Annotated in this window: 45 protein-coding genes and 1 other annotated feature (1 of these 46 running past the window's edge); of the genes, 10 read left to right on the top strand and 35 right to left on the bottom strand. The window is 44.3% G+C overall.

Going from position 1 to position 47056, the window contains the following annotated elements; all coding sequences use genetic code 11:
• Positions 1-102: 102 nt before the first annotated feature.
• The gene (locus tag LCL96_RS00605; protein ID WP_224939559.1) at positions 103-1179 is read right to left on the bottom strand and encodes a bifunctional 3-deoxy-7-phosphoheptulonate synthase/chorismate mutase; all 1077 of its coding nucleotides are present in this window, start codon (positions 1177-1179) and stop codon (positions 103-105) included.
• Between the two features lie 204 nt (positions 1180-1383).
• On the opposite strand from LCL96_RS00605, the gene LCL96_RS00600 reads away from it, so the two are divergent.
• Positions 1384-3540: a cell division FtsA domain-containing protein gene (locus tag LCL96_RS00600; RefSeq protein WP_224939558.1), complete on the top strand. Its 2157-nt coding sequence runs from the start codon at positions 1384-1386 to the stop codon at positions 3538-3540.
• A gap of 39 nt (positions 3541-3579) precedes the next feature.
• Here the strand turns inward: LCL96_RS00600 and LCL96_RS00595 are convergent, their stop codons facing one another.
• From LCL96_RS00595 to LCL96_RS00580, 4 genes are all read right to left on the bottom strand, one after another.
• On the bottom strand, positions 3580-4125 hold the full coding sequence (locus LCL96_RS00595; RefSeq protein ID WP_224939557.1) for a YtxH domain-containing protein: 546 nt from the start codon (positions 4123-4125) through the stop codon (positions 3580-3582).
• Between the two features lie 219 nt (positions 4126-4344).
• Positions 4345-4659 (bottom strand): bacillithiol system redox-active protein YtxJ, encoded by a 315-nt coding sequence (gene ytxJ, locus LCL96_RS00590; RefSeq protein ID WP_224939556.1) that lies wholly within the window; start codon positions 4657-4659, stop codon positions 4345-4347.
• Positions 4660-4753: 94 nt separating this feature from the next.
• Positions 4754-5236, bottom strand: a complete 483-nt coding sequence (locus LCL96_RS00585; RefSeq protein WP_224939555.1) for a YtxH domain-containing protein — start codon at positions 5234-5236, stop codon at positions 4754-4756.
• Positions 5237-5252: 16 nt separating this feature from the next.
• Positions 5253-5774 (bottom strand): DUF948 domain-containing protein, encoded by a 522-nt coding sequence (locus LCL96_RS00580; protein WP_224939554.1) that lies wholly within the window; start codon positions 5772-5774, stop codon positions 5253-5255.
• 202 nt (positions 5775-5976) lie between these two features.
• On the opposite strand from LCL96_RS00580, the gene LCL96_RS00575 reads away from it, so the two are divergent.
• The gene (locus tag LCL96_RS00575) at positions 5977-7092 is read left to right on the top strand and encodes an aminopeptidase (protein WP_224939553.1); all 1116 of its coding nucleotides are present in this window, start codon (positions 5977-5979) and stop codon (positions 7090-7092) included.
• A gap of 198 nt (positions 7093-7290) precedes the next feature.
• On the opposite strand, the gene murC is transcribed toward LCL96_RS00575, so the two are convergent.
• The 9 genes from murC to LCL96_RS00530 all read right to left on the bottom strand — a co-directional run bounded on the left by murC (position 7291) and on the right by LCL96_RS00530 (position 17658).
• Complete coding sequence (murC, locus tag LCL96_RS00570) at positions 7291-8610, bottom strand: UDP-N-acetylmuramate--L-alanine ligase (RefSeq protein ID WP_224939552.1); 1320 nt, start codon at positions 8608-8610, stop codon at positions 7291-7293.
• A 160-nt stretch (positions 8611-8770) separates the two neighbouring features.
• Entirely contained in the window at positions 8771-9421 is a 651-nt protein-coding gene (locus LCL96_RS00565) for a hypothetical protein (RefSeq protein ID WP_224939551.1), read from the bottom strand.
• Between the two features lie 8 nt (positions 9422-9429).
• Positions 9430-10533, bottom strand: a complete 1104-nt coding sequence (locus LCL96_RS00560) for a nicotinate phosphoribosyltransferase (protein WP_224939550.1) — start codon at positions 10531-10533, stop codon at positions 9430-9432.
• A gap of 106 nt (positions 10534-10639) precedes the next feature.
• On the bottom strand, positions 10640-13438 hold the full coding sequence (locus LCL96_RS00555) for a DNA translocase FtsK (RefSeq protein ID WP_224939549.1): 2799 nt from the start codon (positions 13436-13438) through the stop codon (positions 10640-10642).
• A 258-nt stretch (positions 13439-13696) separates the two neighbouring features.
• Positions 13697-14302 (bottom strand): YtpR family tRNA-binding protein, encoded by a 606-nt coding sequence (gene ytpR / locus LCL96_RS00550; RefSeq protein ID WP_224939548.1) that lies wholly within the window; start codon positions 14300-14302, stop codon positions 13697-13699.
• Complete coding sequence (locus tag LCL96_RS00545; protein ID WP_224939547.1) at positions 14303-15112, bottom strand: DUF1444 domain-containing protein; 810 nt, start codon at positions 15110-15112, stop codon at positions 14303-14305.
• A gap of 225 nt (positions 15113-15337) precedes the next feature.
• Positions 15338-15655, bottom strand: coding sequence for a thioredoxin family protein (locus tag LCL96_RS00540; RefSeq protein WP_224939546.1), 318 nt, complete (start codon positions 15653-15655; stop codon positions 15338-15340).
• Position 15656: 1 nt separating this feature from the next.
• Positions 15657-16688 carry a PTS transporter subunit IIC gene (locus LCL96_RS00535; RefSeq protein ID WP_224939545.1) on the bottom strand — a complete coding sequence of 344 codons (1032 nt, stop codon included), beginning with the start codon at positions 16686-16688 and terminating at the stop codon, positions 15657-15659.
• 466 nt (positions 16689-17154) lie between these two features.
• Positions 17155-17658, bottom strand: coding sequence for a hypothetical protein (locus LCL96_RS00530; RefSeq protein WP_224939544.1), 504 nt, complete (start codon positions 17656-17658; stop codon positions 17155-17157).
• Between the two features lie 170 nt (positions 17659-17828).
• Between LCL96_RS00530 and LCL96_RS00525 the strand changes: the two genes are divergently transcribed.
• Positions 17829-18275 carry a YtoQ family protein gene (locus LCL96_RS00525; RefSeq protein WP_224939543.1) on the top strand — a complete coding sequence of 149 codons (447 nt, stop codon included), beginning with the start codon at positions 17829-17831 and terminating at the stop codon, positions 18273-18275.
• A gap of 215 nt (positions 18276-18490) precedes the next feature.
• Positions 18491-19984 carry a peptide MFS transporter gene (locus LCL96_RS00520; protein WP_224939542.1) on the top strand — a complete coding sequence of 498 codons (1494 nt, stop codon included), beginning with the start codon at positions 18491-18493 and terminating at the stop codon, positions 19982-19984.
• A gap of 426 nt (positions 19985-20410) precedes the next feature.
• On the opposite strand, the gene LCL96_RS00515 is transcribed toward LCL96_RS00520, so the two are convergent.
• From LCL96_RS00515 to LCL96_RS00505, 3 genes are all read right to left on the bottom strand, one after another.
• The gene (locus tag LCL96_RS00515) at positions 20411-20707 is read right to left on the bottom strand and encodes a hypothetical protein (protein ID WP_224939541.1); all 297 of its coding nucleotides are present in this window, start codon (positions 20705-20707) and stop codon (positions 20411-20413) included.
• Positions 20708-20805: 98 nt separating this feature from the next.
• The gene (locus tag LCL96_RS00510; RefSeq protein WP_318246392.1) at positions 20806-21348 is read right to left on the bottom strand and encodes a DUF84 family protein; all 543 of its coding nucleotides are present in this window, start codon (positions 21346-21348) and stop codon (positions 20806-20808) included.
• A 94-nt stretch (positions 21349-21442) separates the two neighbouring features.
• Entirely contained in the window at positions 21443-22516 is a 1074-nt protein-coding gene (locus tag LCL96_RS00505; RefSeq protein ID WP_224939540.1) for a M42 family metallopeptidase, read from the bottom strand.
• A gap of 229 nt (positions 22517-22745) precedes the next feature.
• Here LCL96_RS00505 and LCL96_RS00500 point away from each other — a divergent pair, with 229 nt between their 5' ends.
• Entirely contained in the window at positions 22746-23060 is a 315-nt protein-coding gene (locus LCL96_RS00500) for a PepSY domain-containing protein (protein WP_224939539.1), read from the top strand.
• 38 nt (positions 23061-23098) lie between these two features.
• On the opposite strand, the gene LCL96_RS00495 is transcribed toward LCL96_RS00500, so the two are convergent.
• Positions 23099-23941: a YtnP family quorum-quenching lactonase gene (locus LCL96_RS00495; RefSeq protein WP_224939538.1), complete on the bottom strand. Its 843-nt coding sequence runs from the start codon at positions 23939-23941 to the stop codon at positions 23099-23101.
• A gap of 421 nt (positions 23942-24362) precedes the next feature.
• Complete coding sequence (gene trmB, locus LCL96_RS00490) at positions 24363-25007, bottom strand: tRNA (guanosine(46)-N7)-methyltransferase TrmB (protein WP_224939537.1); 645 nt, start codon at positions 25005-25007, stop codon at positions 24363-24365.
• Positions 25008-25237: 230 nt separating this feature from the next.
• Here trmB and LCL96_RS00485 point away from each other — a divergent pair, with 230 nt between their 5' ends.
• A complete protein-coding gene (locus LCL96_RS00485; RefSeq protein WP_224939536.1) occupies positions 25238-25516 on the top strand; it encodes a YtzH-like family protein in 279 nt (92 codons plus the stop codon).
• A 1-nt stretch (position 25517) separates the two neighbouring features.
• Here the strand turns inward: LCL96_RS00485 and LCL96_RS00480 are convergent, their stop codons facing one another.
• The 4 genes from LCL96_RS00480 to thpR form a co-directional block, all read right to left on the bottom strand.
• Positions 25518-26291, bottom strand: a complete 774-nt coding sequence (locus LCL96_RS00480; RefSeq protein WP_224939535.1) for a phosphotransferase family protein — start codon at positions 26289-26291, stop codon at positions 25518-25520.
• Between the two features lie 175 nt (positions 26292-26466).
• On the bottom strand, positions 26467-28614 hold the full coding sequence (gene pulA, locus LCL96_RS00475; RefSeq protein ID WP_224939534.1) for a type I pullulanase: 2148 nt from the start codon (positions 28612-28614) through the stop codon (positions 26467-26469).
• Positions 28615-28865: 251 nt separating this feature from the next.
• The gene (locus LCL96_RS00470) at positions 28866-29819 is read right to left on the bottom strand and encodes a nuclease-related domain-containing protein (protein WP_224939533.1); all 954 of its coding nucleotides are present in this window, start codon (positions 29817-29819) and stop codon (positions 28866-28868) included.
• Positions 29820-29843: 24 nt separating this feature from the next.
• A complete protein-coding gene (gene thpR, locus LCL96_RS00465; RefSeq protein ID WP_224939532.1) occupies positions 29844-30395 on the bottom strand; it encodes an RNA 2',3'-cyclic phosphodiesterase in 552 nt (183 codons plus the stop codon).
• A gap of 326 nt (positions 30396-30721) precedes the next feature.
• On the opposite strand from thpR, the gene cysK reads away from it, so the two are divergent.
• On the top strand, positions 30722-31651 hold the full coding sequence (cysK, locus tag LCL96_RS00460; RefSeq protein ID WP_224939531.1) for a cysteine synthase A: 930 nt from the start codon (positions 30722-30724) through the stop codon (positions 31649-31651).
• A 45-nt stretch (positions 31652-31696) separates the two neighbouring features.
• Here the strand turns inward: cysK and LCL96_RS00455 are convergent, their stop codons facing one another.
• Genes LCL96_RS00455 through pepV form a run of 3 tightly spaced genes read right to left on the bottom strand, consistent with a single transcriptional unit; the run spans position 31697 to position 34270 of the window.
• Entirely contained in the window at positions 31697-31972 is a 276-nt protein-coding gene (locus tag LCL96_RS00455) for a hypothetical protein (RefSeq protein ID WP_224939530.1), read from the bottom strand.
• Positions 31973-31990: 18 nt separating this feature from the next.
• The gene (gene dat / locus LCL96_RS00450) at positions 31991-32839 is read right to left on the bottom strand and encodes a D-amino-acid transaminase (protein WP_224939529.1); all 849 of its coding nucleotides are present in this window, start codon (positions 32837-32839) and stop codon (positions 31991-31993) included.
• Positions 32840-32863: 24 nt separating this feature from the next.
• Complete coding sequence (gene pepV / locus LCL96_RS00445) at positions 32864-34270, bottom strand: dipeptidase PepV (protein WP_224939528.1); 1407 nt, start codon at positions 34268-34270, stop codon at positions 32864-32866.
• Between the two features lie 386 nt (positions 34271-34656).
• Between pepV and LCL96_RS00440 the strand changes: the two genes are divergently transcribed.
• A complete protein-coding gene (locus LCL96_RS00440; protein ID WP_206851743.1) occupies positions 34657-34878 on the top strand; it encodes a DeoR family transcriptional regulator in 222 nt (73 codons plus the stop codon).
• A 194-nt stretch (positions 34879-35072) separates the two neighbouring features.
• Here the strand turns inward: LCL96_RS00440 and LCL96_RS00435 are convergent, their stop codons facing one another.
• On the bottom strand, positions 35073-35792 hold the full coding sequence (locus LCL96_RS00435) for a pseudouridine synthase (RefSeq protein ID WP_224939527.1): 720 nt from the start codon (positions 35790-35792) through the stop codon (positions 35073-35075).
• A gap of 146 nt (positions 35793-35938) precedes the next feature.
• Entirely contained in the window at positions 35939-37558 is a 1620-nt protein-coding gene (locus LCL96_RS00430) for a polysaccharide biosynthesis protein (RefSeq protein WP_224939526.1), read from the bottom strand.
• Positions 37559-37754: 196 nt separating this feature from the next.
• Here LCL96_RS00430 and LCL96_RS00425 point away from each other — a divergent pair, with 196 nt between their 5' ends.
• Complete coding sequence (locus LCL96_RS00425) at positions 37755-39017, top strand: NAD(P)/FAD-dependent oxidoreductase (RefSeq protein ID WP_224939525.1); 1263 nt, start codon at positions 37755-37757, stop codon at positions 39015-39017.
• 46 nt (positions 39018-39063) lie between these two features.
• Here the strand turns inward: LCL96_RS00425 and LCL96_RS00420 are convergent, their stop codons facing one another.
• The 7 genes from LCL96_RS00420 to LCL96_RS00390 all read right to left on the bottom strand — a co-directional run bounded on the left by LCL96_RS00420 (position 39064) and on the right by LCL96_RS00390 (position 46801).
• A complete protein-coding gene (locus LCL96_RS00420) occupies positions 39064-39246 on the bottom strand; it encodes a sporulation protein Cse60 (protein ID WP_034765594.1) in 183 nt (60 codons plus the stop codon).
• Positions 39247-39571: 325 nt separating this feature from the next.
• Complete coding sequence (locus LCL96_RS00415) at positions 39572-39886, bottom strand: rhodanese-like domain-containing protein (RefSeq protein ID WP_224939567.1); 315 nt, start codon at positions 39884-39886, stop codon at positions 39572-39574.
• A gap of 186 nt (positions 39887-40072) precedes the next feature.
• A complete protein-coding gene (gene leuS / locus LCL96_RS00410) occupies positions 40073-42487 on the bottom strand; it encodes a leucine--tRNA ligase (RefSeq protein WP_224939524.1) in 2415 nt (804 codons plus the stop codon).
• Between the two features lie 62 nt (positions 42488-42549).
• Positions 42550-42772 (bottom strand) — a binding site (T-box leader).
• Positions 42773-42832: 60 nt separating this feature from the next.
• On the bottom strand, positions 42833-43000 hold the full coding sequence (locus LCL96_RS00405; protein WP_224939523.1) for a hypothetical protein: 168 nt from the start codon (positions 42998-43000) through the stop codon (positions 42833-42835).
• Positions 43001-43056: 56 nt separating this feature from the next.
• The gene (locus tag LCL96_RS00400; RefSeq protein WP_224939522.1) at positions 43057-43833 is read right to left on the bottom strand and encodes a 3-hydroxybutyrate dehydrogenase; all 777 of its coding nucleotides are present in this window, start codon (positions 43831-43833) and stop codon (positions 43057-43059) included.
• 13 nt (positions 43834-43846) lie between these two features.
• Positions 43847-45169: a GntP family permease gene (locus LCL96_RS00395; RefSeq protein WP_224939521.1), complete on the bottom strand. Its 1323-nt coding sequence runs from the start codon at positions 45167-45169 to the stop codon at positions 43847-43849.
• 270 nt (positions 45170-45439) lie between these two features.
• Positions 45440-46801 (bottom strand): sigma-54 interaction domain-containing protein, encoded by a 1362-nt coding sequence (locus LCL96_RS00390; RefSeq protein ID WP_224939520.1) that lies wholly within the window; start codon positions 46799-46801, stop codon positions 45440-45442.
• A 175-nt stretch (positions 46802-46976) separates the two neighbouring features.
• Here LCL96_RS00390 and LCL96_RS00385 point away from each other — a divergent pair, with 175 nt between their 5' ends.
• Positions 46977-47056, top strand: the beginning of a protein-coding gene (locus LCL96_RS00385) for a cupin domain-containing protein (RefSeq protein ID WP_224939519.1). Its footprint extends 424 nt past the window's final position; only the first 80 of its 504 coding nucleotides appear in the window; its start codon is at positions 46977-46979; its stop codon lies beyond the right edge, outside the window.

Genomic DNA, 47056 nt, shown 5'->3' with positions numbered 1-47056 from the left:
CGAAATTTTCGCCGATACCCGTACTAGTCCGCATAGGCTGCACTTCATTTTAACCATAAAAAAAGCTGAATCCCCTCTAAAAAGGATTCAGCCTTTCAACTATTATACTTCTATCGTTCTGCCCTTCAACAACTCCTGGTAGAAATGATCGAATTGATCCAGATCCATTTGTTGAGCAGAGTCGGATAACGCTACGGCAGGATCAGGATGAACTTCTGCCATGACTCCATCAGCTCCGACGGCAATTGCCGCTTTAGCCGTTGGAAGCAATAGATCCCTGCGTCCTGTAGAGTGCGTAACATCCACGAATACCGGTAGATGCGTTTCCTTCTTAAGGATTGGCACCGCTGAAATATCCAGTGTATTTCTTGTCGCTTTTTCATACGTACGAATTCCACGCTCACATAGGATGATGTCGCCGTTTCCTTGTGAGATGATATATTCGGCAGCATTGATGAATTCATCGATCGTCGCCGCTAAACCACGCTTAAGCAATACAGGTTTTTTCACGGAACCCGCTGCTTTAAGCAGTTCAAAGTTCTGCATGTTTCTTGCACCGATTTGAATGACGTCGATGTATTCTAATGCCGGTTCGATATCAGCAGGGTTTACGATTTCACTGACTACAGCCAAATCGTATTCGTCTGCCACTTTTTTAAGAATTTTTAAGCCTTCAATTCCAAGCCCCTGGAAGTCATATGGTGATGTTCTCGGTTTGAACGCTCCACCTCGAAGCAACTTTAATCCTTTTGCCTTAACGGCTTTCGCCACTTCCGCCACTTGTTCATAAGATTCAACGGCACATGGTCCGAAAATGAAGTGTGGCTTTCCATCTCCAATCGCATCTCCGTTAATATTGACGATTGTATCATCCGGTTTCTTTTTACGGGAAACGAGCAATGCTTTACGATGATCGTCTTTTTGCAGTTCAAGACCGGCTTTGAAGATCTCTTTGAAGATATGTTCAATGGTCGAATGTTCAAATGGACCATCGTTATTTTCCTTGATCAGATCAAGCATGCCTCTTTCACGAACAGGATCATAGCGGTATACTCCTTGAGTCTCCTTGACACGCCCGATTTCCTGAACGAGTTTAGCACGTTCATTGATGGTTTCTAATAATTTTAAGTTCATCTCGTCGACTTGTTTTCGTAATTGATCGAGCTCTTGATTACTCACAATACAGCACCCTTTCTTTTTTTATCCTGTTCATACGTAAAAACTGTTATAGTTTTAAGAAAGTATGATACATTTTTGATATTGAAACTTATTATAATAGAACAGATCTAAAATGTCACGACAAAATTCTTTATTAGTTAGACGCTTTTAAGCACTAAAGTATTTAGTATAGTATGAGAATAGGCTAAAGTGGGTGAACACGAATTGAAAAAAAAGCAAAAAATCTTTGCATTAGACATCGGAACCCGATCCGTTGTAGGTATTATTTTAGAAGAAATAGACGGAATATTTCAAGTTTCAGATATATTGATAGAAGAACATAAGAAGAGGGCCATGCTCGATGGACAAATTCATGATGTTCCCGCCGTTGCGGAGGTCATTTCCTCCATCAAGAAACAATTGGAAACAAAACATGGCCCTCTTCATAAAGTGTGCGTCGCAGCAGCTGGACGGGCCCTTAAAACGGAAACGGCTCTTGCCTCGTCCAATATCAAGGGTAAACCCCTACTTCAGAAAAATGATATCCTGCATCTGGAATTAAGTGCCGTTCAACAGGCACAGGCATTAGCTGCCGAACATGAACATGATGCGAAGGGCTACCATTATTACTGTGTTGGTTATTCCGTCCTCTTCTACCGGTTAGATGGAGAGGAGATCGGAAGTCTCATCGATCAGCAAGGGGATGAAGCGAGCGTCGAGATCATCGCTACCTTCCTTCCGCGTGTGGTTGTCGATTCCCTGATCGCTGCACTAAATCGTGCCGATTTGGAGATGGAAGCCTTGACACTGGAGCCCATTGCAGCCATTAATGTCCTTATTCCCGAGTCCATGCGACGCCTGAACGTTGCACTCGTGGATATTGGTGCGGGAACATCCGATATTGCCATCACCAATATGGGGACCGTTATCGCTTACGGGATGGTCCCGACTGCGGGAGACGAAATAACGGAAGCGATCAGCAATGAATTATTGCTGGACTTCCCACTGGCAGAACAGGCAAAGAGGGCCCTTCAGTCCTCTGAAGAGATTACAGTCACCGATATTCTCGGCTTTGAAACGAACCTCCCTTCACAAGAAGTGATAGCGAAAATCTCACCGGCTGTGGACCGGCTCTCCGGAGAGATTTCAAAGGAAATCCTTCGTTTGAACAACGGAAAACCCCCACAGGCCGTTATGCTCGTAGGAGGAGGAAGCTTGACGCCCGAACTGCCCGGCCGACTGGCTTCATTCCTTGAACTGCCTCACAATCGTGCAGCTGTCAGAGGCGTGGAGGCGATTCAAAATGTCACCTTATCGGATGACGTAAAAAAAGGTCCGGAGCTTGTCACACCGATCGGAATCGCCATTGCAGCGAAGCAGGCACCTGTTCAATATGTGACAGCGTATGTGAACGACCAGCCTGTAAGGTTATTCGAAGTAAAGGATCTGACCGTTGGCGACTGCATCCTGGCAGCTGGTCTAAAATTAACCAAATACCATGGAACACCGGGGAAGGCGTTCTTTGTAACCGTCAATGGTCAGGACATCACATTGCCCGGCGGTCACGGTCAGCCTCCACTCATTGAGAAAAACGGCATGCCGAGTGAACTAGATGAAACGATCCAGAACCATGACCGGATCACAGTCCATATAGGGGTGGACGGTTCTTCGCCGAAGGTTACGATTGGCGAGCTGGTTGATACCTCTTCATCCAAACAGATTGTCCTAGACGGGAAACCGCATCTGGTTACTCCCCTCGTGTTCAGAGACAATCAGACTGGATCAATGGACGAGATCATCCAGGATCGTGATGTGATTCGAATCGAATGGATCGATACCTTAATGGATCTGCTGACCCATGTCGGCTATCATGATTGGCTGGAGGGTATCAAACCTTTTCGCATTTCCATCAATGGTGTAGAGACGTTCTTCCCTGTTTATAGCGGGAAGGTGTTCATACACGGTATGGAGACTAAACTTTCGGCAAAGATCAAGGATGGTGACGTCATATCATTCAAATCAGCTCTCACCCCTACCGTAAAGGATCTTCTCGTCAAAAAGCAGCTCACCACGGAAACGGCAATCAGGATCACGTTTAACGGGGAAGAAGTATTCCTTACGAAAGAGAGCAGCCGAATCACACGGAACGGTACTAAGCTCGGAATGGACGATCGTTTATACTCCGGTGATTCAATTGAAATAGAAGAACAGCAAACGGGCTCATTTATTTTTCAGGATCTATTTAATGCAGTGGAAATCAACATGCCCTCTCACTCGAACGGAAACTTCATTCTTTTGAAAAATGGCGTGGAAACGACTTTTTATGAAGACATTCAACAGGGAGATCAACTGGAAATCCTCTGGCCTCAAGGATCACGATGATAGAAACCAAAAAAACTGGCGATTACGCCAGTTTTTTTATTATGATCCAACTTGTCCAGGTATGGAGCTCGTACGGTTCGTCGGATGAATGGTGTTGTCTTCTTCAGTGGAGGTAGAACTTGTCATGTTCTCTGATTCCCCCGTCACTTCTTCCCCAGCCTCTTTCACTTTGCCGCCAATGTCCTTCAATTCTTCTGCCGCTTCTTTCGTAGTGGCAATCATTTCTGATGAATCATCCTTTATTTGATTCACTTGATCTATCACATCATCATTCACCTTTTCATACACGCTCTGAGCGTCGCTAATTGCTTCCTTCAACACACCCGTCGCTGATTTCAGGCGGTCCTGCCAGTCATTCACGACTCCTGAAGGATTCTCTTTCACTTTTCCTATCATATCCATTGTGGAATCCTTCATGTCTGATGTTCTGGAAGTGACGTTCTTTCTCGTGGTTTTATCCAGCATGGCAATGGCTCCACCAACGACGGCTCCCACGACCATCCCCTTCACCAGCTTCCCATTTCGTTGACTTTTCACTTTCGTCGTATTTCTTGTCCCGGTTTCATAAGGTACAGGTTGTGTCATGAATCGATCCTCCATTTATCGTTTTTTATTCTTACAAGTTACTTTCCCTGTAGGAAGAGGAATAAACGTAGAGTACGAAATTACCAAAAATTATCAAATCCAGTTGTTTTACATGCCTTGATTTACAAATGTCCTCTCATAGAATCGACGCAGTCCTCCCCATCCTCTCAACTCTGTTTACAATAAAAAAAGACCCTGATGAAATCAGAGTCCATTTCCTTATAGCTTATCCAATTCACTTTCGGTAATCTTCCAATGGGAAGCGTTCCAGCCTGGTTTTCCATCGATAAACAGGAAGGCTTGGGGAGATTCGTGCCTGATGCCGTATTTTTCAGCAATATGATGGGACAATTCTCTCGACTCTTGAACGGCTAGATAATATCCTTCTTCCTCTTCATGCTTGTTCAGAAATGACTGGTATTCTTTAAAAGCACTGGAGCTTACCGGACAAGTCAAGCTGTGTTTCATGAAGAAGAATCGTGGATTGGTTTCGGATAGTTGTTCAAACTCCTGAACGGTTTCAATCTTTTTCATCTATATCTTCCTTTCCTTGAAACTGTAGTTGATTTTTACCCAACAAAAAAACGGTGAAGTAATCATATCACTTCACCGTCCCTGGAATCAATCATTACTGATTGTATGATTTTTCAGTTTCATCGAATGCCTTTTTCGTTTCCTCGAGCTTTTGATTCACGTCTTCTGTTTCTTCGACAGGTGAAGTTTCACCTACAGGAACAGCTTGCAGCTCATCTGTTGTTTCCTCCAGCTCTTTATTGTTGGAACGGTATGTTTTTAGCTTCCCAACCACATTGTTGGATTGCTCTTGTACTGATTTTGTAAGGGCAGAAGATTTTTCTTTCGCGACTGCGGCAAACTCATTGCTCTTCTCAACAGCCGTGTCCTTCCATTGACCTGTCTTTTCTTTCAGGACGCCAGCCTGCTCATTGATATCGTGGCGAAGGTCTTTACCGGATTTAGGAGCGAGTAATAGGGCCGTTGCAGCTCCTACGATTCCCCCGATCAATGTTCCGATCATGAAATCCTTTGAGTTGATGTTGTTGCTGTCGTTTGCCTGATTTTGGTTCTGGTTTTGATTGTACTGTTGAGTCATGTAAAAATTCCCCTCTCTAATTGTTATAAGATCTTGCTCTTTTAACTAATTTTTCTCGAGATCGAACTTCCTTGGATGCTTGGTTTGGAACAGCTACCTCAGCAACATCAGGTTGTGTTGGCTGTTTTTCCTGTTTTTGTTTCCATTTGTCCTTTAACTCAATAAATGCATTACCCCATTGAACCACTTGTGAAATCTTACCCTGGTTACGCTCCAGTTCGGTTGAAATGGATGTGCTTACCTTCTTCACTGAGTTATTAAGGTTCTGGATGGAATGCCCTACATCCCTTACCGCATAAACAACCGTGTTTAGATCCTCGGATTTCTTCTGGATATCCTCAGCCAATAAATTTGTTTTATGTAGTAGTTCTGTAGATTCCTTTGTTACTCCTTGAAGCTGGCTCTCAAGTCCGGTCAATGTCGTCGAAACACTGTCCAAGGTTGAGCCGAGTGACTTCAAAGTCTTCATGACACTCAAAACTAAAATAAAAAATGCAACGGCTATTACAGCAACGCTCAGATAAAGAATTATTTCCATATGCCACACCTCCATGTATAAAAATCCTTTACCCTTATGATGAACAATTAAACATTATACTAGTATTTCTCCCTCGTTAGGAATTTTCCTGCATGAAAAATAAAAAAATATTCACTTGGATGAGCATTTCTCATTTCAGCTCTCTCATCCCACAACATTTTAGGGTACAATAATACTGACCACAAACAAGGGGGAAGATCGAATGAAAGATCCACGCATTGAAAAACTGGCTAAAAATTTAATTCAATATTCTGTTCAATTACAGCCGGGCGAAAAAGTATTGATTGAAAACTTCGGTTTGCAGCGCGAACTAGTGACGGCACTTGTGAAAGAAGCTTATGCGGTCGGGGGATATCCATTCGTATCCATCAAAGATCACGCAGTAGACCGTGCATTATTAATGGGAGCACAGGAAGAGCAATACGATATGATCTCAAGCTTCGAAGCGAACGTCATGGAGCAGATGGATGCATACATCGGTTTGCGTGCAGGTGACAACATCAGCGAACAATCCGATGTCCCTGACGAAAAGATGAAGATCCACGGCAATACAATCGGGAAGAAAGTACATAGAGAAATTCGCGTTCCTAAGAAAAAATGGGTTGTACTCCGCTATCCGACTACATCGATGGCACAGCTTGCAAACATGAGCACAGAAGGATTCGAAGACTTCTACTTCGACGTGTGCAACCTGGACTACAGCAAAATGGACAAAGCCATGGATAACCTCGTTGAACTCATGAATAAAACAGACAAAGTCCGCCTTGTAGGAGAAGGGACGGACCTTTCATTCTCCATCAAGGACATCCCAGCCGTGAAATGTGCAGGACGTCTGAACATTCCTGATGGCGAAGTGTACAGCGCACCAGTGAAAGATTCCGTAAATGGCGTCATTTCCTACAATACACCATCTCCTTACAATGGATTCACTTTCGAAAATGTGAAGTTGACATTCAAAGAAGGTAAGATTGTGGAAGCTACGGCAAACGATACCGATCGAATCAACAAAATCTTTGATACAGATGAAGGGGCAAGATATGTAGGTGAATTCGCCATTGGCGTGAATCCGTTCATTCAGCACCCGATGCAGGACATCCTTTTTGACGAAAAGATCGACGGCAGCTTCCACTTCACACCTGGTGAATGCTACGAAGAAGCCTATAATGGAAATCACTCCAACATCCACTGGGACATGGTGATGATCCAGCGTCCTGAGTACGGTGGAGGCGAAATTTATTTCGACGATGTCCTGATCCGTAAAGACGGAAGATTTGTCGTGGAAGAACTTGAAGTGTTGAATCCGGAGAATTTGAAGTAAGAATGAGAGCCACCGTCATGATGAATGATGGTGGTTTTTTGTGGTTTTGTTTCTGTATCTCTTGGTTTTGACATCTGGTTTCAACTGTTGAATTCCGACGCATGTTCTCCTGCTGAACGTTCACCCAATTTCACCTGTAAAATCCCCACTATCAGACAAAAACAAAAAACCGGTTCCCATAAGAACCGGTTTCTCCATTTATTTTTCTTCCTTCACTTGTGCCCCAAGCGTCTCTTCATACGCCTGCTGGAATTTCTGAATGTCTCCTGCCCCCATGAAAATAAGGACGGCATTTTCATGCTTGAGCAAGGCAGTCGTGTCTTGTTCATCGATGATTTCGCATCCTTCGATCTTGCTCTCTAGATCATGGATGGAAAGTTTCCCATGGTTTTCACGGGCAGAACCAAAGATTTCACAAAGGTACACTTTGTCTGAAAGACTCAATGTTTCAGCAAACTCAGAAAGGAAGGTTTGCGTACGTGTAAATGTGTGCGGCTGGAAGACCGCGATGATTTCTTTTTCAGGATATTTCTGTCTTGCCGAGTCAACGGTTGCCTTGATTTCAGTCGGATGATGAGCGTAGTCATCAATCAGGATCTGCGTGCCCACTTCTTTTTCGGAGAAACGGCGTTTGACTCCTTTAAATGTGCTTAAACGTTCCTGTACGACAGCTGTATCGAGTTCCTCATAGTGACAGATCGCAATGACGGACAGGGCATTCATGATGTTATGGTCCCCGAATGTAGGGATTTTGAATGCAGCATAGAACTCATTACGGACAAACACATCGAATGAAGTACCTGAACTGTCCCTAGATACGTTTCTCGCCTGAAAGTCATTTTCCTCGGCGAAGCCGTAGAATACTACTGGGACCTGAGCCTGGATCTTTTGCAGCTGCTCGTCATCTCCGCATGCAATGATTCCTTTTTTCACTTGCATAGCCATCTCTTGGAACGCAGAGAAGACGTCATCCACGTTGGCAAAATAGTCGGGATGATCGAAATCGATGTTCGTCATGATGGCGTAATCCGGGAAGTAGGATAGGAAGTGACGGCGATATTCGCACGCTTCGAATACAAAGTATTGAGCATCGACTTCTCCTTTACCCGTTCCATCCCCGATCAGGAAGGAAGTGGGCTTTGCCCCACTGATGACATGTGCCAACAGTCCGGTCGTGGACGTTTTTCCATGTGCGCCCGTCACGGCTACGCTTGTGAATTTCTGCATGAAGTCACCAAGGAATTTATGATATCTGGTCACAGGCAGTCCTTGTTCCACAGCTTCTTGGATTTCTTCATGGGTATCAGGGAATGCATTCCCTGCGATCACGTGCATATCCCCTCCAATGTTTTCTTTTTGGAAAGGGAGAATTTTTATATTTGATTCATCCAGGGCTTTCTGTGTAAAGAAATACTTATCTACGTCAGATCCTTGGACCTCGTAGTCCATATCGTGGAGTATTTGGGCTAACGCACTCATGCCCGACCCCTTAATTCCTACGAAATGATATATCGTCATAATAGAACCTCCAACAATCGTCTATCTAAAAGCATTATATGAAATCAATATTTATTTTGCCATCGGTCTTTCGCTTTCGATATTCTGAGTATAGAAGAAAGCGAACTTTCTTCAACTTGAAACATTATATCATTTTTTAAAATGCCTGACCATGCACAAGCTATGAAAGACTGGGTAGAATAAAGTTTGGGGCTTCTTCTTTCAAAAATGTTCTCCATAATACCCCAGTTTCTTGATTCATTTGACCGTAGTGATCTTTAAGTTTTTCCCGTATGTCCTCGGAATGCACAGGAAAAACAGGACCTAAGATCCACTCATGTACGACGAGAGGGACTTTCCTCACGAAAAAGGACTGTCCTTCATGGATTTCCTTTTCCAGACAATCAGGGTTGATTTTAACAGAGACCTCATCTCCATGGATGAGATGCTGACAGCGGAGGATCAGTCCATTCTTTTCCTTCACTGTGACGGGTTCCCAGGCTGCCGTCAATACAACGGCACCGAGGAGCTTCGCTGATTCATGAAGCGGATATGACTGAAGAAATTGAAAGAATAGAGTTTGTCCCTTGATGGTCTTATAGTCGAACAAAAACCATTCTTGAAATAATTTCTCCACTCTTCCGGCTAAACGAGTCTGATCTTGGTGAAGGAAACGTTTGGAGAAGATCATCTTCGCCCGCACCTTTTCCCTTATATTTGTTTCCTTGAGCGCGTATTCAAACGCTTTCCGGTAGAGATCCTGTACCTGTTCTTCTGCGATCTTCTGTTTTTTTTGTCTGAATCGCTCAAGATCTAACGTGCTTTCCTGCATGTTCTCACCTATTCGAATTCTACTTTTTCCAGACGGGGGTTCGGACGAAGCTTTCTTCCTGCCTTCGCTTCAGGAGAACCATCAATGACGACATTGTCACCTGTAAACCCGACGTGGATCTTGAGAAGGCTGCTTCCCACTCCGTACATATCGACAGGAACTTGATTTTCCTCAAACTGACGGATGCGGTCTTCGTTAAAACCACCTGATACCACAATCTTAACGTGATGGTATCCTTCTTCGTCCAAAGCGTCTCTCAATGCATTGATCAACTGCATATTGACCCCGCGTGGATCAAAGGTTCCAAGCACGTGCTGATTCCTGAGGAAATATTTATCGATCATCATTCTTGATGTATCTACCCTTACCCCTTTTAATTCCGATCCAAACTCTCTCGCGACCTTTAATGAGTCAGTAATGACGTCATTATTGTAGTCGACAAGGGCGATAAGCTCGTCTTCAGGAAATGTTTCCTTGTACGCTTTCGTTGCCTCGACAATGTCACCGTTGAATAATTGGATGAGGGCATGTGGCATGGTCCCCATCCCTTTCTTTCCCCACCATTCGTTCATGGCGTGAGTCGCCTGGGCTGTGGATCCCCCGATGAAGGCTGCATAACCGTCTCCCGCCTGCTGCGTGAAGTGATCATCTCGGTCACCCATAAAGATGACGGGCTTTTGTTTCCCGGAAAGGGAAGCGGCTTTCATGACATTATAAACACTCGTCGCCACGGATGTTCTTCTGGCAAGTATGCCATCGATGATGCCTTCTAAATAACCAAAGTCCTGGTATCGCCCCTTGATGGTCAGTACCGTTTCAAACGGAGAGATCTGGTCTCCATCCTTTAAGGAATGGATTTCGAGATTCTCCGGGTTATCAGCGAATGTATGCAGAAGGGCGATGACTTCATCGGTTCCGCATATCACGGCGTGAGTCTTTTGAAAAAATTGCATAGTGACATATGCATCCGGCTTTTTCTTCTTGGCGATTTCCTTCGTTTTCAAAAAATAGACAGCTGAAAACCAACCATCCTTGATTCTTTCGTCAAACTTGAATGTATGATTGGTCAACCTGTTGAGTTTTCCTTGAAGTTTCAATTCTATTTCTTTCATTCTTAAAGCTCCTTATGGCTCTTCCTACAAAAATAGGTATTCTGCTTATTCGTCCTAACAAGGACAGATATAAACAGAATACCATGTATTAAATATTTGTACTAGTCTATGCCAATGTCTCCAATTCACTTTCAGAAATGAGGACATCCCTTGGTTTACTGCCTCTGGACTCAGAAATAATTCCATTACTCTCCATCATTTCCATCAATCTTGCCGCGCGGTTATATCCGATTCGGAATCGGCGCTGCAGACTGGAAGCTGAAGCACCACCCTGGTCGACGACAAACTCACACGCTTCTAAAAACAGTTCGTCCTCTTCCTCGGTCACCTGTGCCTGCTTAATCAATTCATCCTGTTGGAAGATATAATCCGGCTCTCTCTGCTCTCTTACATGACGGATGATCTCATCGATTTCATCATCGGAAACGAACGTTCCCTGCAGGCGGACCGGCTTGGATGATCCATTTTCAAGGAATAGCATGTCTCCCTTCCCAAGCAGCCTTTCCGCACCGCTGCCATCTATGATCGTTCTAGAATCCACGCTTGAAGAAACGGAAAATGCGACCCTTGTCGGCACATTCGCCTTGATCAAGCCTGTAATGACATCGACGGACGGGCGCTGGGTGGCAATGATCAAGTGGATCCCACAGGCACGTGCCTTCTGGGCGATCCGGCATATCGCTTCCTCCACGTCAGCTGGGGACATCATCATTAAGTCTGCCAGCTCATCGATGACAATCACCAGGTATGGAAGCATATCGCTATACTGTCTATTCCGCTTGGCCAGCTCATTGAAACGCTTAATATCCCTTACACCGGTGTGGGCGAATAGTTCGTACCGTCTTTCCATTTCCTCCACTGCCCATTTAAGGGCTGCAGTCGCAGCTTTCACATCTGTAATCACTGGGCTCACCAGGTGAGGGATCCGATTATACGGTGCAAGCTCCACCATCTTCGGATCGATGAGGAGTAGCTTCAGTTCATCCGGTGATGCTTTGTACAAGAGACTGACAAGGATCGAGTTGATACATACACTTTTTCCGGAACCGGTAGCACCTGCAATAAGACCATGAGGCATTTTACTCAAGTCCGTCACGATAGGCTGGCCGGAAATATCCAATCCAAGGGCGGCTGTCAATGGAGATGACGGCTCCTGGAACTGAGGACTTGCAATGACTTCACTGATGCAGACCGGGCGGCTCTCCCTGTTCGGCACCTCGATCCCGATCGTATGCTTACCCGGGATTGGAGCTTCCATGCGGATATCCTTGGCAGCGAGGCTCAACTTGATGTCATCTGTCAGATTCGTAATTTTATTGACCTTCACACCTGGTTCCGGTTGAACTTCGAATCTAGTGACAGACGGCCCCTGCGTCACATTGACCACTTTGGCCCTGACGTTGAAGTTATGCAGGGTCTCGTCCAGTAATAGTCTTTGAGAATCCAGCCACTCTTCACTCATTTCCTTCGAAACAGGGGGCATCAAATAATCCATTTCTGGAAAAACATAATCTCGGGCTCTTTTCGTAGATGAACTTAACTCACTATAGCTCTTGACTGCTTCTTCCCCTTGAACCTGACTTTGTTGAGTAGGCTGCTCTTCTTGTGGACGCGGAGCCTCTGATGGTTTTTCTGTATGTTCCTGAACAGAAGGTTTCTGTTCCGTTTTTATTGTCTTCCTTTTCTCCATTGAAGGAGATTCGGGTGTCTTACGAGTATCCATCTGACGCTTATCTTGCTTTAGCATTAATACGTTAAAAGGAAGATGTGACCTTTTACGCCTTTGTGGTTCTTCCTTGATCGGTTCTTTAGGAGCGGTTGCTCCCGCTTCTTCCTTAATTGGTTCTAGAGGTGTGGTCGCTTCCACCTCTTCCTTAATTGGTTCTGGAGGTACGACCTCTTCCACCTCTTCCTTAATCGGTTCTGGAGGTACGACCGCTTCCGTCTCTTCTTCTGTAGAATTTTCTTCTACAACGGATTCTTCAGCTGGGATCTCCTCCTCAAAAGAAGGACTTTCTTCGCTGACAGGTTCTTCCTTGACTGGATTTGTTGTTTCCAGAATAGCATCTGATCCAACTGGAGTTGACTGATCATGGACAATAGATATATTCGGCTCTTCATCCGGCGCTTCCGTTATGAGTGAAATGCGCTCTGATGTTATAGGAGAAGTTACTTCACTGTTCGTTATCTCCTCATCGTGATGGTCTGTTTCCTTTACAACGCTTTTTGGTATTTTCTCAAACTTAACCGGTGGAATGTCTGATGTACCTCCTCTTAATCCATTCGAAGTCGGCTCCTCTTTCTTTCCTACAGGTGAAGAGGTTTCCTCTCCCGACAAAAGGGAGTTTTCCACGATTCTTTGAGCTTTATGATCGATGGCTGCTTCTTTTCTTTCTTCTTCATTATGTAAAAATTTCTTCAGCTCGTATTCGACATTTTCTTCTTTTTTGATTGGTCTATTTTTAAAACCATAGATGGGTGACGGAATTTCTGTTGGTGTAAACGGACGGCTGTTTCCTTTTTCCACTTTCGGCGATTTCTTCGGTTTTACAGAAGTAGTAGGGCTTTCTTCTTTCCACTTTCGTTTAGCTACAGAATGGTTCTGACTCTTCGGCTTCGGCTCCTGCTCATTCTGTTTCTCTTCTTTTTCTTGATTTCTTCTTGCCCTTCGCGGACGTTCCCTGGTCTCTCCATCGGAAATGAGCGGGAACCGGAAATTCCCTTTAGGATATTGATAGGTCATTCTTGCTTCTACATCACGTGAATGGCTTGGTCCAGCTATATGTTTACGTTCAGGCTTCGTCGGTTCGATTCTCTGAACATCGTCGTCATTTTCATCATAATACTCTTCAAATTGTTCGTCATTATCTGATAATTTACCAAATATTTTTTTAATCCAACTCACAAACATCACTCTTTCTTTCATACTTACTTTTATTTTATCAGTTAAAGAGAAAAATTCGAGTCATTTCGATAGATTAAGAGAATTGTTAAGGGATTGTGTCGAAACAAACATAGGTGTAAAGAGACTGTAATACGAAAAGCGCAGGCCCCTTGGGAGAGGTGAGCTAAATAAGACCGGTATTTCCCTTGGCCAGGGTTATGTTCAATTCCTATACAAAACAAAAATACCCGGGCCCACTCCGGACCCAGGTATACATATTTAAGCAGTAAATGGTTGTCCTACTTGATACGTATCTTCAAGAACCAAGATGCCTTTTTCTTGAGGAGCATCGGGAAGAGCAAGTTCTTTGGCTGAGCAGATCATACCTGAAGATGCCACTCCACGAAGCTCTGCATCCTTGATGACCATCCCGCTCGGCATAACAGCGCCAACCTTTGCGACAACTACTTTTTGTCCTTTGTCAACATTAGGGGCACCACACACGATTTGCAGGGTTTCACCGCCAACATCGACAGTACAAATGTTCAATTTGTCTGCATTTGGATGCTTTTCTTTTTCAGACACATAGCCTACCACGAATTTCGGTGTGAAATCTGCCTCCAGCACCTCATCAAAACCGTTCTTCTTGATGGCTTCATTGATCAATTGAAGCTTCTCATCGTTCATGTCGACAGGACCCACTTCGCTTACACTCATATACTTTGATGCATGGAATAGGTTATAGCCTAGTGTTTTCCCCGATTTTTCATCGAATAAACGCACTGCGTCTTCTTTTCTTTCGTGTTGAACTTCTCCTTCAAACCCTGGATCCAGAGTTACGATCAGGGTATCACCAATGCCTTCTAAGTTATAAAATACGTTCATTTACTTGTTCTCCCTTTCCTTTTTACGATTTTTTGCCAGTATGAAGATCGGTTCAAGCTCCCCTTCTTCATATACGAAGGATAGTGCCGTAATTGGAACATTTCCTGTCGTAAAGAAGCTCATGGTCAGCTGGGCAAGTACATCATAGCCCGTTTCATTGCGGATATCACCGATGACCAGTACATCCTGATGGGGCACGGATACCGTCATTTCTCCTTGAACATCCTTCCTTATCTGTTTCAAGAAGGAGTCATTCAAGATGCGGCTTGCGTCGTATCCATCATTATTGTTAAGAAAATAAAATATATTTCCTGCAACTTCATCCTTTTTCATTGTCGTCGGCAGGCTTCTTACATTAAAAAGGGCGGTCTCTTTCATTTGCTCATGAGTCCATCCTTCAGCCTTCAACATGTTTTCATCCAATAGACGATAGGTTTTCCCTAAATCCACTGCATAGTAAATGCGCGTTTCCGCGGTATGATCATCCGTCACGAGTGCAACGCCATCATTGGATTCAGTGGCAAACGAGGTGGAACGGATGACAGGAAACACGTTTTTCTGTTTGCTGCCAAGATCGGATTCCGTTCCCATGACGTTTAGCGCCTCTTCTACGTAATACACCACTTCATCGATGATGGATTTGTTGTTTTCCTTCCATTTGGATACAATCGGCGGAAGGGCAATGGTGATGCCTTTTTTTGTCTCCGTGTTTTCGATTCTTAATGAGTCTTTATCACGGTCATATGTAAACGAACGATTCGGTTTCTCTAATCGTTCTTGGAGTATGCCTTTTAGCTTTTTTATGTCCAAACTTGATCCTCCTTTGTTCATTCATTTTCTTTGCTTGTTCTCACAAAGAACATTTTTTGTAAATTAAGTACCCTTTATAATAGAAAACAACCGACTTCATTGCTTCCAAATTTGATTATTCACTTATAACATTTTACATCAAAATGGCGAGATTACAAAAGGAACCTGTTTTTTTCGGGCAAAAAGAAAAGGGACCTTCAAATGAAGTGATCCCTTTTGCTTTTTTTATGAAGCTAGTGTGTTCATAAATTCCTCGATCTGTTCTTTCGTTTTCCGGTCTTTGCTTACGAAGCGTCCGAGTTCACGGCCGTCTCCGTATGCGAGGAAGCTTGGGATCCCGAAAATATCCAGCTCGATGCATAGGTCGATGAATTGATCTCGATCTACATATAGGAATGTATACTCTGAATACTCATTTTCGATTTCCGGCAGGATCGGTTCAATGATCCGGCAATCCGGACACCAGTCTGCTGAAAACATGAATACATGTTTTCCGCTTTCTTTCAATTGATGGAATTCTTCCACTGATTCCAGTTTACGCATGTTATTTGCCCCCTGTTTCGATCGTCATTTGGTTTGGTTTGATCCAACCTAGTTTACGCATATATTCAGATAGTAACAGGCTAATGAATGCAGGTCCAACAAAATGCAACAAAAGGATTTTCATGGCAACATCCCAACTGAATCCCATTGTCTTGAATGTCATGATCTGACCGACGAATCCGCTGGTACCCATTCCGGCTCCGGCTGCATTGTTTTCCATCAGCCAGATGGTTGTACCGATGGGAGCGAGTATCATTCCTGCTACGGTAGGAGGAATGAGAATAAGAGGATTGCGGACGATATTCGGAACTTGCAGCATGGATGTCCCGATTCCCTGGGCAAACAGCCCGCCAACCCTGTTTTCCCGGTAACTGATGACGGCGAAGCCCACCATTTGTGCCGCACAACCGATCGTAGCAGCCCCGGCGGCAACTCCGCTTAAATCAAGCATGAGGGCGATGGCCGCACTCGAAATCGGCGCTGTCAACGCTAGACCCATGAGGGCAGCAACGAGTATGCCCATGATGATCGGTCTCTGCTCCGTTGACCAACTGATCCAGCTGCCAAACATGCTCATAAAGTCAGCAATTCCCGGGCCAATCAATTTAGCTGTCGTAAATCCTGCAAGGATGGTCACAAATGGTGTCACGATAATATCCAGTTTCGTTGTCTTACTGACAAGCTTCCCAATTTCTGTAGATAGAACCGCTGCCACGTATGCACCTGCGGGTCCACCAAGGCTTGCCCCTGCAGCTCCCGTCACGACAGCTGCGAATAAGACAAGCGGCGGTGCTCCGAGACCAAAGGCAATCGCTACACCGATCGCAGGCCCCATCAGGCTGATTGCGAGACTCCCCATCTCAATGAAAAATTCACTGACCCCGGCGGGAAGAGGGATCTGTTCTCCGATTGTCTTGATGATCAATCCGATGATCAACGAACTGAACAATCCCAATGCCATATAACTTAATGCATCTATAAAATACGTTTTAGCAGAAAACGTAATGCCTTTCTTCTGTAAATAAGCTTTCATGTCCTTCACTCCTCTGTGCAGCTTTCCTTTTACTAGTGTAAAGACACATGTTTATTTTGTCTATCATTTTTGCTTTTAGATGAAATTGATTTTTTATTATGAAAAATCATAGTAGAGGTCGATTATGGCAGGGTATGATGTCCGAATGGTTCCATCACGCGATTCAGTCTACCTGAAGAGGGTCTGACTTGCAGGATAAACTGTGATGAGCTTGTTTCTTCTATAGGAATTAATCCAATTTCAACTATTATTAAACCGGATTCCAGATTATTCAACTTGATCCAGAATTATTCTACAGCTTGTTCATTTTATTCAACCTGATTTCCAATAATTTAACCTCTATGTCGAATTTTCTTTAGGCAGAAAGATCTCCCCATCGTTTTCTCTCCTACCACCATTCTTCCCCAAAAAAGAGCATAAAAAAAGACCGATTCCCATAACAGAGAAGATTCGGTCTGAATATCATCTATTTGTGTTTGACTGAAGCTGCCATTTTCATCATCATTTCTGCGTTATCCGCCAAGTCTTTTACTTGTGACTGAGTCGTTACTTTCGTTCCGCCCACTCCAACAGTAAGTTCGTATTCTTCTGTATCAGGTAATTCCTTAATGACATAGTATCCTAAGCGGTCGTCTTCTTTGAAAGTCCCATGTTTAACGAGAGTTTCTTTGTCATTAATAGCCATTTTATATAGAAGTTCACTATCTTTATCCTCTTGAGGGTTAGTGAATAGTATGAACGTATCAGAGCTTTTTGAAATAATGATATTATTAGGAGATTCTTTTTCTATTTCAGCACCGAATGGCAGGTAAAAGCTAATGTTCCCAGCATCTTCACCGGCTGATTCATTGGAATCCAAAGCACCCTTTACTGCGCTTGCTGTCTCCTCTTTTTCTTGATCAATCGTGGTACTGCATCCTGCTAAAATAAGCATAAGAATAAAGAAAAGGATCGATGTTTTCGTCTTCATCCTCACGTTTCCTCCCTTCATGCCTAGGACCTATGCTTATGATACCCTCACAAAGTCCCAGTTGACAACCCTTCCAATAAGAAATTATGCCTTTTTCATGGGAAAGGTGGTTACATTATCTTCGAGTGGGTATTTATGATAAGATGACTAAAAACAGGAAGGTGATCAGGATGGAATTTACCGTGTACTTAGCTGGAGAGATACATAGCACATGGAGAAACGAATTAAAAGAAAAAGCGAAGGCACTGAGACTTCCTCTAAATTTTGTCGGTCCAATGGAAAATCATGACCGTTCCGATTCAATTGGGGAAGAAATTCTTGGTGAACAGCCTAATAAGATATTCCGTGATGAAGCTGCTTCACAGATTAATAATTTCCGGACAGAACTGCTGATGAAAAAATCGGATGTGGTAGTCGCTTTATTCGGAGAAGAATACAAGCAATGGAATACGGCAATGGATGCCAGCGCAGCTCTTGCATTACAAAAGCCCCTGGTCCTCATTCGTCCCGAAAAACTTCATCATCCTTTGAAAGAGCTTTCAAATAAGGCGAATGTAACGGTTTCGTCGATTGACCAGGCACTAAGGACCCTTTCTTACGTTTTCGAAACAGAATGACCATATTCTCTAAACCCCCTGCAGCATCAATGCTGAGGGGGTTTTTTTACGGGTAAATGTACAACCTCCAAAGACCTAAGAATTTTCATTATTTAAAAATAACATAATATTGGCAATGTATAGTCATTTTATGTTATTATTAACCATTTGCAAACTTTTTTTGACTTTAAGAAAATATTAAAATATTATAGTAAAAGAATAAGGGAGGTAGTAACATGTCATCAATGAATAAACAGAAAATTGTGGATAGTGTCCCTCAAAAAGGATTCTTTGGACATCCGAAGGGATTATTCACTTTATTCTTCACAGAGTTTTGGGAGCGCTTTTCTTACTATGGAATGCGTGCCATCCTCGTATTCTACATGTATTATGAGGTTTCTAAAGGTGGACTGGGTCTAGAGCAAAATACAGCTTTAGCGATCATGTCCATTTATGGTTCACTTGTGTATATGTCCGGGGTTATCGGGGGTTGGTTAGCTGATAGAGTATTCGGTACTTCGAAAGCCGTTTTCTACGGTGGAATATTCATCATGTTTGGTCACATTGCTTTATCATTTCCAGGGAGCTTATCTCTGTTCTTTGTTTCAATGGTATTGATTGTTGTCGGAACAGGTTTATTAAAACCGAATGTTTCTACAGTTGTAGGTGAAATGTACAGTGAAAATGATACCCGCCGTGATGCTGCATTCAGTATCTTCTATATGGGTATCAACTTAGGTGCTTTTATTGCACCACTGATCGTCGGTAGTCTTATGGAATCGAAAGGTTTCCACTGGGGATTCGCGGCAGCTGCAATCGGAATGTTCTTAGGTCTTGTTGTATTCATGCTAACGAAGAAGAACAACCTGGGTCTTGCGGGTACGTATGTACCAAACCCGCTTTCAGCACGTGAGAAGAAGAAATATGGATTAATCGTAGGTGCAGTCGTAGTAGCTTTAGCCATTATCTTAGGAACTACAATTCCAGCAGGTATCTTTACATTAGACGTATTCATCAATATCGTCGGAATCTTCGGTATCGTCGTTCCAACCATCTACTTTATTGTGATGTACTTTAGTCCAAAAACAACGGCAACTGAACGTTCAAGAGTCATTGCTTATATTCCATTATTTATTTCAGCCGTCATGTTCTGGTCTATTCAAGAACAAGGTTCAACTATCCTTGCAGCATATGCAGACAAGCGTACACAGCTTGACTTCATGGGGATGTCCATCTCTCCTGCTTGGTTCCAATCACTGAATCCGCTATTCATCATTATTTTAGCTCCAGTGTTTGCATGGATGTGGGTTAAACTGGGTGATCGTCAGCCATCCGTTCCGAAGAAATTCTCATTCGGTCTATTGTTTGCCGGTTTATCTTTCCTAGTGATCTTGTTACCAGCTCAGCTTGGTGGCGAAGGTTCACTGGTAAATCCTTTATGGCTCGTGCTAAGCTACTTTATCGTCGTTCTTGGTGAGCTTTGCTTATCACCAGTAGGTCTTTCAGCAACAACGAAGCTTGCACCAGAAGCATTCTCTGCTCAAACCATGAGTCTTTGGTTCTTGGCATCTGCCGGTGCACAAGCTCTTAACGCGCAGCTTGTCCGCTTCTATACGCCAGAAAATGAAACAATTTACTTTGGTTCTATCGGTGGAATGGCGATTGCATTAGCCGTTATTCTATTCTTGATTTCACCTATGATCCAAAGAGCGATGAAAGGTGTAAAATAATCATTGTTCGATCCCTCTGAATTTTTCAGAGGGATTTTTTATTTAATATAATTGGTTATCCGTATACATTATTCTTCATGTAGCAAGTAATGGTTGATTTCCACTCCAGGTGCTCGCTTTCCGCGGGAAACGCGTGAAAGTTGAGCACCTGGAGTGGAAATCAACTGTCTAAGTATAATTTTTTAATACCAGCAAAAAAATTCACTGACATTTAATAATCAATTTCTATAGTCTGAAGTACTCGATTGTAACTGAGAGTGAAGTTGTTGAGAAAAATAAGTCTATTGCTGTCAGCAAGCAAAACAACTCCTATCACCTTACAATTTCCTATAGAGCGGTGGCAAATCACAAACTGTTATTAGTAACAACAATTTATGCAAAAACAGCCAAAAAAAAGAACCCCGCTTAAACGGAGTTCTACTCAAATTACCAGAATAAATGACAGAAGCAGTTTCGATGTCTTCTTCTGCGGTTATCTTCCGCTCCAGCGACATTATCTCTTCTATTGCAGCCGCATCGTCTACGGTTGTCTTCTGCACCCATTACGTTATCTCTTCTGCCTCTGCAACCTCTGTTTCGGTCTTCAGCCCCTCTGACATTGTCTCTTCTTCTGTCACCAAACAGGAATTTATCCCAATCGCAACAGTATCGGTGATCACGACGATCGTCACGGCGATCATCACGACGGCCGCCAACTCGGTCGTTACAATAATTGCATCCCATAAATTCTAACCTCCTTCGAAAGAATTTATCAGATAATATAAAGTCTGATATACTTCATCCTATGAAGGAGCGGTTGATTTGGTATGGGCCAAGTACCCTTAGGGACGACTGTTCCTATGATTATTTTGTTTATATTGCCACTGGCCTATCAGAAGATCGACCACGTGATGAAACATTTTCTCTCTCGTCAAGAGACCATTGGTAAACACACCGATGGCCCCTTCTTTCTTTCTGATTCCCGTTCTTTGGGTATACTCATCCATCAGTGGACCAAGTTCTTTTCCTGCCTTAAGCTCCAAGCTGATTTCTTTCGGCAGGGAAATTCTGGCGCCGCCTCCGATGATTTCGGTCCCATTCCGATCTACAAGTGCTCCCCAGTTACAGACGAACATCCCGTAGAGGGATTCACTTACTCCTCCTTCAAGTCCTATACCCACATCACTATCCGTGGCCTTTAGAACATTTTTGGCACGGTTTAATGCACCTTCAATCGTCTCCTGGTCGGACCTTGGCTGTTCACTTACATAGGACTCGGTTTTGAGACAATCGAATTGAACGTCACCGTATTGTTCCTGAAAGGCCTTTTGAACGGCTTGTACCTTTGCCGGGTTCGTTGTTCCTATTGCTATTTTCAACATCATCCACCCTCATTTCTTACAGGGAGATCCCCTTTTCTGTCTATAAAAAGGCTGTCTCAGAACTGGAATGAGACAGCCTTTCTCTATTTTTTATGTGTCAGCTATTCGATTTGATGGTTTCGATGGTCGAGCGGTCACATTGTTTCACCAGTTTGACGATCAGCTCTTTGGCAGCAGCATAATCATCCACATGTATCATGGAGGCATGAGTATGGATGTATCTCGAACAAATCCCCACTACTGCACTCGGAACCCCCTCATTGGACATGTGAACTCTTCCGGCATCCGTTCCTCCTTGCGATACGAAGTACTGATAAGGAATATCGTTTGTTTCCGCTGTATCCAACACAAATTCCCTTATGCCCCTGTGGGTCACCATCGAACGATCGAGAATGCGAAGGAGAGCCCCTTTTCCAAGCTGACCAAATTCATTCTTATCACCTGACATATCATTTGCAGGACTTGCATCCAAAGCAAAGAATATATCTGGATTAATCATGTTGGCGGCCGTCTGGGCACCTCTTAATCCCACTTCCTCCTGGACCGTCGCACCGGAATAAAGGGTATTCGGAAGGGTCACTCCCTGAAGCTCTTTTAATAATTCAATGGACAATCCGCATCCGTAACGGTTATCCCATGCTTTGGCAAGGATCTTCTTCTCATTGGCCATCGGAGTGAACGGGCAGATCGGCACAATCTGCTGACCCGGTTTAATTCCGATCTCACGTGCATTTTCCCGGTCATCCGCACCGATATCGATGAGCATATTCTTCATATCCATCGGTTTTCTTCGCTGTTCTTCCCCTAGCAAGTGAGGAGGGATACTGCCGATCACGCCTGTTATCGGACCGTTATCCGTGATGATCTGAACCCGCTGAGCGAGCAGCACCTGGCTCCACCAGCCTCCAAGTGTCTGGAATCGGATCATTCCATTATCCGTAATCGATGTAACCATGAAGCCTACCTCGTCCATGTGCCCCGCAACCATGACAACAGGATCCTGTTCGCTGCCTTTTCTCAGTCCGAATACTCCGCCTAATCGATCCTGTACGATCTCATCCGAGTATTGGGATAATTGTTCTTTCATGAATGCACGAACGGCATGTTCATTACCGGGCGCCCCCGGCAATTCCGTCAATGTCTTAAATAATTCCAACGTATCTTGTTTCATGTCTAATGCCCCTTTTATAAAGAATCTACTTTATGTATAATCTTATTTTACAGAACTTTCGCACCTCTTACCACCAATTGAGAATAAAAGCAGTTCTCTTTTTGATGTTTTCTTTGATAGAATGTACCTATGGATGATAAATTATCGATCAGTGCCGGAAAGTTTTCAGGACCGGATGAACGGATCCTGACGGCTTTCACGCAAAAATTGCCTGTGGAGGGAATAACAGATGAACTGGAAATCTTTCATATTAGGACTCGGAATCGGAGCAGCGGGTGGATACTTACTTAAAGAAAAGCTGGATGACTCACGCCTCGTTTCTGCGGAAAAAGTATTAAAAGACGTCAAACTTTCGTTCAAAAAAGAAGGCAACATCGATGGATCATGGATCGGGATGAAACCTGAAGACTATCAGAAGCACTCCGTGAATACCAAAGTATATAAAGGCGGTATCTCAAGACGAAAAGACGGAGAGCTCGAGCAGTATGAATTCATTGCCGATGCTTATACCGGAACAGTCGTAGATGTGTACCCTTTAGCTTAATAAAAAGGATGATCCCGATCTACGGGACCATCCTTTTCTTATTTTTCCCTTCCTACTTTATCCACGATTTCCCCATCTCTATTCCACTTGATCCCTCTATACTCCGCATCATGATAGAAGAGGAACCAATACTCCCCTTCGATGGCTTCTGTGATCCATTTTTCCTTTGCCCCGATGGAGGTCATCGGATAGTCATCATAAGCGAGTACCCAAAGGGGATTTTTATGTGCATGAGTCGGCATGATGTCCGCCATATGGATGAACTTCTCTCCGTTGTTCTCTAGCAGGATGATGGAATGACCGTTACTGTGACCGCCAGTGTGGACCATCTTGATCCCCGGAAGGACCTCCATCTCTTCTTCATACGTAGTCACTTGCGATTGAATGCTTTCCCAGTTTTCCTTCCAGTATGTATTACGGGAGCGCACATTGGGATTCCTCATTTCATCCCACTCCACCTGAGAGGTATAGATGGTGGCATTCGGAAAGGCCGAAACCAGTTCATCCCCCTCATATTTTGTTAACCCGCATGCATGATCGAAGTGCATATGGGTCATCAAAATCACATCAATATCGTTTGGCGAAAGGCCCAGAGTAGCAAGAGACGCTTCAATTTCCGATTCTTCATGCACACCATAATTGCGTTTTTGTTTGTCATTCAGTTTGCCTTTGCCGATGCCTGACTCAATCAGCACATTCTTCCCTTCCCACTGAAAGAACAGGGGATCGGTACGTAATTCAATCTGATTCAGTTCGTTCACAGCATATTTTTTGGACCAAAGGGGTTTTGGAACCACTCCAAACATAGCTCCCCCATCCATATGGGTCACACCCCCATTCAGCCAGTGTATCGTTAGATCTCCAACGTTTAACGTTTCCATCCTGATTCCTCCTTTGTTCATACCTCTTCATTTTATCAGAATAGATGGATAACTTGTAGGCAGAGGTCTTCTCCATAATAAAGGCTGTTTTGATATGGCGGAGCGAGTGGTGGTTGATTGCCGCTCCAGGTGCTCGCTTTCCGCGGGGCTGGCGGTGAGCCTACTCCGGCTTCGCCCTGTGGGGTCTCACCTGTCCAGCTATCCCGCAGGAGTCGAGCACCTTCCACTCCAATCAACTGACTAAGCTTAAGTTATAAATGTGTCCTAAAAAGGGGCGTTCCGAAATCCAGAAAATGAACTGTTCTGAATAGGCTTTACATGACGTTAACTAAAAATGAAGCATTTCCTCTCATGACATCACATCGGCAATTTCAAATAAATAAAAACAGCCCCAAATACATCAGGGCTGCGGGTCCATCAATTATTCACTTTGATATTGTGCTTCGACTCTGTAGATTCTCTGCCCTTTGGCTGAGAATTTTTCTTCATATTCGGTCATGATATTGCCTTCGAAGTCGGTGTTATGCAGATCTAGGCTTAAGAAGTTCAAGTGCAAGCCGTACCATGAGAAGCTCTTTAATGAGTACTCGAATAACCCTTGATTATCTGTCTTAAAATGGATTTCCCCGTTTTTGATCAAAATCTCTTCATACATGGACAAGAAGTCCTTGTAGGTCAGGCGGCGCTTTTCATGGCGGTTTTTCGGCCATGGATCAGAGAAGTTCAAATATACTCTGTCCACTTCTCCTGATTCGAAGTACTCTGTCAGATTTCTTGCATCAACGTTCAATAGCTTCACGTTCGGAAGTTCAGCTTCGATCAGGCGATCAAGTGCTGTGACGATGACACTTTCATAAAGCTCGATTCCAATATAATTAACGTCCGGGTTGGCTCTTGCCATTTCCGTGACGAATTGACCTTTTCCTGTCCCAACTTCGATATGAAGGGGGTGATCGTTGCCAAACTCTTTATTCCATTGACCTTTTTTCTCCTGGGGTTCTGCCACAACGTACTGTGGATGATCACTGATTTTCTCAGAAGCCCATGGTTTATGACGTAAACGCATGTAGACACCTCATTTTTTATTATCGAAAAAAACATACCATGACTCTCGGTCCTATGCAAGAGCCAATTAAACGACAGCGCCTCTTGAGGTCCGTCCCTCAAAAAGGGCGCATAATTGAAAAAGGAATTCACACACTAGTAGTGAATTCCTTTTTTCGGTTCTGATCTTGATCGGGCTGTTTGAAAGTACTTGGTTCCATTAAATTAATTGAAAATGAAAGGGTGTACTCCATGCCTTTAAATTCACAGAATCAAATGCAGTTATTATCTGATATATTAAGCAATCATTCGACGGATTGCTGTGGTTCGGTTTCTGAATGTGAGCAGGTTGAGCGCTTAGTGAAGTCGTTGATGGTCAATGTCGATATCCACGAAAACGTCAAACCCGTTTTACAGGAAATCTACCAGTACAGTCAAAGCGGGATTTCATCGCCTGACTTGACGAACCATATTACGACGAATAAAGATAATCTGTCCCAATGGGTCAACGATATGAACAGCTACTCTTGATTCAGATTACCTTGTGCAAGTATTGAATCCAATGGTTCATCTCGTGGAAACGGGCTTTCCCTTTATGCCACTGGATGGATAAAATTGTTTGTGCCACGACGTACCATTTCATCCGTAGCTTCAGGTTATCGGTCAGCTCGACTCCGTATTGAGTCAACCAGCTTTCCCATTGATCCTCGGGGATATACCAGTATAACAATAACCCTACATCAAAGGCAGGATCTGCGATCATCGCTCCATCCCAGTCGATCAAATACAACTGGTTGTAATCAGACAGCAGCCAGTTGTTATGGTTGACGTCCCCGTGACAGACTACATATTCTTCTTGTTGAACTTCCATAAGCTCCTTCTGAAGAAACAAAAGCGCCTCTCTGATGACAGGCAATGAAAGAAGATCGAACTCGAGTCCTGTCTCCACTTCCGTCAGCATATGCTCCGGTTGGAACGGTTCTTTCCCCAACCGTTCCAGCATCGTGGAAAGAGGTTTCGAGGAGTGGATCTTGTTCAACAGCCTCGCCACCCGTTCATCCTTCATCTCTTCGGGCTTTAATTCTCTCCCATTTAACCAGTGTTGTGCTGTGATGACGTCCCCGTTTTCCATTCGCTTTGTCCAAACAAGCTTGGGTACAATACCTTCTGCGGATAATACAGCTACAAAAGGGGAAGAATTGCGCTTCAGAAATAACCTCTGCTCCTGATACTGAGCAAAGAACGCTTCTCCGGTTGCACCGCCTGCGGGGACGATTTCCCAATCTTGGTCAAATAAGTGTTCCAATATATTCACCTTCTATTGGTCCTTTGTCATGTTTGTATATGTGTATCATTACATTTCACTAAATTTTAAGAGTCATATAAAATAAAAAAGACAGCTATTGGGCAATACAAATCAATAGCCATCTGTTACGATTTTATCGTCATCTTGCGTTTTCGTCAAGCACTGGAATGAACTGTTATCTTACAAACACATAGGAAGAGACCGGTTCAAGGGTGATGGAAGCTTCATTTAAATCATACAGACCGCTGACGCTCGCCCGATTGCCATCCGATAGGCAAATCCAGTCATTTCCTTCCGGCAGGGTATACTCACATGCCTTTGTATCCGAATGAAAGACCATGAGAATTTCATCCCACGGGCCGTATGGATGAACATTTTGATACAATACATCGATCAGGTTTGCCTGGCTGTGAGACACCTTTACATGCTCCCGGATCAACTCACTCTTCTGGAAGCGGAAGGCCCCGTGACTTTTTCTGATCTGGATTAAGGCTTTGACATATTGGACCACGTTATCGAATTTTTCTCTTCGGATCCAGTCTAACTGATTGATTTCTACCGGGGAATTATAGCTGTTCTCGATCCCCTTTTTCGTTCTAAAAAATTCCTGCCCTGCATGAAGAAACGGGATCCCTTGAGATAACAGCACCATCGTGGTCGCTAATGAGTGCCGAGCTTTTAGGATTTCTTCGTCTTCATTTAAACATGCCTTCATTTTATCCCACAGAGTATGGTTATCATGGGACTCCACATAGTTGACAGATTGAACAGGCTCCTTAAAGAGTCCCCGTTCCCCACTGCTCATTCCGACGCTTCCCGTAAGGACGAGCTCCACCTTCTGTTCCAGATGCCCGTGACCCAGTGCGAATCCTTTATCATATAGATTAAATGTACTTCCTTTGATGGTGTCCCTAAACCAATCATTAAATTGACCGATCCCTTGAAGCTGATGGGCATTGCGCAGATTGGCTTTTTGATGTGGAGGCAGCGGCGTATTCAAATCCCACCCTTCTCCAATCAATACCGCACCCGGTAACACTTTATCCACTTCTTCACGGATTGCGGTCATAGTCTTGACGTCCAGGATTCCCATCAAATCAAATCGAAAGCCGTCCACACCGTATTCATTCATCCAATATAAAATCGAATCTACGATAAACTTCCTTGCCATAAGGCGTTCAGAGGCAAAGTCATTCCCTACCCCCGTCCCGTTAGACGGTAAGCCATTTTCATCGTGACGGAAAAAATAGCCGGGCACAAGCTTCTCAAAAGATGAATCCTCTCTTATGAATACGTGGTTGTAAACCACATCCTGAATGACTCTGATATTTTCATCGTGAAGACATTGAATCACGGTCTTTAATTCCCTGATCCGTTCATTTGGGTCTTCAGGTTTTAAGCTGTAACTTCCTTCAGGTGCATTGAAGAATAACGGGTTGTATCCCCAATTATAACTAGTGTCTGAGGGGTTATCCGTCACACCATCGAAGTCATTGACAGGAAGCAGCTCAACATGGGTGACCCCCAGTTCCTTCAAGTACTGAATTCCGCTTGAGAATCCATTCGGCGTGGTCGTTCCCTTTTCCGTAAAGGCGCAGTACTTGCCCCTGAACTTCATACCACTTTCCTGTTGGGCAGAAAAATCCCTGATATTCAATTCATAGATCACAGCATCCGTCGGAGAGGTTAATGCGGGGAGTGGCTTGTTCTTTTCATGCGCATTATCCAGGTTGATGACGACGCCCCATTCACTATTCAATGAGACCGCTTTTGCATATGGATCAATCAGCTCATCCCATATCAGATTGATACACGGGAGGATACTATAAAAATATCCTTCCACATCGGTATTTACCCGACATTCCCAAACACCGTTTTCCATTCTTTCAAACGGATACTGAATTTCTTCATCGTCAGGGGACTTAAGCTTTAATCTAACCTCCGTCGCCGTCGGTGACCATACCTTAAAAACAGTGCACCCATCCTGGTATGTAACGCCCAGGTCATGTCCATCGTAATAGTACCGTTGATCAAACTCTTCTGTCCGTATCACAGCCCCGATCTGAAGGTCTGTCCTTGTATCATGTTCATCAACTATTTCATAGCATTTTCCTAAAATGATTTTCTCACTTTGAATAGTCGTCACATATTTCATGGCATCATTCAAGGGGATCTTCTCTTCAATATGAAGCGCAATCCTCTCGTCCCCCTTGATCAGGGTGAAGTGACTCGAATGCCCTTCATGATAATGATATGGGAGAATCATGGTGATTGAATTGAACGTATCCAAAAATGCATCATACTGTCTGCTAATGACTAACACTTCTGCCACCCACTTCTGTTTAACATTTTCCGACTCGATGGAAAGAACCGGACTTCAGCTCTTGTATCGGGAGCATTATACTTACCCTATATTATTCAAAAAATACCCATTTGGTCCGCCGTTTCATGATTCTTTGTCTCTCATCAAATCAAGTGTTTTATCATTAAGATATGCTTGTATTTTTATATTAGGCCAATCAAGACGGGTTTCTGATGGATTATACCCCATAACCGTTTGATCAAAACCGTCGATTACCCATGGTTTTCATCCGATACCGTTTCTTCCCACTGAAGCCTCTTGAAGGAAGTCGTTTGACAATACTCCATGATCGCCTGAGCTGCTTTCAGCTGGACACTCTTAATCGGGGAAGAACTGGATCGCTGCTGCTGGAACCATTCCTGATGGATCCTCTTATCCAAGAACTGAATCCCTACTGGGGACTGCGGGTAATCTATGTAACCGTTCCTGCTGATGACAGCTTGATAAATAGGCAGTTCAACTCCGGCAAATTTGATGATTTGATGGACGATCCGCTCCATCCTCTTCAAGCCGATGAGAGGATTCAACACCTTCGATTCCATATCTCCCCATTTTTTCACCCAGAAACGCTCTCCCGATCCGATATAGGCCGTCCCCTCCTCGAACTCCAGGAAAGTTAAACACCAAATGCCAGTCGGCGTGATTAGGATGGTCTCTAATTCAACAGGTGCATTTTTTATTTTCAGGACAGGGTTGTACATGACGAAAATATTATCCGGGAAGCGTTGCAGAAGGTAGCGTAAACGTTCGTCATAATGATAACTGTTGTCCACATAGGATTTTTCCGTGATGGTAGAGCTTGCCCACCTCAGTTGAAAATCAAATACAAGATCCAAAAAGGAAAGCTTCAATTCTTCTTCCGAGTGAATATCCTGATTTGCATCTACCTCAAACTGGATTTCTTCATCACTCTGCTGAGTAACGGGATCTTCCTCTTCTTCAGCATCTTTCTTCTTAAACAGTGAAAAGAGTTTTTCCTTCATGGAATTCTTCTCTTCGTCACTCTCTTCCTTTACTGGTGGTACTGGGGGGATCTCCCCATTTTCCCAATGTTGTTTCATTTTTTCCCATTGCTGCTTTTTTAATCGGACAAATTGGGAAGGATATCTATATAAATCCGTTTCATATCGTGAAACGTAATCTTGAAGCTTAATGAGCTGTGCCATATTGAATCGGTCCTTTCGTGACGGTCAATTTGTCTGTAAGGGGATGGTATGAATCGCTTCGTACTTAGGTGTCCGGTCCATATGCGTCCGGTATAATACGATTTCTGCAGCCATTAATGTATGGCTGTCAACAGGCTGAAATCCATTCAGCCACTCTTCTGTAAAGGGGAATTCTTCATTCCATTTTCTCCCCACTGTGATGTGCGGGGAAAACGGCCGTTTATCCAATTGAAAGCCTGACTCTTCACAGGCACCATACACAGTGTTCCGGACCCCGTGCAGGATGTCGGAATGCTTGACACCCATCCATAAAATTCTAGGAGAATCACTCTTCCCAAAAGTGCCAAACCCTTCGAAGGTCAGGGAAAAAGAAGAATAGGACAAACTCTCCACTTTTTCGATGACGTGATGAAGCTTCTCTGCACTCCCTAAAAAAGCAAGGGTAAGATGATAATCCTCGGGATGGACCCACTTTTTGAACGAACCATTTTCCCTTAAAGGCTGCATGCAATTGTCCAAATACCGTTTTGTTTCCCGGGGCAGGGAAAGTGCAAAGAAATAATGGTTTTTTAACATACTACGTTAGTCCTTTCTGCTAGGCTTCTCCAGAAATATATTGGTTTGTCACATGATTGGCGAAAATGTTAGGTTTCAAACATTAAGACAGTCGAATTTTGCTATAGTAATTAGTCGATGCCCAGAAAGTTGATTGGAGCGGAAATCAACCACTACTCACTTATTCAAAAGTCCACTAATATTACCTTCATTTTAGCAAAATGTGTCATGAGAGAGAATGAATAGAGAGAATTGCAACAAAAATGAAATACAAAGCTAATTTATTTGATAAGATTTATCTGAATTAGTACGATAGAAAGAGAATGTTTTCTGAAAGGAAGATGAACATGAAAGTGGTACAAAATATCGCAGATCTCATTGGGGACACCCCCCTTGTAAAATTAAATCGATTGAACCCTGCTGATGGGGCGGATGTATATGTGAAATTAGAATTCTACAATCCGAGTAAAAGTGTAAAGGACAGAGCGGCCTATCAGATGATTGTGGAAGCTGAAAAAGAGGGCTTACTGAAGGAAGGCTCAACCATCATCGAACCCACAAGTGGAAACACGGGAATCGGGCTTGCCATGAATGCGGCAGCAAGGGGCTATCGCGCCATCCTCGTCATGCCTGATACGATGACACAAGAACGCATCAACCTCTTGAAAGCGTATGGAGCAGAAGTGGTATTGACACCGGGGGACGAAAAAATGCCTGGTGCCATCGAAAAAGCAAAAGAACTGACGGAGCAGATTCCCAACAGCTTCATGCCTATGCAGTTTGAGAACGATGCAAACCCAAATGCCCACCGGAAAACCACGGCCCTTGAAATTGTTGAAGCGATGAAGGAGCTTGGAAAGCCGTTATCTGCTTTTGTGGCAACCGCAGGCACCGGGGGAACGATCACGGGAACAGGCGAGGTATTGAAAGAGCATTATCCTGATCTTGCCGTCCATGTTGTGGAGCCTGCCGGTTCACCGGTTCTATCTGGAGGAAAACCGGGCAAGCATAAGCTGGTGGGAACAAGTCCAGGGTTTGTACCGGACATCCTGAATACGAATGTATATGATGAAATCCATAAAATTGAAGACGAACAGGCTTACGATATTGCCCGAAGAATGGCAAGCGAAGAAGGCATCCTGGTGGGACCATCTTCAGGTGCCGCATGTTACGCAGCCATAGAAGTGGCGAAGAAACTATCTCCTGGTGATGTGGTCGTATGCATCGCCTGCGATACTGGAGAACGCTATCTATCAAGCGACCTGTTCAGATTCTAATGATAAGAGGCTGCCCCTTTAGACGGAGCAGCCTCTTTCTTATGTTCATTTGATTTGATGATAATGTGAGATGAATTGTTCGGGAGAAGATTTTACGACGAACGTCCAGACCCCTTCGATTGTGTGAAGATACAAAAATGTATAGTAAGCGGACAATGGTTTGCTTGTCACGTCCATCACATCTTTGATGATGAAGCTCTTCGTAGGAGTGACGATTCGATCATTGTACAAATACAAATGCTCCTCCGTCTCTACCGTGAATTGCTGGTTGTCTTCTATTCTTCGTTCTGTCTTCATAAATGGCTGTGAACAAATCAACATGTCATGCCTCCAACTAGTTTAACGAGCTACCATTCCTTTTCTGTCACTGAATAGCGCCTGAAGCCTTTTCGTGACAGCACCCGGTTTACCTTCTCCGATCACCTGTCCATCGATCCCGATTACAGGCATCACTTCTGAAGTAGTACTGGCAATGAACACCTCATCTGCTGCCATCAGCTCTGAAACGGAAAATGTCTCTTCTTGAAACGCGATATCATTTTTCCGGCATAAATCTTCTATGACTCTCCTCGTGATTCCATTGAGGATGAGGTTGGTAACGGGATGTGTATAAATGACTCCGTCTTTCACCATAAAGGCATTGGAAGAAGACCCTTCCGTTACTGTATTGCCACGGTGCAGAATCGCTTCGAAATGACCTTCTGATGCCGCCTCCTGTTTTGCCAGAAGATTGCCTAGGAGATTCAAACTCTTAATATCGCAGCGAAGCCATCTGATATCCTCAACAAGCTTGGCTGTCACCCCGTTATTCATCTGATGAGAGGGAACCGGGAAGTCCTTTGTATAAGCAACGACACTTCCCACTACGTCTTTGCTAGGAAAGTGATGCTGACGTGCTGAGACACCGCGAGTCACTTGTAAATACACGATCCCGTCTTTGACATCGTTAAGCTCGATCAGCTTCAGCAATTTGGCTGTGAATTCCTCTTCTCCATATGGAATGGAGAGCTTCATCTTTTCAGCGCTTTGATACAGTCGTTCCATATGCTCTTTCATGGTGAAGGTACTTCCGTTATATACCCGGATCACTTCATAAATACCATCCCCGAATTGATAGCCTCGATCCTCGATATCGACCTTCGCTTTATCGCGGTCGATCAGTTCCCCATTTACAAATACTGTTTTCATCCTCTGCTCTCCCCCTTGTGTCTATTAAGATTCACATGCTAACTCATAAATGGCCTGGGCGTAAATAGCCGTCGCTTTAAGGAGATCCTCTATATACATATATTCATCCTTTTGATGGGCAATATCTTCACGGCCTGGGAAAAGCGCTCCAAAGGCTACGCCTGCTTCAAGACTTCTCGCATAAGTCCCTCCGCCGATGCTTAATAATTCCCCTCTTTCACCTGTCTGGTCTTCGTAAACCTTTTTCAGGGTCTGCACGAGCTCATCATCCTTAGACACATGGTGAGGCTTGCTGTCAGTGAAGTTCTCGATGGTATACCCTTCTATGTTCTCAATGATGCTCTTTCCTTTTTCCATGTCAAATGTCACTGGGTAACGCATATTCAAGCCTAAACGTCCTCCATCGGCTTCTGTATAGCGAAGCTTTCCGACGTTTATAGTGAGATCCCCCGTAATGTCGTCCGTGTAACTGACGCCAAGCTGAATCCCTCTGGAATCCTTGAAGAAGTGCTTTGTCGTGAAATCAAAGAACGCTTTACCTTGAGAGGATAGTGGCAGTTTCGAAAGGAAAGCAGCTAAATAAAGTCCGGCGTTCTTCCCATTGTCAGGCTCCATTCCGTGTGAAGACACACCTTCCACTTGGAATACAAGCTCGCCGTTTTCAAGATAGTAGCTTCCTTTGACCCCTTCTTCTTTGGTGAAGATTTCAAAGTTCTGCACCCATTTCGTATGATCCTCATCCACAACCAATATGGCCTTTGCATAGTCAGGAACCATGTTGTAACGGCGGCCAGACTCGAAAGAAAGGACTTTGATCCCAGATTCCGTCACCTCTGCAGGCTTCACCTGGACCAAATCATAATCCGCGATTCCTTTTTCAGCATGGATGATCGGGAAGTCGGCATCAGGTGCAAATCCCATCGTCGGCATTTCCTCTTTTTTGAAATAGTGCTCCACGCATCTCCAGTCGCTTTCTTCATCCGTCCCGATGATCATGCGAATCCGTTTGTTAAACGTCGGATCAAGATCTTTTACGATTTTCATTGCATAGTAGGCAGCCATCGTAGGGCCTTTATCATCGATCGCTCCACGGGCATAGATCTTCCCGTCTTTGATCTCACCGCCATAAGGATCGACGCTCCAGCCATCCCCTTCAGGAACCACATCCACATGACAGAGGATACCGAGGAGGTCCGTCCCTTCCCCGAACTCTAAATGTCCTGCCAGGTGATCAACGTTCTTGGGAGTGAATCCGTCCTTCTCCCCGAGTGTCAACAGGAAAGAGAGTGCCTCCTTCACACCTTTACCGAGGGGTGCCTCTTCCGTCGCATTTCCTTCATCAAGCACACTTTTAATCTGAAGGAATTTCTGCAAATCCTGCAGCAATTCATCTTTCCGTTTCTCGACTTCATTCGTCCAATTGATACTCATATACTTCCACCTGCTTTATATGTATTTACTTCACCTCCCATTTTATACTGTTTGTCGGGGAAATCCAAACAGGGACTCTACTCTTCTTTTCACTTGCAGAATGACTAAAAAGAGAGGATTATAGAAAAAATACATAATATTAGCATTTTCTTCATATTCTAGGAATAGAACCATCAAGTTACTACGTAAATAGTTTGTAAATTTGGACAATATTCTAGAAATTTTGTCGGATTAGGGGTACAATGTAATTGTCTGACATCTTATGAGTAAACTCTAAATGTAGAAAAGGGGTTGTCTAAAGCGCATAGTACATATGGGAGCACGTGAGGTGCACAAACGACGCATGTAGTCTTTTGCCTTTGGAAAAATGATGAGGGAGTGGTTTTTTGAAACCTTCAACCAATCGTATGCTCACTAGAATCAAAGCTGTATACATGTACATTAAACAGAAGGGTACTGTAACAACTCAAGATCTTGTAGACGAATTTGGCATTACTCCTCGCACCATACAAAGAGATCTCAACGTGTTAGCTTATAATGACTTGGTGCAAAGTCCAAGTCGGGGTCAGTGGACAACTACACAGAAAAAAGTGAAAATGACCTCATAAACGAAAAGCGTAGGCGGCTTGCTCAGGCCCGACAAGCATAAGACGAGGAACCCGGAAAGGCGTTTTTTGCCTTTATGGGTTGCTTGGCTTATGACCTCGAGGGACTAGCCGCCGGAGCTGGACATATAGAAAAGCAGACTAAAAAAACAATCAAACGGGGCGGCACCTTTATCGTAAGGTACCGCCCCGTTTTTTTATTCCGGCTTATATTCTTTAAGAAGGGTTACTTCCTCTTCCGTCAGTTCACGGTACTCACCAAGCTCCAGATCTTCGTCAAGCTTTAGCGGTCCCATCGTCAGGCGCTTGAGATACATCACGCGCTTACCGACACTTTCGAACATTCTCTTCACCTGATGGAACTTCCCTTCGGTGATCGTCAGCTCGATGTCTGAAGTTAGACCCGATTTTAAGATCGTTAACTCTCCCGGTTTCGTTTCGTAACCATCGTCCAATGTGACTCCATTTTTGAACGCTGTGACATCCGCTTCCGTCACTTCCCCGTCAATCACGGCGAAATAGGTTTTCGGCACATGCCGTTTTGGTGAAAGGAGCTGATGGGATAATTGACCGTCATTTGTAATAAGAAGGAAGCCTTCTGTATCTTTATCCAGTCTACCGACAGGGAATGGATTGAAGATTTGATCTTCCATCTGAAGTAAATCAATCACCGTTTCATCCTGTGAGTCTTCCGTTGCAGAAATGACTCCCGGCGGCTTATTCATCAGCAGGTAAATATACTCGCGATATTCCACCTGTTCACCATATAACATCACGGTATCCTTTTCCGTATCTATATGGACTTTCCCATCCTTGACGACTTCCCCATTCACTTGGAGACCGCCATCCTTTAATAATTTCTTTACTTCCTTGCGGCTACCATAGCCCATGTTCGCAAGCATTTTATCTATTCTCACTTCATTCACTCTCCATCTGTTTCAGCCTTCGATTCGTAAGTATTTCTTTATTTTTCACTCATTCTTCTATTCTTAACATAGGCTCCATCAGGTAAGCAACTCTTTAGAAAAAAGAAAAAAGGGATGATCACGCCATCCCTTTTCCCCTACCCTATACGCAGCTTACTGCGGATCCTCGTGATTTTATCACCGAACAGCCGGTCTGCAAGCTTACTTCTCATACTCAAGTAGAAGTAAACGAGAGCTCCTACCCCGCCGCAGATTGCCACTAGGATAATTGATTGGAAGCCTGATTCTGGACTGAGAAATTTGACCAGTATGCTGTAAAGTACCAGTACAACCCCAGCCATGACGGCATTCAACGCTCCGATAAACATCGTTCTTCTTAAAATCAATTGGAATTGATATCTCGCATATTTTTTTATCACATAGAGATTGATCAGGATCGCCACTGTATATCCAATCGTCGTCGCAAGCACGGCTCCCTGGGTTTCAAACAGGCGAATCAGCGGGATGTTCAGGACAAGCTTCAGAAGCAAGCCGACAAGTAAGCTGAAAATCGTGAATTTCTGCTCATCAATCCCTTGAAGAATCGCTGCCGTAACCGCAAATAGTGCAAACAGGATCGCAACTGGCGCATATGATCGTAAAATCGACGTTCCCAAAGCGTCACTATGATAGAACAACGTATACATCGGCTCCGCTAACAAGGCAAGTCCCAAAGCGGCCGGTACTGTCAGGAACAACAGAATCTGAAACGTCTGGTCAATGTTCCTGCGCATCGTTTTCCGGTCACCGCTCGTATAAGATGTTGTGATCAACGGAATAAGCGTCATCGAAAAGGCGGTTGCCAGCGATACAGGAATGATCACGAGCTTATGCGTATAGAAGTTCAATACGGCAAACGCATGATCGGAAATTTTCGCATTTCCGATATCCGCCATAGCGGTATTGAAGGTGATCTGATCCACCAGTTGGAATAATGGATTGGCCAGTCCTACGAATATGAATGGAATCGAATAGGCAATGATTTCTTTGTACATCGCTTTTAACGAGATTTCTTCATTCCCTTTGTCCTCTTCAAGGAGCTCATCTAAATGAGGCTTCCGCTTATACCAATACCAGATCAATGCCCCAAGACTCGCAAGCCCCCCTACAAACGCTGCAAAGGTTGCTACGGAAATCGCCGTTGTAACGGTCCCATCCAGTATGTTCAATACAACATAAATTCCGCCAAGAAGGAAGACGATTCGGACGATTTGCTCAATGACCTGGGAAACCGCCGTCGGCCCCATGGACTGGTGACCCTGGAAGAATCCCCGGATCAAACTCATGAAAGGAATAATGATCAGGGCAAAACTCACGGCCCTGATGACCGTCGTCACCTGCGCGACGGAAATGACCTGCTCATCACTTTTGATCGTCATTTCGGCGAAAATCGGTGCGAATGCATACATGATGAGGAAGGACACGACCCCCGTCAGCGTCATCAGCACCAGTCCGGACTTAAATAACTTCCGCCCTACGGCATATTCCCCGATGGCATTATATTTTGAAACGAATTTTGAAACGGCCAGCGGCACCCCCGCAGTCGCTACGGTCAGAAAGATCGTATAAGGCACATACCCATATTGATAAAGGGATGCCCCCTCTTCATGACCTTTTAACAAATCATCAAACGGTATAACATAAAAAAGACCCAAAAACTTAGAAATAAAGGTCCCTAACGTTAAGATAAACGTTCCTCTTATTAATTTAGATGACATAGTATCCCTCTCTATATATCTTGTTGCCCGTTAAACAAACAAAATAAATTCGAACTCGAAATTTACACACTATCAGTAGTTTACTACTGTACGATTCGAATGACAATTTTTTTCGAATGTTGTATTTAAAACCTATCCCATTTAAAATAAGGTGAAACTTCTTTTGAGAAGCGAATAGGTAAAGTTGGTGAAAAAAATGGTAAAGAAATACGACGTCATCGTCATAGGCGGAGGACCATCAGGCTTGATGGCCAGTATTGCAGCCGGAGAAAACGGTGCGAAAGTCCTCCTTGTAGATAAAGGTACAAAACTAGGCAGAAAGCTCGCCATTTCAGGAGGCGGCCGCTGCAACGTGACCAACCGGCTTCCTGTAGAGGAAATCATTAAACATATCCCGGGCAACGGGCGTTTTTTATACAGCGCGTTTTCCGAGTTTAATAATGAAGATATCATCTCCTTCTTCGAGAATCTTGGAATTCAGCTAAAAGAGGAAGATCACGGACGGATGTTTCCTGTTTCGAACAGGGCCATGGATGTGGTGGAAGCACTTCTGAAGCGCATGAAGGAATTGAAGGTCGACACCAGGACAAGCACGAGCGTTGAAGACGTTCTGTACGAAAACGGCGAAACCACGGGAATCCTTTTAAAAGATGGAGAAACCATTCTTGCTAACGCTGTCGTGATTGCCGTCGGCGGAAAGTCCGTCCCTCACACGGGATCGACGGGAGATGGGTATCCGTGGGCCACGAAGGCCGGGCATACGATCACGGACCTTTTTCCGACAGAAGTTCCCCTTACGTCGGACGAGCCTTTCGTGAAGAAGAAAGAGCTTCAGGGGCTTTCTTTACGCAGCGTGGATTTAAGCGTACTGAATCCCAAAGGTAAAAAGATCATTACTCATCGGATGGATATGATCTTCACTCATCTGGGCATTTCAGGACCAGCCGTTTTGCGATGCAGTCAATATGTGGTGAAGGCCATGAAGAAATGGAATCTGACACACGTGGCTATGCAGATTGACTCCATGCCGGATCAAAATGAAGAACAGCTATTCCAGTCTCTTCATAAACAGGTGAAGGAAGATGGGAAGAAAGCGGCTAAGAATATTTTCAAGGGTCTTGTACCTGAGAGATATCTATTATTCTTACTCGACCGTGCCGAAATTGATCACGATGAAAAAGGCGATCACATCTCTTCTGAAAAGATCCGCTTCTTTGCAAAACTGTTGAAACAGTTCACCTTCAATGTGAACGGAACATTATCCATCGATAAAGCGTTCGTAACCGGCGGCGGGGTTTCCGTCAAAGAAATCGAGCCGAAAACGATGGCCTCCAAGAAAATGAACGGCCTGTTCTTCTGCGGGGAAGTGCTTGATATCCACGGATACACAGGTGGTTACAATATTACCTCTGCACTCGTCACCGGACGGCTTGCCGGATACAATGCAGCGAAGGTCTGATAGGCAAAAAGAAAGGTTGATCCTCCTTTGTGAGTGATCAACCTTTTTATTTTCTATATACCACCATGGCCGAGAAACAGTAGATCTGGTCCTCTACTTCCTCCGACATCGCTGCTACGTGATATTTAATATCGACAATCTTTTTATCATCCATTTTGCTGAGGAAATGGTTCATATCTTTCTCTAAATCTTTTTCATGTTCGTAGTCAAAGACTTTTACTTGGATCATAGAGTCCCCTCCCGGATCGTTTTTGTTAGCAGTATTGTCAGAATAGTTTGTTTTTAAACATTGGGTGAGGGAGTGAGTTTTGGTTTTTGGCGTTCCGCCGTTAAATTTGGGATTTCGCCGATATATTCTGGATTTCGCCGTTATAATGAAAATTTCGCTGATATATTTCGGATTTCGCCGTTATAATGAAAATTCCGCTGATAAATCCCCTTCACAAACCACATCCCGCTTTAAAGAGAGCCAATTGCAACCCGCTTTCCACTAAACACACAAAAAAGCACACCCCTTTTAAAAAAAAGGATGTGCTTTCCCACTAAAAAACTCATTATTTCTTCGCTGCAGTTTCCCCAGCCCAGTTCATCATGCCGCCTTCCATGTTCACCACTTTATACCCTTGTTCCTGCATGTAGTGAGCAACATTTCCGCTGCGGTTGCCTGAACGGCAGATAAAAATATACTCTTTACCCTTATCAAACTGGTCAAGTGACTCAGGGATTTCACCCATCTTGATATGCTTCGCTCCTGGAATCATACCCTCTTCCACTTCTTCATCTTCACGAACATCCACCAATAGCAGATCTTCTCCATTCTTTAACTTCTTCTCCAACTCATCCGTCGTAATCGTTTTAATAGCATCCATTCTTCTCAACGTCCTTTCATCATTCATTTATTCATTCACCAAGATTATACCAAAGCCTGTCCCCAGAACAAAAACATGGGATCCATAAAAGGCCATAAAGAGGGACGGACCTCACCGAAATGTTGATTTAAAGCGATTTCCGCTCCAAAACAGGCTCATTTCGAGGTCCGTCCCTCAAACACTCTATTAGTTGGCGACGATGTTGACTAGTTTGCCAGGTACGGCGATGACTTTGCGGATGGTTTTGCCTTCGATTTGTGTTTTGATTTCATCGTTTTCCATCGCTGTTTTTTCTAGGTCATCTTTGGTCATGTCGCGTGGGATCATGACTTTGGCTTTCACTTTACCGTTCACTTGAAGGACGATTTCGACTTCGTTGTCCACAAGCTTCGATTCGTCGAATGTCGGCCATGCTTCGTAGGAGATTGTTCCTTCGTGACCAAGCTTGCTCCAAAGTTCCTCTGTCATATGAGGAGCGATCGGCGCTAGAAGCTTGATGAAGCCTTCTACGTATTCCTTCGGAAGGGTTTCCGCTTTGTAGGCATCATTGATGAATACCATCAGCTGGGAAATTCCTGTATTGAAACGAAGTCCTTCATAGTCTTCCGTCACTTTCTTAACGGTTTGGTTATACGTTTTATCAAGGTCACTGTTCGGTGCATCCGTCACTTTAGAGGATAATGAACCATCCTCTTCGACAAGAAGGCGCCATACACGATCAAGGAAACGACGTGCTCCATCAAGACCGTTTGTGCTCCATGCAATGGACGCTTCCAGTGGTCCCATGAACATTTCATATAGGCGAAGGGTGTCGGCACCGTGAGATTCAACAACTTCATCCGGGTTCACGACATTCCCTTTTGATTTACTCATTTTTTCGTTGTTTTCCCCAAGGATCATTCCTTGGTTGAATAGCTTTTGGAACGGCTCCTTCGTTGGAACTACGCCGATATCATAAAGGAACTTATGCCAGAAACGCGCATACAGCAAGTGAAGTACCGCATGCTCGGCTCCACCGATATACGTATCGACCGGCAGCCACTCCTGCATTTTCTTCGCATCGGCAAGGGCACCTTCGTTATGTGGGTCGATATAACGGATGTAGTACCAGCAGCTTCCCGCCCACTGTGGCATCGTGTTCGTTTCACGACGGCCTTTTTTACCTGTTTCAGGGTCCTCGACGTTCACCCATTCACTGATGTTCGCAAGTGGAGATTCACCTGTTCCAGATGGTTTGATTTCAGTCGTCTTCGGAAGGACAAGAGGAAGCTCACTTTCAGGAACAGTCGTGGTCGTACCGTCTTCCCAATGGATGACTGGAATCGGCTCCCCCCAGTAACGTTGGCGGCTGAATAGCCAGTCGCGAAGGCGGTATGTCACTTTCTTCGTTCCGATGTTCTTCTCTTCCAACCATGAAATGGCTTTGGCAATCGCTTCTTCCTTTCCAAGTCCATCAAGGAAACCGGAATTTACATGATCTCCGTCACCTGTGTATGCTTCTTTCTCAACATTGCCTCCAGCCACAACTTCCACGATTGGAAGATCGAATTCTTTCGCAAACTCATAATCCCGTTCGTCATGGGCAGGAACCGCCATGATCGCTCCGGAACCGTAGCTCATCAGAACATAATCAGCGATCCAGATCGGCATTTTCTCACCGTTGGCAGGATTAATCGCATAAGCTCCTGTGAAGACACCCGTTTTTTCTTTTGCAAGGTCTGTACGCTCAAGATCGCTCTTCGACTTGATCTTGTCGATGTATTCATTCACTTTCGTGCGTTGTTCGTCCGTTGTGATTTCCGCAACGAACGGATGCTCCGGTGCAAGAACCGCATATGTCGCACCAAAGATCGTATCAGGACGCGTCGTGAACACATCGAATGATTTGTCATGGCCGTCGATGGCAAAATTCACTTCTGCCCCTTCAGAACGGCCGATCCAGTTACGCTGCATATCTTTGATGCTTTCCGGCCAGTCAACCTCTTCAAGGTCTTCAACAAGGCGATCGGCATAAGCCGTGATCTTCAACATCCACTGTTTCATCGGACGGCGTTCTACCGGGTGACCACCGCGTTCGCTCTTCCCGTCGATGACTTCTTCATTTGCAAGAACGGTACCAAGGGCCGGACACCAGTTCACGGCAACCTCATCCACATAAGCTAATCCTTTTTCATAAAGTTTCGTGAAAATCCATTGCGTCCATTTGTAATAGCCGGGATCTGTCGTATTGACTTCACGGTCCCAATCATACGAAAATCCTAGTGATTTGATTTGGCGACGGAACGTATCGATATTTTTTTGAGTGAATTCCGCAGGATCATTCCCTGTATCAAGGGCATATTGCTCTGCCGGTAAACCGAATGCATCCCAGCCCATCGGATGAAGGACATTGTATCCCTGCATGCGCTTCATGCGGGAAAGGATGTCAGTTGCCGTAAACCCTTCCGGATGTCCTACGTGAAGACCTGCGCCTGATGGATACGGGAACATATCCAGCGCGTAGAAATTGGATTTCCCTTCTTCTTCTGTTGCTTTAAACGTTTTGTTTTCTTCCCAATACTGCTGCCATTTCGTCTCAACACTTTTATGATTAAAACTCATATTGAGATCCTCCTTTAATTTTCATAAAAAAATAAATAAAAAAACCCTCATCCCAAATAAATATTTGGGACGAGAGTTTGTATGTACATTCTCCCGCGGTACCACCCACATTAGTGTACGCGCACTCAGCTTCATTCATCCTTAACGCGGAAAACGGCAAGTCTTACTGTTGGTTCACACTTGCAACTCAGCAGGCGAGTTCATGATGCTTCTGGTTGACTTTCACCACCCGTCAACTCTCTACGACAGAAAGCCGTCATTACTACTCCTGATCAACGTTTCAATATAGATAAACATTATATGTATTCACTATTTTAGTGAAAAATATACAGAAGCGCAAGCCTATTATTGGTTATTGGATGAGATTTTTGTCATTTGGAGGAGGTGACAGGTAGGAATGTCGTCCTGGATGTTGAAAATCCAGCCGATCTGACAAATCTTCCAGCCGAAAACGAAGAGTATCCGGCCGTTTCCATCGAAAATCCAGCCAATATACATTTTCTCCCAACCCAACCTCCCTCTCCCCAAATAAAGAAACGGCCCCCTAAAAGGCCGTTCCCATCCCAAACCTATTGAACCGTATACCCTCCATCCAGTATGACTGCCTGACCCGTGATCCCTTTCGCTGCATCACTGCACAGGAACATGGTATAGTCAGCAATCTCTTTCACATCCAACAATCTTCGCTGCGGGACGAGAGGATAGATGACTTCTTCGATCACTTTCTCAAAAGGTACATTTCGAGTCTTGGCAAGGTCCGCCAGTTGATTCCGTACCAATGGCGTATCCACGTAGCCCGGACACACTGCATTCACGGTGATACCGTACTCTGCTGTTTCCAGGGCTGCCACTTTCGTCAGTCCGATGACTCCATGCTTCGCAGAATTATAGGCTGCCTTGCCGGAGAAGCCGACCAACCCATTGATGGACGCCATGTTGATGATCCGACCCCCTCCTTGTTCTTTCATATGTGGAAGAGCATGCTTGATCGCAATAAACGGCGCGGTCAGCATGACCTTTACAAGCAGCTCAAACTTTTCTGTCGGAAATTCTTCAATATGTGATACATATTGGAGCCCGGCATTGTTAATCAAAACATCCAGTTTTCCATAGTGATTCACTGCTTTGGTGATCGCGTCTTTTAGTTCCGTTTCGGAGGTTACGTCACATCGCAAACCAAGAACTTCTAATCCTTCTGCATTTAGGGCATCTGCTGCTTCTTGAACGGTATCTTCCTGCAGATCGGTTAATACGACTTTTGCTCCTCCTGCGGCAAATTCCCTACCGATTTGGTAGCCGATTCCCTGAGCTGCCCCAGTTATAAACACTACTTTATTTTCTACCATGATGGCTCCTTTCTTATATCCCTACTCCTAAGGTGAATAATAGAATCGCCAATGCCAATCCGAGAAGAGGTACGATGACGGTCAACGCACCAACTGCCCCATACGCTTCACCGTGGGTTTCATTACAGATCGAACGAATTGTCGTTACCACATATCCATTGTGAGGCAGTGAATCGAGCGCTCCGGAAGAAATCGCGACAACCCGGTGAAGGGCTTCGGGGTTTACACCCATGTCTACATAGTGCGGAGCAAGGATTGGCAGTGCAATTGCCTGACCACCCGATGCGGAACCGGTCATACCTGCAATGACACTGACGGCGATGGCTCCACCGATCAATGGTGAACCGGGAATATTCGTCATGACATCAACTGCTGTGCTGAAGGCTGGTACAGCTTTGGCAACCCCACCGAAGCCAACCACGGCCGCTGTATTCCCGATGGCGATCAATGCTCCTACCGTTCCTTCGGAAACAGCTCCCCAGAAGCCTTTGAAATATTTACGATTCAACACATAAGCTGAAATCACTCCACCTAATAGGGCAATGATCAAGGCAGATTGCTTTAAAGAATCATGGAATGAAAAAGCCAGAATGAGTACAACCAGTAATGGAATCAAGCCCATGAAAGGATTTGGTAATGGTCTTCCTTCATCAATGACCGGATCTTCTTCACGAGAGTGAAACTTCTCTCCTTTTTTGACGGCTTTTGTGATCATGCGTTTTAACCACCAGTAGCCAAATACAGCCATAAACACAGCAACAATCAAGCTGACTTCCCAGCCTGCATAAGGTGTTGTGCCTAAGTATTCAATCGGAATCCAGTTTTGGATTTCCGGTGAACCGGCAGAGGTCATGGTAAATGTGACCGAACCGAATGCCAATGCTGCCGGGATGAAGCGACGCGGCAGGTCGGCTTGTTTAAATAAACTTACAGCCATAGGATAAACAGAGAATGCGACAACGAAGAGACTGACTCCCCCGTATGTCAACACCGCACACGCGAGTACAATGGCGAACACAGCGTATTTCATCCCTAATTTCTCTACTACAAAACGGGAGACACTATCTGCTGCTCCGCTGTCTTCCATTACCTTTCCGAATACAGCCCCCAGTAAGAACATCAGATACCAGGCAGCAACAAAGCTTGTGAATCCTGACATATAGTTCGTTACGAGATTGGCTTCCCCCTCACCGGCTAATTGCGGAAAGAGTGGCATTCCACTTAATAACGCAACGAATAATGCCGATATGGGGCCAACAATCAGGATATTCATCCCCCTCATCGTTAAAAAGATTAATAATATGAGTCCTCCAATCAGACCGATCATGCTTAACATGATATTTCCCCCTTTGTTCTCTAAAAGTGGTTACGCTTACATTTTATTTGTTAACACGCACGCTCCCCTTTCTAAAAAATCTGTTCCAATTACATACATGCAAAATTCGTGCCAACTTTCAGATTACTGAAAATTCAAATATGTATTTTTTCACATTCCGAATTTCCGGACAAGAGAGGCAATTTAGACACAAAATGGTCATGATTCCTCATACACAAAAACAGTCCGGAATCATGGACTGTTTTCCACATTTCCGGACTCCCCAACCTATCATAAAAGCTCATACTTATTTAACTTTTCATACATGCTTGATTTACTTATCCCCAGTGACTCAGCGACCTTTCGTTTGTCCTGTTGATGGGTTTGTAGACTCTGGGATAAGACGGATTTCTCTGTTTCCTCCAGGATTTCTTTCAATGTCTTTGATCCCACATCATAAACATTTCCAGCCTTCATATAAGATGGCAGGGATGAAAGTGCAATCTTGCTTCCATTTGACAAATACGTCGATGCATTGATGACGTTTTCCAATTCCCGAAGATTTCCCGGCCAGCTGTATGAAAGAAAGATTTGCATCACTTCATGCTCAAAATCACTGATCCGCTTCCCCGAAGACTTTGTTGATTTATCCAGAAAAAAGGACGCCAGGCTTTCAATATCTTCCTTCCGCTCTCGAAGTGGAGGAATCTGAAACGGGACGACATTGATCCGGTAATACAAATCACTCCGAAATCGCTTTTCTTCCATCATTTTCTCTAGGGGACGATTCGTTGCCGCAATGATCCGGACGTCTACATGCTCTATACGGGTGGAGCCGACCGCCTCGACTTCTCCTTCCTGCAATACCCTTAGAAGCTTCGCCTGCATATTCAGAGGCATATCACCGATTTCATCAAGGAACAGAGTCCCCTTGTGGGCAAGCTGAAACTTCCCTTTCTTGCCGCCCTTTTTCGCCCCGGTAAAGGCTCCTTCCTCGTAACCGAAAAGCTCTGATTCCAGTAGATGCTCCGGAATCGCTGCACAGTTCACTTTGATGAAAGGCTGGCCGCTCCTCTCACTCAGCTGGTGAATGCTGTGGGCGAACAGTTCTTTCCCCGTTCCGCTTTCCCCTCTGATCAGGATGGAAATATCACTCGGTGCAATCATTTTCGCTTTGTCTTTCAATTCATTCATGCCGGGTGAGTCACCGATGATATCATTCAGTGAATACTTCACACCGGTGTTGATATCCTGAATGTAACTTTGAATCTTCGACATCATGTTCTTCACATGTGAGCTCATTTGCATCCATTCACTCGTATCCCGGAAGATGACGGATCCGAATGCGCCGATCACCTTTCCGTGTACAGAGATCGGAATTCGATTGGCTATCATGTAATTCCCTTTAATGTACTGAAGATCAGCAACCTCTTCCTTCCCACTTTCAGCAACTACGTGCATTCTTGTGTTTTCAATTACCTTCGTCACATGTGAACCGATCGCCTTTTCCCTTTCTACCTCAAGGAAGCGACAATAATTGTCATTTATGTAAATGATGATGCCTTCATTATCAACGACAACCAACCATTCGAAAGCGTTCTCAAGAATGATTTCAATCATGTCCACGGATACCTGCTTTAATAAACTGCTCATTTCCCATTGCCTCCTCCATTTTGCAAGAGAACATATAGTTTTATAGTAGCACATCCATTCCACATCATTGTGAAAAGAATTCCTTTCTGCCAATAATTTCAATTACCAGTTCAAAATCGGTTTAATGCATGAGGTATTAGGGAAACTTCTTAACAATGAATGGAGGAATGAAAGGATGAAAATCGCAGAATTGAAACTATTCTATTTCGAAGACGATGGAATCATCCCGAATAACCCTGACCTGCCCGTAATCAT

Origin of the sequence: Rossellomorea aquimaris (assembly GCF_020172085.1) — a bacterium.
GTDB lineage: Bacteria > Bacillota > Bacilli > Bacillales > Bacillaceae_B > Rossellomorea > Rossellomorea aquimaris_E.
This window is presented reverse-complemented; position numbering and strand designations above follow the sequence as displayed.

Bases quoted from the DNA above. Each gene is read 5' to 3' on its own strand.
- thpR (WP_224939532.1), bottom strand. From the start codon at position 30,395: ATGTTAAAAAACCATTATTTCTTTGCACTTTCCCTGCCCCGGGAAACA.
- LCL96_RS00390 (WP_224939520.1), bottom strand. From the start codon at position 46,801: ATGAGCAGTTTATTAAAGCAGGTATCCGTGGACATGATTGAAATCATT.
- LCL96_RS00580 (WP_224939554.1), bottom strand. From the start codon at position 5,774: ATGGAAATAATTCTTTATCTGAGCGTTGCTGTAATAGCCGTTGCATTT.
- LCL96_RS00515 (WP_224939541.1), bottom strand. From the start codon at position 20,707: ATGGGATGCAATTATTGTAACGACCGAGTTGGCGGCCGTCGTGATGAT.
- LCL96_RS00540 (WP_224939546.1), bottom strand. From the start codon at position 15,655: ATGCGTAAACTGGAATCAGTGGAAGAATTCCATCAATTGAAAGAAAGC.
- LCL96_RS00400 (WP_224939522.1), bottom strand. From the start codon at position 43,833: ATGGTAGAAAATAAAGTAGTGTTTATAACTGGGGCAGCTCAGGGAATC.
- LCL96_RS00510 (WP_318246392.1), bottom strand. From the start codon at position 21,348: ATGATGTTGAAAATAGCAATAGGAACAACGAACCCGGCAAAGGTACAA.
- LCL96_RS00395 (WP_224939521.1), bottom strand. From the start codon at position 45,169: ATGTTAAGCATGATCGGTCTGATTGGAGGACTCATATTATTAATCTTT.
- LCL96_RS00495 (WP_224939538.1), bottom strand. From the start codon at position 23,941: ATGGAAACGTTAAACGTTGGAGATCTAACGATACACTGGCTGAATGGG.
- LCL96_RS00500 (WP_224939539.1), top strand. From the start codon at position 22,746: ATGAACTGGAAATCTTTCATATTAGGACTCGGAATCGGAGCAGCGGGT.
- LCL96_RS00525 (WP_224939543.1), top strand. From the start codon at position 17,829: ATGGAATTTACCGTGTACTTAGCTGGAGAGATACATAGCACATGGAGA.
- LCL96_RS00575 (WP_224939553.1), top strand. From the start codon at position 5,977: ATGAAAGATCCACGCATTGAAAAACTGGCTAAAAATTTAATTCAATAT.
- LCL96_RS00455 (WP_224939530.1), bottom strand. From the start codon at position 31,972: ATGTTGATTTGTTCACAGCCATTTATGAAGACAGAACGAAGAATAGAA.
- LCL96_RS00565 (WP_224939551.1), bottom strand. From the start codon at position 9,421: ATGCAGGAAAGCACGTTAGATCTTGAGCGATTCAGACAAAAAAAACAG.
- trmB (WP_224939537.1), bottom strand. From the start codon at position 25,007: ATGCGTTTACGTCATAAACCATGGGCTTCTGAGAAAATCAGTGATCAT.
- LCL96_RS00530 (WP_224939544.1), bottom strand. From the start codon at position 17,658: ATGAAGACGAAAACATCGATCCTTTTCTTTATTCTTATGCTTATTTTA.
- LCL96_RS00470 (WP_224939533.1), bottom strand. From the start codon at position 29,819: ATGGCACAGCTCATTAAGCTTCAAGATTACGTTTCACGATATGAAACG.
- ytxJ (WP_224939556.1), bottom strand. From the start codon at position 4,659: ATGAAAAAGATTGAAACCGTTCAGGAGTTTGAACAACTATCCGAAACC.
- ytpR (WP_224939548.1), bottom strand. From the start codon at position 14,302: ATGAACGTATTTTATAACTTAGAAGGCATTGGTGATACCCTGATCGTA.
- LCL96_RS00425 (WP_224939525.1), top strand. From the start codon at position 37,755: ATGGTAAAGAAATACGACGTCATCGTCATAGGCGGAGGACCATCAGGC.
- dat (WP_224939529.1), bottom strand. From the start codon at position 32,839: ATGAAAACAGTATTTGTAAATGGGGAACTGATCGACCGCGATAAAGCG.
- LCL96_RS00560 (WP_224939550.1), bottom strand. From the start codon at position 10,533: ATGAAAGAAATAGAATTGAAACTTCAAGGAAAACTCAACAGGTTGACC.
- murC (WP_224939552.1), bottom strand. From the start codon at position 8,610: ATGACGATATATCATTTCGTAGGAATTAAGGGGTCGGGCATGAGTGCG.
- LCL96_RS00595 (WP_224939557.1), bottom strand. From the start codon at position 4,125: ATGACACAACCTGTACCTTATGAAACCGGGACAAGAAATACGACGAAA.
- LCL96_RS00415 (WP_224939567.1), bottom strand. From the start codon at position 39,886: ATGGATGCTATTAAAACGATTACGACGGATGAGTTGGAGAAGAAGTTA.
- LCL96_RS00535 (WP_224939545.1), bottom strand. From the start codon at position 16,688: ATGAAAGCTTATTTACAGAAGAAAGGCATTACGTTTTCTGCTAAAACG.
- cysK (WP_224939531.1), top strand. From the start codon at position 30,722: ATGAAAGTGGTACAAAATATCGCAGATCTCATTGGGGACACCCCCCTT.
- pepV (WP_224939528.1), bottom strand. From the start codon at position 34,270: ATGAGTATCAATTGGACGAATGAAGTCGAGAAACGGAAAGATGAATTG.
- LCL96_RS00505 (WP_224939540.1), bottom strand. From the start codon at position 22,516: ATGAAACAAGATACGTTGGAATTATTTAAGACATTGACGGAATTGCCG.
- LCL96_RS00430 (WP_224939526.1), bottom strand. From the start codon at position 37,558: ATGTCATCTAAATTAATAAGAGGAACGTTTATCTTAACGTTAGGGACC.
- LCL96_RS00420 (WP_034765594.1), bottom strand. From the start codon at position 39,246: ATGATCCAAGTAAAAGTCTTTGACTACGAACATGAAAAAGATTTAGAG.
- leuS (WP_224939524.1), bottom strand. From the start codon at position 42,487: ATGAGTTTTAATCATAAAAGTGTTGAGACGAAATGGCAGCAGTATTGG.
- LCL96_RS00585 (WP_224939555.1), bottom strand. From the start codon at position 5,236: ATGACTCAACAGTACAATCAAAACCAGAACCAAAATCAGGCAAACGAC.
- LCL96_RS00520 (WP_224939542.1), top strand. From the start codon at position 18,491: ATGTCATCAATGAATAAACAGAAAATTGTGGATAGTGTCCCTCAAAAA.
- LCL96_RS00485 (WP_224939536.1), top strand. From the start codon at position 25,238: ATGCCTTTAAATTCACAGAATCAAATGCAGTTATTATCTGATATATTA.